This is a genomic window from Arthrobacter sp. SW1 (assembly GCF_001766675.1).
In the GTDB taxonomy this organism is placed as follows: domain Bacteria; phylum Actinomycetota; class Actinomycetes; order Actinomycetales; family Micrococcaceae; genus Arthrobacter.
Map to the genome: position 1 here is coordinate 399,630 of NZ_MJLT01000045.1, position 57,120 is coordinate 456,749.

Sequence of the window (57,120 nt, forward strand, 5' to 3'; positions counted from 1 at the left end):
CGACTGGGAAATCGGCCTGCATGATCCGCAGCCCCAGGACGCGGACCTGAACCTGCCGATCGTTCCGCTGGACATCCTCCAGGTAGGCGTCCGGGACAGGTACAACGAAGTAGAGGCGCTCTCCGGCGGAGCCTTGGACGACAAGCTGCGCGGCGACGACGTCTCCCCGAAGACGGTGGGCGGCGCCGGCTTCATCGGCTGCGACGCCCTGGACCAGGCCGGCATCAACCGCATCGCCGGGCTGGACCGGATCATCACCTCCCTGCCCACTCCGCGGGACTCCGTGGTGGCGGCGTCGGCGTCCAAGAGCTGTCCGTTGCTGGGCGGCAGCAGCGTTTGGGCGGAAGGGAACATCCTCCTGGGCGGCGGCGGCAACGACATCCTCGAGGGCCGCGGCGCGGATGACGTGCTCGACGGCGACCGCTACCTGAGCGTGCGGCTCAGCGTCCGGAGCAATCCGGAGGATCCCGCGAGTGAAATCGGCAGCGCCGCCGGCATGACCGCCCGCTACCTGCGCGACGCCGCCGGCAACCTCACGGGGGCAACCCTCCAGCAGGCGGTCTTCGCCGGCACGGTGGATCCGGGCAACATCGTGGTGGTCCGGGAGGTCCTGGACGGCGCACGCGGCAGCGACACCGCGGTGTTCTCCGACATCCAAGCGAACTACACGGTGACGACCACCGGCGGAGACGGGACTCTTGGCTCCGCCGGATCCGTGACCACGGTGGTGCACAACAACGGCGGTGCCGACGGCACTGACACCCTGCGGAACATCGAGCACCTCGTCTTCGCCGACACCGTTCCCAAGGTTCCGGGCAGCACCGCGATCGGCGCCGTCGTCGCCGGCAATGCCAAGGTGACCGTCAATTGGGGCGACACGGAGATGCCTCCGGGTGCCACGCCCATCACGGGGTACCGGGTCCGGACCTTCATCGGTACCAGGGCAACGCCGGTCCAGACCGTCACCGTGGCTGCTGTGCGCAGCACTGTGGTGGGGAACCTGGCCAACGGCACCGGGTACACCTTCGATGTTTCCGCGATCAATTCGGTGGGGATTGGAACGCCGTCTGCCCGTTCGGCCCTGGCGAGGCCGCGGACCGAGTTCGTTCCGCCCGCAATCACGGCGAAATCACCGGCCGCCGGTGCCTTGGCCGTGAACCAGGCGGCAAACATCACCGCCACCTTCAGCGAGGCCGTTACCAACGTTGGCACCGGAACGTTCGTGCTCAGGCTCGGGACCACCGTGGTGCCGGCCACTGTGAGCTACAACAGCGCCACCCGCACGGCCACACTGGATCCGTCGGCAGCGCTTGCCGCAGACCGGAAGTACAGCGTGACGTTGTCATCCGTCCGGGACCTCGCCCTGAACACGATGCCCACCACCAGCTGGACGTTCACCACCGGCCCCGCGCCGGCAGTGAAGTCCGTGGCACCTGCCATCAACGGACTGTCCGCAAGCGTCACCGGCAACGTCACAGTGACCTTCACCGAGAACATCACGGGCGCCAGCTCCACCTCCGTCCGCCTGACCCGGGCAAGCGATGGCGCCGGGGTCAACGCGGCACTGTCCTTCAACACCACCACCCACACCCTGACCATCAACCCCGGCGTGACGCTCCAGAAGGACACCAAGTACCGGGTGACGCTCACCGGCGGAGCTGCGGCCCTGCGCGACCTCGCCGGGAACCCGCTGGCAACGCGCAGCTGGGTGTTCACCACCGGCCCCGCACCTGTCCTGGTGTCGATCTTCCAAGGTGCCGACGCCGTCGGGCAGGCCCGCACGGCAAACCGTTCCGCGTTCTTCAGCGAGAACCTCATCGGAGTCAGCACCGCCACGGTGCGCCTCACCCAGGTGTCCAACGGCGCGGCCATCCCGGTGACCCTCGCCTTCAACAACGTGAACCACGGCGTGACGATCAACCCGTCCATCACCTTGGCAGCCAACACGAAATACCGGGTGAGCCTGATCGGCGGTCCTGCCGCGCTGCGGGACCTCGCCGGCAACCCGCTGGGCAGCCGGTCATGGTTCTTCACCACGGGGACCGCCTTGTAAAGGCGGGAGCCGGGCCGGCCGCCGTGGGGAAGCGGCCGGTCCCACCAGACGCATCGGAAATTCAGGAGGAGTCATGACGACGCGACGGGAAGCATTGAAGATCGGCCTTATCGGCGCGGCGGCCCTGGGGACCGTCTCGGCAAAGGGCCTCGGTTCGGACGACGACGATGTCTCGTCCCTCAGCGGGATGACGCGCAGCCAACTCGCGTCACGCAACATGCCCGTTCCGTACGCGGGGGTCTTCCGGCGACCGCCGGAGCTGCTTCCGTATGAGACAGGATTCGACGACGGCGACCCGCAGCGTCCGTACGCCCGCTACGCCCTCACCCAGAAGACCGGCCGTGCACAGATCGTGCCCGGGCTGTACACCACCGTTGCCGGCTACAACGGCATCTTCCCGGGCCCCACCATCCGCGTCGACCAAGGCACCAGGACCGAGCTGCGGGTCCGCAACGCCCTGCCGGCGCGCTCCTTCCTGCACGGCGGATCCTTCAATACCGTCACCCACCTGCACGGCTCGGCATCCCTGCCGCAGTACGACGGCTATGCCAACGACGCCACGAAGCCCGGGCAGGTGAAGACCTACCACTATCCGAACTGGCAGAACGCACGGACCCTCTGGTACCACGACCACAACCACATGGTCACCGCGCAGGGCGTCTACGCGGGGCTGGCCGCGGCCTACCCGCTCTCGGATCCCTACGAAAAAGCACAGCTTCCGCAGGGCAAGTACGACGTCACGCTGCTGATTTCCGATGCCATGTTCAGGGCGGACGGTTCGCTGGGCTACAACGACAACGGACACTCCGGACTCTGGGGAGACGTAGTCCTGGTCAACGGCGTTCCGTGGCCCACCATGAAGGTCCATCCCCGGATCTACCGCTTCCGGGTGCTGATCGGCTCGATCGCCCGCTCCTACCGGCTCGCCCTCTCCAACGGCAATCCGGTGTACATGGTGGCCACCGACGCGGGCATGATGCCCAAGGTCCAGGCCCTGTCCTCCTGGCGGCAGGGAACCGCGGAACGCTACGAGGTCCTGATCGACTTCCGGAATTACAAGCCGGGCCAGACCGTGGACCTGCGGAACCTGAGCAACAAGAACAACCTGGACTACTCGCATACCAACAAGGTGATGCGCTTCCAGGTGGTTGACGATCCCGGCCCGGCGGTGGGGACCATCCCCTCGGTTCCCTCCGTGCTCGACGACGGCGGCGTACCGGCAGGCGGGCACGGTGCCCTCCATCCGATGGACCTGACGCCGTCCATGGCGGTCGCCAAGCGGGTGCTGCGCGTGAAGCGGTCGGGCGGGGAGTGGACCATCAACGGCAAGACGTGGGAGACCGTGGAGAAGTCCGGCTTCACCTCGCTCTTCGGCAACCCGGAACGGAACACGGTTGAGCAATGGACCATCGTCAACGATTCGGGTGGCTGGTTCCATCCGGTCCACATCCACCTGGTCGACGGCAAGATCATCGGACGGAACACCAACAACGGCAAGCCGTTCGCCTGGGAAACCGGGCCAAAGGATGTGTTCTACGCGGGGGAGAACGAGTCGGTCACGGTGCTGATGCAGTTCGCCACAGGGGCCCACAGCGGCGGCAAGTACATGATCCATTGCCACAACCTCTCGCATGAGGACCACGACATGATGATCCAGTTCGCTGTCGGGAACCCGCGGAACAACGATCCCGTGGCTTCGGATCCGCCCGTTGCCGACACCACGCCGCTGGGGATGTTCCCGCCCGTGTACCGCCCGGCCTGGCCCGCAGGGTACTGACATGGTCCGCAAGCGCATGTCCGCGGCCGTGGCCGGGCTCGTCCTGGCCTTCCTGCTGGCCGCCTGCACACCCGCCGGCAAGGACCCGGCAGCGCCTGGTCCCGTTCCGGAAGGAGGTATCGCCACTCCCGCCGGCGCCGCCGTCGCCGCGGCCGACCTCGGCAACGGCCGCCCGTCGGTGGGGTACGACGGTCCCATGGTCCGCCGTCGGCTGGTCATCGCGGTCCATCCCGCCGAAGGGGCGGACATCGCCGCACTCCGCAGAACGCTGATGGCGGCGGGCAGCTTGCGTTCCCTCGCGCTCGAGGCCATCCAGCCAACAGTCCTCGAGCAGGCAGTCCTCGATCATCTGGTGCCCGAATTGATTGTGGCCCTTCCGGAATCCACCACGCGGGCCGCGGCCGAGGCGCTCGCTGACGCGGCATTCACCCGCGGCGGTGCCACACCCGGGGTGGAGCACGTCCATGTGCAGCAGGTGCTGGTGCACGAGCTGCGCTTCACGGTGCGTTCGGCCGAACCGGAAGCCCTTGCGGCTGCGATCGACCGGGAAGGAATCCTGTCCGACGCCCTGGGCAACTACGGCAAGGACGTGGCACGGGACGGCCTCGCCATTGATTACACCGGCCCGCTGCTGAGCGACGCCATGGTGGAATCCGTACGGCACGGCATCGCACGGCAGGCGCATGTTCCGGACAGCGCGGTGGCGGTGTCCCCGCGCACCGCCGGCGGAGGAGTGGACATGTCCACCGAGCCGCTTCCGGCGCAGCCCACGTCCCAGCCGACCTCCGGCGGCGACGACCACGGACATCCGGACGATGACCACGGCGGCGACGACCACGGAGCCGACAACCACGGCGATGACGATCATCCGCATGACGATGACTGACCACGTCAGCGGGGATGGCCGCGGGCTCGTAGACTTGATGGCATTGTCAACCATGCCATCGGGGGAGTGAAGCATGAGCAGGAAGCGCGGGCGCCACGTTGCGGTGGTACCTGTCACCTGGCCGCGCCGCCACGCTGCGGCGATTGCCGTGTCGGTCATTGCATTCGCGGGAGGCGGCGTCGTGGTGGCTGCGCAGGGGGCTTCCCCCGGCGAACGGATCGTCCCGGTGGAGCAGGCTGCGGCGTCAGGCGGCCAGCTCGCGGGCAATGCTCCCCGTGCTACCGGAGCCCCCGGTTCCGGTGCGGGAGGGACCGGTCCCGTGGCCGGTACCGCCGTTTCGGTGGACGCCTTGCCCGGTGCGAAGGCCACTGACGGCGGAACGGACGGCAGCAATGCCGCGCGGCTCCAGGGAGGTTCCCCTTCGCAAGCGCCCGACGGCGGCACATCGGCTTCCGGCGGGACCGTTTCCGTTGTCCCCCGGTCCGCTGCTTCTCCGTCCGTGGCTCCCGGTACCGCGGGTTCCACCGCCGTCGCGACTACGGAAGGCGGAAGCGGCGCGCGGCCGGTCCCGTCCGCCAGCGGAGGATCCGCAGCATCTACGGAAAGCACCCCGGCTCCGACGAAACCGGCTACAGCGGCACCGTCTCCTTCGCCGACGCCCGCTTCGCCAGGACAGCCTTCTTCTCCGGCGCCCCGGCCCGACGGCGGCCTGCTGGCAGGCGTGGAAGGGATCATCGGCGGGATCATCGGAGGTGTCGGCGGCCTTCTGGGAGGCATTGCCGGCTGATAGGCCGTCTCACTATTCGGGACAAAAATGATTGTCCAGTGGCTGGACACTACTCTTGATGAGTCTGTTTTTACCACCTCATTCAAGATTGTGGATCCCTTATGAACCTCTTCCGGACCAAGTCGATCGAGCAGTCCATCGCGGACGCCGATGAACCCGGACGCAAGCTCAAGCGCTCCCTCAGTACCTGGGACCTGATGATCATGGGCGTCGCCGTTGCTGTCGGCGCCGGCATCTTCTCGGTCGGGGCAAAGGCTGCAGCGAACTTCGCCGGCCCCGCTGTGACCATTTCCTTCGCGATCGCCGCAGTCACCTGCGCCCTGGCCATCATGTGCTACGCCGAATTCGCCACCGCCATCCCGGTTGCCGGCTCGGCCTACGTGTTCACCTACGCCACCATGGGCGAGGTCCTGGCCTGGATCATCGGCTGGAACCTGATCCTCGAACTCTTCACGGCCGCTGCCGTCATCGCCAAGTACTGGGGCATCTACCTCAGCAAGGTGTTCGGCCTGATGGGCGTGGACATGCCCCCGGCATTGAACATCCTCGGGGTGGATCTCTACTGGGGTGCCTTCCTCATCGTTGCAGTCTTCACCGTGCTGCTGGTCCTGGGCACCAAGCTGTCCGCGCGCGTCGGCAACATCTTCACCCTGATCAAGATCGGCGTGGTGCTCTTCGTCATCGTCGTCGGCTTCACTTACGTGAAGTTCTCCAACTATTCGCCGTTCATCCCGGAGTCGGTTCCGACCGCCGCCGCTGACGGCAGCAACGTGCTGAAGCAGTCCTTCTTCGGCTTCCTCACCGGCGCCGTCCCGGCCCAGTACGGCACCCTCGGAATCTTCGCCGGTGCGGCCCTGGTGTTCTTCGCCTTCATCGGCTTCGACGTCGTGGCCACCTCGGCCGAAGAGGTCAAGAACCCGCAGAAGACCCTCCCGCGCGGCATCTTCGGCGGCCTCGCCCTGGTGACCCTGCTCTACATCCTGGTGTCCCTGGCCCTGACGGGCATGGTCCCGTACACCGAGCTCGCCAAGGCCGAAGCGCCCACCCTGACTACGGCGTTCGAAGCGGTCGGCAACACCGATGCGGCCAAGGTCATTGCCTTCGGCTCCCTGATCGGCCTCACCACCGTCATCATGGTGCTCCTCATGGGCCTGGCCCGCGTGGTCCTGGCCATGAGCCGCGACGGACTGCTCCCGCGTGCGCTGTCCCGCACCAGCGACAAGCACGCCACCCCGGCACGCCTGCAGATCATCTGCGGCACCGCCGTTGCCCTGGTGGCCGGCCTGACCAACGTGGACCTGCTTGAGGAAATGATCAATATCGGCACGCTCTCCGCCTTCGTGATGGTGAGCCTGGGCATCCTGGTGCTGCGCAGGAAGCGTCCGGACCTCAAGCCCGCTTTCCGCGTGCCTTTCGGCAAGGTGCTTCCGGTCGTCTCGGCCGTCCTGTGCCTGTACCTGATGACCAACCTCGCCGTGGAGACCTGGATCTTCTTCGGCATCTGGCTGGTGGTGGGCATTGCGATCTACTTCGCCTACGGCCAGCACCACTCCCGCTTGAACGAGAAGTTCGCTGAGGCCCGCAACGCAGTGTCCGGCAGCGGTGATTCCGGCGACGACGAGGACGACCTCAGCAAGGTCTGACGCGTTGCCTTCCTGACCGCTCCGACGCATGGTGGCCGCTTGGGACCTTCGGGTTCCGGGCGGCCATCGCCGTTTTCACAGACGATTTTCCCAGCAGCGCTCTGTCAGGGCGCCGCATGCACCGAAACCCACTCCACAAGGGGCCGCAGAACTTCCCACCTGCCGGCGATCTCCTCCGCGGCCGCCGGTGTGGCAAGCCAGACCGGTTCACCCAGCTCAAGGCCCGCGGAAAGCGATTTGTGTTTGAGCAGTTCCGCGCGGGGATGCTCCTTGTCGAAGCCGCGGGGCACGGTCTTGAGCTTCTCGCCGCCGATCGCGTACCCGGCGGCGGCGATGCCCTCAACGATACCCGCCAGGGCTTCCCCGCTTGCCGGGGCGTCCACTGAAGCACGGTAGCGGGCCAGCTGCGCCGGGCTGTGCGAGTGGTAGCCGCCGCCCAGGGTGAGCCCGTCCGCGGCGACGTGAAGGTAGAAGCCCACGCCTTCCTGTTGCGCGGCGAAGGCGCCCTGCGCCGTCTTGTACGGCGATTTGTCCTGCGAGAAGCGGACGTCCCGGTAAGGACGGAAGATCTTCGCCGCCCCGAACTGCGGTTCCAGCTCCGCGAGGAGCGCCTCCAGCGGTTCCTTCACGGCGGCGTCGTACGTGTCCTTGTGGGCCAGCCACCACTCACGGTTGTTGTTGTTCTGTTCCAGTTCCGCGTAGAAGCGGAACGCTTCGGGCGGGATTCCTTGAAAAGTGTCCATGGATGGATCGTAGGGAGCGCGGCAGCCAGGCCACCAGAGCCGATACCGGCTATGTGGACAGTGCTGTTATGTGGACAAAGCCGGACAGCGAAAGCGCCCCGCCACGGTGAATCCGTGACGGGGCGCTTTTGCGGTTTCCGGGAGGTCCCGGGGCCGGACTGCTTTTCCTGACTACTTCTTCAGGTCGAAGCGGTCGTTGTCCATGACCTTGGCCCATGCCTTGGCGAAGTCCGTGGCGAACTTCTCCTGGGCGTCGTCGGAGGCGTAAACCTCGGCGAGGGCGCGCAGCTCGGAGTTGGAGCCGAAGAGCAGGTCCACGCGGCTGCCGGTCCAGCGGCCGTCGGTGGTGGTGTAGCTCTTCTCTTCTGCGTCCGGGGTCCACTCGAGGCCGAGCTCAAGCAGGTTGACGAAGAAGTCGTTGCTCAGGGTACCCGGGCGGTCGGTGAAGACGCCCTGCTTGGAGCCGTCCCAGTTGTTGCCCAGGACGCGCAGGCCGCCGACCAGGACGGTCATTTCCGGAGCGGAGAGGTTCAGCAGGTTGGCGCGGTCCAGGAGCAGGTACTCGCTGGGCAGCTTGAGCCAGCCGCTGTCGTAGTTGCGGAAGCCGTCGGCAACCGGCTCGAGCCAGGCGAACTGCTCCACGCTGGTCTGTTCCTGGGTGGCGTCAACGCGGCCCGGGGTGAACGGAACCGTGATGTCGTGGCCGGCGGCCAGGGCAGCCTGCTCAACACCGACGTTGCCGGCGAGGACCACGACGTCAGCGAAGGACACCTTGACCTCGGAAGAAGCGTTGAAGTCGGCAACGATGCCTTCGAGCACAGCGATGACCGGCTTCAGCTTCTCCGGCTGGTTGACCTTCCAGCTGACCTGCGGTTCCAGGCGGATGCGGCCGCCGTTGGCGCCGCCGCGCTTGTCGGAGCCGCGGAAGGAAGCAGCTGCCTTCCAAGCGGTGGAGACAAGCTGCTCCACGGTGAGGCCGGAGGCGGCGATCTTTTCCTTCAGCAGGGCGATCTCGGCCTGGCCGATGGTCTGTGCCGGAGCCGCGGGCAGCGGGTCCTGCCAGTCCAGGTCCTCGGCCGGAACTTCCTTGCCGAGGTAACGGGCCTTCGGGCCCATGTCACGGTGGGTCAGCTTGAACCAGGCGCGGCCGAAAGCGTCCTCAAGGGCGCCCAGGTCGTCCTTGAAGCGGCGGGCGATGACCTCGTAGGACGGGTCGACGCGCAGGGCGAGGTCGCTGGTGAGCATGCGCGGTTCGCGGTTGCCCGAACCTGCGTGTGCTTCCGGAACCATGTCCGCGCCGCCGTTGTCCACCGGGCGCCACTGCTTGGCGCCGGCCGGGGACTCGAAGAGCTCCCATTCGTAGGCGAAGAGGATGTGCAGGAACTCGTTGTCCCAGCGGGTGGGGTGGTAGGTCCAGGTGACTTCCAGGCCCGAGGTGACGGAGTCGCCGGCCTTGCCGGTGCCGTAGCCGTTCTTCCAGCCGAAGCCCTGGGCTTCCAGCGGAGCGGCTTCCGGATCGGCTCCGACCTGGTCGGCGGGGTGGGCGCCGTGGGTCTTGCCGAAGGTGTGGCCACCGACGATCAGGGCGACGGTTTCTTCGTCGTTCATGCCCATGCGGCGGAAGGTTTCGCGGATGTCGCGGGCGGAAGCAGCCGGGTCCGGGTTGCCGTTGGGGCCTTCCGGGTTCACGTAGATGAGGCCCATCTGGACTGCGGCCAGCGGTGCTTCGAGCTCACGGTCGCCGGTGTAGCGTTCGTCGTCGAGCCACACCTTTTCCGGGCCCCAGTACACGTCGTCATCGGCTTCCCAGACGTCCGGGCGGCCACCGGCGAAGCCGAAGGTCTTGAAGCCCATGGTTTCCAGCGCCACGTTGCCGGCGAGGATCATGAGGTCGGCCCAGGAGATGGACTGGCCGTACTTCTTCTTGACCGGCCAGAGCAGGCGGCGGGCCTTGTCCAGGTTGCCGTTGTCCGGCCAGGAGTTCAGCGGAGCGAAGCGCTGCTGGCCTGCGCCGCCGCCGCCGCGTCCGTCGTGGGAGCGGTAGGTGCCGGCGGAGTGCCAGGCCATGCGGATCATGAACGGGCCGTAGTGGCCGAAGTCTGCGGGCCACCAGTCCTTGGAGTCGGTCATGACCTCGGCGAGGTCAGCCTTGACGGCGTCCAGGTCCAGCTTGTTGAAGGCCTCGGTGTAGTTGAACTCGGAGCCCAGCGGGTTGGCCACGGCCGGGTTCTTCGCCAGGATCTTGAGGTTCAGCTTGTTGGGCCACCACTCGCTGTTGGCAGATCCCTTGGTGGGGTGGACGCGGCCGCCGTGTGCTACGGGGCACTTGGAAATGGTGCTCTCAGACACAGTTTTCCTTCCGGGTTAGGGGTTTACAGAGATGGTCCAGCGGCGGGCTAGTGCCCGGGCTGAAGTTCTTTGGCCTGGCAGTCCTGGCAGATTCCCTGGTACAGGACGTCCGCGATCTGGATGGTCATCGGCTTTGAGTGCTCATCCCAGTGCGGTGTCAGGCAAGGTGCGTGGCCCACGGCGCAATCCACGTCCTCCACCCGGCCGCATTTGGTGCATACGGCGTGGTGGTGGTTGTCTCCCACCCGGGTTTCGTACAGCGCGGGGGAGTGCGGGGGTTCGAAGCGGCGCACCATGTCGAGTTCGGTGAGGTCGCTCAGCACCACGTAGACCGACTGCGCTGTCAGCTCCGGGAGTTCCTTGCGCGCGGCGGCGAGGATTCCTTCCGCCGGCGAATGGGGGTTGCGTTCGACGGCGGCCAGGACCGCGAGCCGCTGCTTGGTGACACGGCGGCCGTGGGCGTGCAGGGCTTCGGCCCATGCCTGCTGTTCGGCCGTGTGATCTGTCATGCATTTATTGAAGCACTTATTTTGAGAAGATCACAATAAGGCGAGGCTAATTTGCGGCAAATTTTTCAAGGACTCCCAAGGATTGCGTTCCTCGCCCGCGGAACGGCCCAAGGCATGCAGCTCCAAGCGGCCCCCGGAGTGCGCCGGATCGGCCATGACGCAGCTGAATCCGGTGACGCCGCCGCTGGTAGGCAGCGCCTCCAGCGCGGCAGCCAGGGACAGAAGGGACGACGGCGGCAGCCCGGAAATCGCCCCGGATCCCGGTTCCGGGACCAGGACATGGTGGCCTGGGGCGGTACCGTGGCCGGGAACCCAGCGGACACTCCGCCGGGAGTCGCCTCCGGAAGCAAGCGGCCCCGAAGCAAGCGGCCCGGACGCGCGGTGGCTGGCGGCCGCCTCCCGCAGCGCGAGCCGCAGTTCGGCGTCGAGGTCATCAAACGGCCCGGCTGCCCGACGGCGGTGCGCCGGCAGCGCGAGCTGCCCGCCCGGCGTCGTGGTTTCCCCCGGCCAGCGCGCGAAGAGATGGAAGCCGGGGGTGGAAGATTCGGCGGCGGGCTCGCCGATCGCGGAGCCGAGCGGGTGCCAGCGGAACGGGAACATGACGCTGCACAGGGTGCTGTGGAGGACGTCATTGAGGGCGGCGCGGGCGGCGGAATAGCAGAGCAGCCAGTCGGCGGCGGATTCCTGGGTGAAGGGGGTGGCGGGGTCGCTCAGGCGCACCATGAAGTGGCCTTCCGTGAGCGGGGTCCGCGGGCGCGCAACCTCCCACATGCTCGAACGGAAGAGCAGGCGCCGTGCCAAGGGCATCCCTTCTCCTTTCCCCCGACTCCGGAGCCTAGCAAGAGACGGCGCCATCCGGGAGTCCGCTCCGTGATCCGGGCAGCCGACTGGGTAGGGTGGGGCAGTGGCGAAACTTCTGGCAGACATCACCCCGCTCCGTGAGAGTCCGGCGTTCCGGCGCCTGTGGCTGGGTTCGTCCGTGGCTGCCGTCGGTTCCCAGCTGACGCTCGTCGCCGTGAGCCTCGAGGTGTACCGCCTCACCCAGCAGAGCCTCTACGTGGGCCTGCTGAGCATCTTTGCGCTGGTGCCGTTGGTGGTGGCCGGGCTATTCGGCGGTTCCATTGCCGACGCCTTCGACCGCCGGAAAGTGGCGATCGCCGCGTCCCTGGTGCTGTGGCTGAGCACGGCCGGACTCGCGCTGCAGGCGTGGCTGGAACTCGGCAATGTATGGGTCCTGTATTTCCTGGTGGCCGTGCAGAGCGGCGCGCAGGGCATCAACGCCCCGGCCCGCAGCGCGATCATCCCCTTGCTGGTGCGCAGGGAACTGCTGCCCGCGGCTAACGCCCTCAGCATGCTCACCATGGGCCTGTCCATGACCGCCGGGCCCTTGCTGGCGGGCGTGCTCGTGGCGTCCATCGGCTTCGGCTGGACTTACACCATCGATGTCCTTAGCTTCACCTTTGCCCTGTGGGGCCTCTTCAAGCTGCCTGCGCTGCCACCTTCGGAGAAGGCCGGCCGGCCCGGGCTGCGCTCGGTGGTGGAGGGCTTCCGCTTCCTCGGCACCCGGCCCAACGTCCGCATGACCTTCGTGATCGACCTGATCGCCATGATCTGCGCCCAGCCGCGCGCCCTCATGCCCGCGATCGCCGCCACCATGATCGGTGGCGGCGAAACCACCGTGGGCGTTCTGCTTGCGTCGACGGCGGTGGGCGCCTTCCTTGCCGGGCTGTTCTCCGGCCCGCTCGGCCGGGTCCGCCGCCAGGGCGCGGCCGTGGTCTGGTCCGTAGCGGGCTGGGGGTTCTCGATCGGGGCGTTCGGCCTGGTGGTGGTCCTCGCCGGGGGATCAGGGCGCGACGGCGTCACCTGGTGGCTGCTCCCTGCGGCCCTGTGCTGCGCCCTGGCGGGCATTTCGGATTCCGTGAGTGCCGTCTTCCGGACCACCATCCTGCAGTCCGCCACGCCCGACCATCTCCGCGGCCGGCTCCAGGGCGTGTTCATCGTCGTGGTGGCCGGCGGCCCCAGGATCGGCGACATGTTGTCCGGCGGCGTCACCAAGGTCCTCAGCGAAGGCTGGGTCCTCCTGTTGGGCGGTGCCCTGTGCATTGTGGTCTCCACGCTCGTGGCGCGGAGGCAAAAGGGATTCCTGCAGTACGACGCGCAGCACCCCACACCGTAAGGAGGCCGCAGCGGAACAGCCGGCCCGCCGTCGTCGTTAACATCTCCGAAGGCAAACCCACCCGAGAAAGCATGACGTGCACAACCACCACAACGGATTGAAGACCGCGGCCCTGTTCGGCGTCCTTTGGGCGGTGCTGCTGGGCCTGGGCGCGTTGATCGGCGCCGGGACCCGCAGCTCCGCGCCCATCTGGATCATGGCCCTGATCGGCGTGGGCACCACCGCGTACGGCTACTGGAACAGCGACAAAATCGCACTGCGCTCCATGCAGGCCTACCCCGTGACGGAGGCGCAGGCGCCCGGGCTGTACCAGATCGTCCGGGAACTGTCCGTGCGGGCAAACCAGCCCATGCCGCGGATTTACGTTTCGCCCACCATGACGCCCAACGCCTTCGCCACAGGCCGCAACCCGAAGAACGCCGCCGTGTGCTGCACCGAGGGCATCCTGCACATGCTCGACGCCCGAGAGCTGCGCGGCGTCCTCGGCCACGAACTCATGCACGTCTACAACCGCGACATCCTGACCTCTTCCGTGGCGGCCGCCGTCGCGGGCGTCATCACCTCGGTGGGCCAGATGCTGCTGTTCTTCGGCGGCGGCTCGGACGACCGCCGCAACGCCAACCCGATCGCGATGATCGCGCTCGCGCTGCTGGCGCCCTTCGCGGCCTCGCTGATCCAGATGGCGATCTCCCGCACCCGCGAGTACGACGCCGACGAGGACGGGGCCGAGCTCACCGGCGATCCACTGGCGCTCGCCTCCGCCCTGCGCAAGATCGAATCCGGCGTGGCCCAGGTGCCGCTCCCGCAGGACCAGCGCCTGGTGAACGCCTCGCACCTGATGATCGCCAACCCGTTCCGCGGCGGCGCGATCACCAAGCTCTTCGCAACCCACCCGCCGATGCGGGAGCGGATCCAGCGGCTGGAACAGATGGCGGGGCGCCCGCTCAGCTAGGCTCCGACGCGCTGGACCCTTTTCGACACGAAAAATCCCTGGCGACACCCGAATTCCGGGGTCACCAGGGATTTTGCGTATCGAAACCTTGCGCGGCCGCGATTAGCTGCGGAAGTTCACGAACTGCAGGTCGGCTTCCTCGAAGTTCTTCAGGATGGCCATGGTTGCCTGCAGGTCATCGCGGGACTTGGAGGTGACGCGCAGTTCGTCGCCCTGGATCTGGGACTTGACGGACTTGGGGGCTTCGTCGCGGATGATCTTGTTGATCTTCTTCGCGATGTCCTGTGCGATGCCTTCCTTGATGGAGCACTCCAGGCGGTATTCCTTGCCGGAGGCGTAGGGCTCGCCCTCGTCCAGGGACTTGAGGGAGATGCCGCGCTTGATCAGCTTGGACTGGAAGACGTCCAGGACGGCCTTGACGCGCTCCTCGGAGTTGGCCTTCATGAGGATCTTTTCGCCGCTGAAGTCGATCTCGGCGCCCACGCCCTTGAAGTCGTAACGCTGGGCGATTTCCTTCTGGGACTGGTTGAGCGCGTTGGCGACTTCCTGCTTGTCTACCTTGCTGACGACGTCGAATGTGGATTCGCCTGCCATGACTCTCCTTGGAATGTGGGTGGATTGCGTCTCCGCGGTGCCCCGCGGGCGCTCTGGTCTGCCATCCAGCCTAGTACGCGCACCCGGGAGGCGCAGCACATGGTCACAGTTCGCTCACAGCTCAGCCACGGCAGGAACTGAGGCGGGCGTCGCAGAGTTGTACCCGTTGGAGGAATCAATCCCTGGAGGAAACCCCCATGAACAAGAATCCGGTCCGCTACGTCACACGCTCCGCCACGGCAGCCGCCACAACCCTGGGAGTTGCGGCCGCCGCCGCAGGAACCGCGGTCGCTGCTGCCGCCGTCGCGGCTTCGGTGGTCCTGAGCCCCGTGCCCGACGCCGCCACCCGCCTTGAGGGGGTCCATGCGGACCTGCAGCGGGCGGTTGAGCTGCGGCAGCTCACTGCCGAGCAGGCCGTGCGCTTCGAAGAGAAGCTGGCGGGCCGGATCCTCGGGCAGGCCTGAGCTGCCCTGTGGCCGGCCACGGCTGTGACGGGCCGGGATCCGCTGATTTCCGGGCTTTTTGCCCTCGATTCGATTCTTCGGCAGAAGTTCTGTAAGGTTGTCTTGCTCGCGGTTACGGAGACGGAAACGGATCCGGTGCTGTGAGTGATCTTCTTTTGAAGTTCGGCAGATTACCCGAGCGGCCAAAGGGGGCTGACTGTAAATCAGCTGGCACTGCCTACGGGGGTTCGAATCCCTCATCTGCCACCAAAGGAAATCCCCGGAACCACATGGTTCCGGGGATTTTTTGTTGCCTTGAAGCGGCGACGGAGGTCCCGTGCTGCTCATCAGTCCACTCTGCAGCCATTTACATCCCGGAAATCTTGGCCACGTAATCTAAGCGCGTAACAACGACGCGCCATAGATCGACCGTATCCAAGGAGGACCTTCGTGATTGTCCCGAATCTTCCGGCTTCACAGCTGGAACAAGCTGCCGTGCTTGGCGCGCGCAGATGGCCGGACGGCTTCCTGTGGGGATCCGCCACGGCGGCTGCCCAGATCGAGGGCGCGGCTCATCTTGACGGCAAGGAAGACAGCATTTGGGATGTCTTCTCGCGCGTACCCGGCGCGATCGCGAACGGCGATACTCCGGAAGTCGCCGTCGACCACTATCACCGCATGCCGGAGGATGTGGCCCTCATGAAACACCTGGGCCTCGGCTCATACCGCTTTTCCACGAGTTGGTCGCGGATCAAGCCGGGGGACCGTGCAGTGAACCAGTCCGGCCTGGATTTCTACTCCCGGTTGGTGGACGAACTCCTGGACGCCGGCATCCTCCCGTGGCTGACCCTGTATCACTGGGACATGCCCCAGGCGGTGGAGGACAAGGGCGGCTGGGCAAGCCGCGACACCGCATTCCGTTTCCAGGACTACGCGGAGACGGTTTACGCGGCACTCGGTGACCGTGTGCAGCACTGGACCACCTTCAATGAGCCGTTCTGTTCCTCATTGCTGTCCTATGCCGCCGGGCTCCACGCGCCCGGCCGGACGTCACGCGAAGCGGGCCTGGCCTCGGTGCACCACCAGAACCTGGCCCATGGCCTTGCCACCCGCACCCTCCGGGCCCTTGGGGCGCAGAACATCGGCATCACCCTCAACCTGTCCAACGCCATCCCCGCTGACCCGGCGGATCCGGTGGACGTCGACGCGGCCCGCCGGTTCGACGCCCTGCAGAACCGCATCTACCTGGAGCCGCTGATCCTGGGGGAGTACCCGGAGGACTTCCGGGCCGACGTCGAGGGGCTTGGTTTTGATGACCTCGTCCATGACGGCGACCTTGAAACCATCTCCGCGCCGATCGACTTCCTGGGGGTGAACTATTACCACGATGACAGCATCTCCGGTCATCCGCTTCCTGCGGGTGACGCCGGCTTTGCCACGGCCACGGACCGCAAGATCGCCTCGCCGTACGTCGGGTCCGAACACATCACCTTCCCCTCGCGCGGCCTGCCGCGTACCGGGATGGACTGGGAAATCAACCCGGACGGACTGCGGCAGCTGCTTACCCGGCTGGGGCGGGAGTACCCGGAGCTGCCGCCGATGTACGTGACGGAGAACGGAGCAGCGTTCGACGACGACATCACCGAGGGCGGCCGGGTCCACGATCCGGAACGCACCCAGTACGTGTTGGACCACCTTGAGTGCGTTGCGGCGGCAATTGATGAAGGGGCGGACGTCCGCGGTTACTTCCTCTGGTCCCTGCTGGACAACTATGAATGGGCCTGGGGTTACGACAAGCGCTTCGGCATGGTCCATGTCGACTACGAAACACATGTCCGCACGGTCAAGGATTCGGGTTTGGTGTATTCCTCGGTGATCGCCGGCGGTTCCCCGAAGGGCTCCCTGAAAACGGGAGCGAAGGAGTAACGCGGGCTTCATTTGGCCGAAACAATCGACACCTACGCTTAAAAGCAGCCGGCCGTATGAGGCCAATTTTTTGAGAACGAAATCTAAGCGCGTAACAAGTGATGCCGGGGCCACAGCGAGCTCCGGCCGCGCAGCCGGTAAGCGGCAACCACTAAGTATCTGTCCGAACCACGGCCCCTTGCCGTGCAATCGAAAGGGACCGGTCATGAGTGCATCAGGCATATCGCTCGACCGCGTTGAAAAGACCTTCTCCTTGGAGAAACGCAAGACATTCACCGCCCTCAAAGACGTCACCCTCGACGTCGCGCAAGGAGAATTCCTTGCACTGCTCGGCCCGTCCGGGTGCGGAAAGTCAACCATTCTCAGAATGGTTGCCGGCCTTGAAGAGCCCACCGCAGGCAAGCTCGCCGTCAACGGACGCGGGCCCCGGGAACTCGTCAATGAGCACAGGCTCGGGGTCGCGTTCCAGGACCATGCGCTGCTTCCCTGGCTCACTGTCTTCCAGAACGTTTCACTTCCGTACCAGTTGGCCAAGCGCCCCGTGGACAAGGCACGTATCGACGATCTCCTGGAACTCGTCGGACTGGCCAGGTTCCGCGACGCCTTCCCGCGGCAGCTTTCGGGCGGAATGCGGCAGCGCGCCTCGATTGCCCGCTCACTGGTCCTGAAACCCGAGGTGCTTCTGCTCGACGAACCGTTCGGCGCCCTCGACGCCGTAACGCGGCGCAGGATGAACCTTGAACTCGCACGGATCTGGAGTGAGGAGCGCACCACCACCGTCCTGGTCACCCACGACGTCGAGGAAGCTGTCTTCCTTGCCCAGCGTGTTGTGGTCCTGGCCGCGAACCCGGGCCGCATACGCCACGAGGAGGTCCTTTCCTTCGATACCGCCCGTACCGAAGGTCTGGAACGGACCGACGAATTCCACCACGTGGTGGACCGCTTGACCCGGATGCTGGACGCCTCATGAGCTCCCGCGGAAAGAAAATCCTTCTCGGTATCCTCGGCGCGCTGGCCCTGATCCTCGCAGCAGAACTCATCGGAAGACTGGGGCTCGCCGGTAAGGCCTGGCCGGCCCCCAGCGACGCCATCTTCTCGGTCCTGGGCAACAAACTGAACAGCGCCCTGCTGTTCCGCTCACTCGGCGCCACGCTGGTCTCGGCCGGAACGGGCCTCCTCATCGGCTCCGTGGCGGGTGTGGCCGTGGGCTTCCTCGGCTTCCTCTTTCCGGTGCTTCGGCCCGGACTGGACCAGACGGCGTCGATCCTGAACACCATCCCGCTCGTGGCGCTCGCGCCGCTGCTGATCACGCTGGTCGGGCCGCAAGGGATGTCGGTGCTCACCGCGGCACTTGGCGCCGGATTCGCGATGTTCGTAGCGACAGCGTCAGGGCTGCTGGCAGTCTCGCCGGCCCATTCGGACTTCTTCACCGTGTCCGGGGCTTCGAGGCTCCAGCACATCATCAGGCTCAGCCTTCCCAGCGCCGTGCCCAGCCTGCTGGGCGGCCTCACCCTGGCCGGTTCCGGCGCCGTCCTCGGGGCTGTCCTTGGCGAGTGGTTCGGTGCCCCGAGCGGGCTGGGCGTGCTGATGATCAGCTCGATGCAGAACTTCCAGGTGAAGCTGCTGTTCGTCGTCGCGCTGACGGCGGCCCTCGTCTCGCTGCTCGCCTTCTACACCATGGTGGCCATCCAGAAGCTGGTCGGAAGGAGGTTCGCATGAGCAAGGTACTCCCGGTTCTTGGCCGCATCCTCGCCCGGGGCTGGCCGATCATCGTCCTGCTCCTGGCCTGGGACCTTGTGGCGGTCGTCAACGGCTACACGGACCTGTTGCTGCCGAGGCCGTTGAGCGTCGCGTCCTACGTGTCCAACAACGTGGCCAAGTTCGCCGAACCCACCTTTATCACGGTGGCGCTGGCCGTCCCGGGGACAATCCTGGGCCTGGCGGTTGGCTGCGTCCTGGCAATCCTGGTCTGGTATTCCTCCATCCTGGACGGGTTGATCACACCAACCACCAGCGTCCTGCAGGCCGTCCCGGTGGTGGCCATGCTGCCAGTGATCGGCAGGCTGGTGGGCTACAACGAAATCACGGTCATCGTGATCGTCATGCTGCTCTCCTTCTTTCCCGCTTTTGTCCTGGTCCTTGCCCGGCTCAGGCAAGCGAACGGCTCCTCCGAGGACGTGTTCCGCGTCTTTGGGGCGAGCCGCTGGACCACCCTGGCCCGGCTCCTCCTGCCGCAGGCAGTTCCGGGCCTGCTCGCCGCCATCCGGATGACCGCGCCCTTCGCCATCGGCGCCGTGATCCTGGCGCAATACCTGCTCTCCATCGGCGGACTCGGCCAGTTGATCACCGATTCGATCGTCCGCAGCGACACCGTGACCGTGTGGGCCATCGCCTGCATCACCTCCATCGTGTCGATCATCGTCTTCGCCCTCACCAAACGGCTCGAAGACCGCGTTGCCGTGCGCTTCAAATAGCCCACGCCGTCCCGCCCGGAATCACTCCACACCCGTTCGAACAGGAGCTCCACCATGAACAACACCACTTTTTCCCGCCGCAGCCTCCTTGGCGCAGGCCTCGGTCTCGGTGCCCTCGCCACGGCCGGTGCCCTGACATCCTGCAGCCCCGCCGTCTCGTCCCCGGCGGCCGGAGCCACCAAGCTCCGCATCACCCTCGGCTGGGTATCCAACGTCGAATTCGGCGGCTACTTCATTGCTGATGACCGCGGCTACTACAAGGACGAGGGACTTGAGATCGAGTTCCTTCCCGGCGGCGCGAACGCACCGTCGGCCGCCCAGAGCCTGGCTGCAGGCAACGCCGAAATCGGCCTTTCGCCGTCCATGGGCGACACGATCGTCGCGGCCGCCAAGGGTAACGACCTCAAGATCCTGGGAGCGGTCTTCCAGGACAGCCCTGGTGGCATCGTCTCGTTGAGCAAGAAGCCGATCCGGACTCCGAAGGACCTGGTAGGCGCCAAAGTGCTTGGCCAAGGCGGAACCCAGCCATACCTTGACGCGATCATGCAACTGGCGGGCCTGCCCAAGGCCAGTTACGAACTGGTGCCGGCCGGCTTCGATCCTTCGCCCTTGGTCGACGGGCAGGGCGATGCCTACACCTGCTATGTGACCAACCAGCCCACCACGCTGGAGACCCAGTTCGGCCTCGTCAAGGACAAGGACTATGTGACGGTCACCTACAGCGAGCTGGGCCTGCCCTCCTACGCGGACGTCATTGTCACCACCGGCAAGTTCGCCGGCGCCAACGAGGAAGCGATCGTCAAATTCCTGCGCGCCAGCGTCCGTGGCTGGCAGGACAACATCGCCGACCCGTCCATCGCGGCCAAACTGTGCGTCGAGAAGTACGGCGCAGACCTTGGCTTGGACCTCAAGCAGCAGATCCGCCAGAACGAGCTCCAGGCTCCGCTGATCCAGAGCGCCCTCACCAAGTCGAAGGGCCTGCTCAACATGGACACCGCGCTGCTGGAGGCCAAGATGCTGCCCGCGATGAAGGCCTCGGGCCAGACACCTGTCCCGGCTGACGTCAAGGGAATTGTGGACCTGTCCTACCTGGCCAAGGCCTTCGACGGCAAGACCAGCCTCTGATGGCAACGGCACCTGCGTCCTCCCGCCGTCGTCTCGTCGCGCTCGACGTCGATGGAACGATCATGCACGACGATGGCCGGATCAGTCCGGCTGTTGCCGAACAGATCAGGAGAATCGCCGCAGGTGGCGATGCGATCACGCTCGCGACGGGACGACCTGTCGCGAGCGTGATCAAGGTCCTGGACAGGCTCGGCATCACTCCCGAGTACGCCGTGTGCTGCAACGGGGCCATCACCATCCGCCGTGACGCCTCCGCAGCGGGGAACTACCGCAAGGACTTCGTCGCCACCTACGACCCCACCGAGGCCCTCCACACCCTGCGGGCCTGCCTGCCGGATGCGCTCTACGCGGTGGAGGACGAGCACGGCAATTTCCTGTACACGGAGGCGTTGCCGGGGCTGGCGGGCGAAACCGGCCCGGATCCCAACTCGCGCAGGGTTCGTTTTGAGGAACTCCTCGGCCGGCAGGCGACCCGCGTGGTGGTTGCTGCCCCTGAAACAGGAACGGAGGAATTCTTCGCCATCATGGCAGGTCTCGGCCTGGATCACGCGGCTTACTCAATCGGCCGGGCATCCTATTTGGACCTCGCTCCCCAAGGGGTGGACAAAGCGACCGCGCTCGAACAACTCAGGCAGCTCCTCGGCGTCGACCCTTCCGACGTGGTCGTGTTCGGCGACGGCCGGAACGACATCGAGATGTTGCGCTGGGCGGCGGCCTCCGGGCACGGCTTCGCCCTTGGCCAGGCGCCTGCCGAGGTTCAGGACGCTGCCTCCGAGGTCCTTCCCTCGATTCACGACGACGGCGTGGCAGCCGGGCTTGCACGCTTGGACTTTGCGGAACGGCCTGCCATTGCAGGCCGGTAGTATGCATCTCAGACTGTCACCACAATGGAGCCACTAACGCAATGACCAAGAGCCCGACGGTTTACGACGTGGCAGCGGCCGCGGGCGTATCCACAGCGACGGTGTCCTTCACGTTCCGAAACCCCGGCCGGGTCAAGGAATCCACCCGCGAGGTGGTCCTGGCCGCCGCCAGGAAGCTTGGCTACGTTCCCAACGTCAGCGCGCGGAGTCTGGCCAGGGGCCGTACGGGAACACTGGGCCTTTTCGCCTACGACTTCTTGTGGAATGCCGCGGACCGCCGGGTTCCAGCAGGTGGCACGCTGCCGGAAAGCCACCTCCTCCAAGGTGAACCGTATGACGACTTCCGGCTGTTCCCGGTGTACTTGGACGAAGTCCAGCGGGGCTTTGAACTGGAATGCTGGCGCCGTGGATTCGAGATCATTCTTGGCGGACGGAAGGACGGCCTCAGCGAAAGCATCATCACCGAGATCGCCGGACGCGTCGACGGCCTGGCGGTGTTCCCACGAAGGCTGCCTGCCGAAACCCTGGCCCACGTAGCCCGGCGGATCCCGGTGGTTGAATTCGCTTCCGGCGATGACGGAGGAGACTACTGCCACATAACGGCAGACAACGCGTCCGGGATGGAGATGATTGCTTCGCACCTGATGTCGGAGCATGGCCTGGATGACTTCGTCTATGTTTCCTCGGCCAGCAATGCGGACAGCGAGGAACGCAGAGGAGCTTTCAACTCGGTCCTGGAGGGTAGTGGCGTCAAGCTGCGGCCGGACCTGGCGTATGCCCCGGCCACCATCAAGCCGGAGTTGAGCCGCTTGATTGACGCCGGAACATTGCCCCAGGCCTTCGTTTGCGCCTCGGACATCGTTGCTCTCGAAGTGATCGATGCCTTGGGGGCCTTGGGTGTTCCTGTTCCGGGAAGCGTTGCTGTCACAGGATTCGACGGCGTGGTGGCCGGTGCGGTTTCCACTCCGGGCCTCACCACGGTCCGGCAACCGATGAGCGAGATCGGCAGGTTGGCCGCGGACATGCTGATCGCCAGGAGTTCAGGTGAAACCAGCGACAACAAATCGGTGGTCCTCCCGGTCAGGATGATTGTCCGGGGCAGCTGTGGGTGCGGGTAGTTCCTAGGCCCGCTCGGTAGCCTCGGCAGTGTCCCCGTCCCGCCCCCGCAGCTCCGCGATTTCCCGGCGCAGGGCGGCCACCTCGTCCAGCAGTTCCGCCATTTCGTTGCGCACCGGCTCCTCCGAGGCCGCGACGGCGGCTTCGGTGTTCTGCTCGATCCGCTGCACCAGCCACGACGCAATCGACGCCGTGACCATGCCGATCACGGCGATTCCGCTCATCATGAGTGCGGCCGCGACGATCCGGCCCAGGGGAGTCACGGGATAGAGGTCGCCGTAGCCCACCGTGGTGATGGTGGTGATGGCCCACCATGCGGCGTCGCCGAGGGTGAGGATCTTCGCATCGGGCGCCCGTTGTTCCACGTCCAGCACCGCCAGGGCGCCGATCAGGACCAGGAGGACTGCCGAGCCCGCCACGTAGATGGCCACCCGGCCGCGCAGGGTTTCGCCCACGGTGCGGTGCAGTACGGACAGGACCGTCACCAGGCGCAGCAGGCGCAGGGGCCGGAAGAACGGGAGCACCACGATCAGCAGTTCGTGCAGGTTCCAGAGGAACCACCGCTTCCGGTCCTCCGCGAGCCACAGGTTGATCCCGTAGTCGACCACGAAAATACCCCAGGTGACCCACATGACCACTTCGAAGGGCGTAGCGGCATCCCCTTCGAGCCGGGCGACCACTTGCCAGGCGTAGGCCGTCAGGAAAACCAGCGCGGTGGCCATGAGCGGCCATTCGGCCAGGTCCCGGTAGCGTGCTTGCGTCATACCGGCATCCTAGGGCCCGCCAGGCCGGGGCTGAACCCGGAAAGGGGCTGGCCAGCCGATGTTACTGGTGAGTAGCATTGGGGAATGCACCTGCTTCTGCGAACTCTCCTGCTGCTGTTTACCTCGTCCCGGCGGAGCCGTCTGAGCGTGTGGGAGGAATCGTCCCTTCCGCTGCGGGTCCTGCCCACCGACATCGACATCGCGATGCACGTCAACAACGGCATGTACTTCTCCCTCATGGACCTCGGCCGTTTCGACCTCATGGTCCGTGCCGGGATCTGGGAACGGATGCGTAGCCGCGGCTGGAGCCCCGTGGTTTCCGGCGAGACCATCGCTTTCCGCAAATCCCTCCAGCTGTGGCAGCGCTACACGATTGAATCGAGGATCATCGGCCTGGACTCCAAGGCGATCTACTTCGAACAGCGCATGGTGGCCGATGGCGAAATCTACGCCCGCGCGCACATCGCCACCCGGCTCGTGGACAAGGGACGGCCCGTCAGCCAGGAGGACATCCTGGCCGAATTCGGTGCACCGCCGGCTTCGTTGGAGCTGCCGGACTGGATCCACGAATGGCGGGAGAACAACGCCCTGCCCGGCGCCCGGAAGCCGGCCCCGCACCTCTGGTGACCGGCGGTGCCCGGCTTCAAGAGCCGCCGTCGGGCTTTATTCCCGCTTCGCCGGGCAGCGAACAGGGGGCGACTTCACGGACAGGCTCGCGTACGGTGGAAGCATGGCTACAGTTGACATCACCGGTGAACAGTTCGCAGCAACCATTGAGGGCAACGATATTGTCCTGGTGGATTTCTGGGCGGAATGGTGCGGTCCCTGCCGCCAGTTCGCCCCCACCTTCAAGGCCGCCTCGGAGAAGCACCCGGATGTTTTCTTCGCCAAGGTGGACACCGAGGCCGAGCAGCAGCTCGCGGCCGAAGCAGGAATTTCCTCCATTCCCACCCTTATGGCGTTCCGCGAAAAGGTGCTGGTGTTTTCCCAGCCCGGCGCCCTGAACGGCCCGCAGCTGGACCAGGTCATCGAGGCAGTCAAGGGCCTGGACATGGAAGAAGTCCACGCGCACGTCGCCAAGATGCGCGCCGAAAACTCCTGACGCTTAAACACGGATGGCCGCCCGGAAACGGGCGGCCATCCGTGTTTAAGGAGGAACTTAGAGGCGTTCGATCTTGACCGGCTCGGCCAGCAGGGCGCTCAGGGACTCATTGAGGTCCTGCACCGCGATGCCCTTGGAGTGCTTCTCGAGGTCTTCCTCGGAGGCCCACTGTTCCGTGAGGACCAGCTTCTCCTCTGTTGCTTCGGTCAGTTCGTAGCGGAGGCAGCCGGGCTCGTTCACGACCTCGTCGATCGCGATTTCCAGGGCGAGCTTCACACGGAAGAATTCGCCGTCGTTGGGGATGAAGGTTGCCTGCAGGTCAATGGGTGCACTCATGGCCTTCACCTTACCGGCAGGGCGGCCCGGCTCCGGAAAGATTTCGCGGCGGTCCCGGGTGCAGCGCTTCCGGCCCGGACGGGGGCTTGGTAGCGTGCCGTCATGCTTTCCTCCTCCGCTCTTTCCTACACAGCCGGGGACGCCGCTGTCCCGCTGCTTGATGAAACCATCGGCGCCAACTTCGAACGCCTCGCGGCACGCTTCCCGGACCGGGACGCCCTGATCGAGGCCGCGCCGCCGGGCGGGACACCCCGCCGCTGGAGCTATGCGGAGTTGAACGACGACGTCGACCGCCTCGCCCGCGCTTTGCTCGCCATGGGCGTTGCCAAGGGCGAGCGGGTGGGCATCTGGAGCCCGAACTGCGCCGAATGGACCATCCTGCAGTACGCGACGGCGAAGATCGGCGCGGTGCTGGTCAACGTCAACCCGGCCTACCGCGCCCACGAACTGGAATTCGTGCTCAAGCAGAACGGCATGCGCATGCTGGTCCTGGCTCCCACGGACAAGAACAGCGACTACGTTGGAATGGCACGGCAGGCGCTGCCGCATTGCCCCGAATTGCGTGAACTGGTCTTCCTGCCGGACCACGGCCTCGAGGGGCTGGCCGCCGGAATTCCGGAGGACGACAGTGAGTCCGCCTATGCGGGACTGCTGGAGCTCGCGGAGGAGGTGCCGGCGTCGGCCCTTGCCGAGCGCATGGCCGCGCTGGACCCGCGGGACGCCATCAACATCCAGTACACCTCCGGGACCACGGGCTTCCCGAAAGGCGCCACGCTCACGCACCACAACATCCTCAACAACGGCCACCAGATCGGCAGCCTGCTCGGCTACACGGAACAGGACCGCGTGGTGATCCCGGTGCCGTTCTACCATTGCTTCGGCATGGTGATCGGCAACCTGAATGCGCTGAGCTTCGGGGCCGCCACCATCATCCCCGGCCGCGGCTTCAGCCCGGCGGCGGCGTTGCAGGCGGTGCAGGATTTCGGTGGGACGTCGCTGTACGGCGTACCCACGATGTTCATCGCCGAGCTCGCACTGCCGGACTTTGCGCAATACGAGCTGTCCACCCTCCGCACCGGCGTGATGGCAGGTTCGCTCTGCCCCGTGGAGGTCATGGAGCGCGTCATCGGCGAGATGCACATGCGGGACGTGGCCATTTGCTATGGCATGACCGAAACCTCGCCGGTGTCCACCATGACCCGGGCCGGGGACAGCCTGGAGCACCGCACTTCCACGGTTGGCCGGACCATGCCGCACCTGGAATCGAAGATCGTGGATCCGGCAAGCGGGGAAACCGTGGAGCGCGGCGCCATCGGCGAACTCTGCACCCGCGGCTACGCGGCGATGAAGGGCTACTGGGAGCAGCCGGAGAAGACCGCCGAAGCCATCGACGACGAAGGCTGGATGCACACCGGCGACCTGGCCCGCATGGACGGTGACGGTTACGTGGTCATTGAAGGCCGCATCAAGGACATGGTGATCCGCGGCGGCGAGAACATCTACCCGCGCGAAATCGAAGAATTCCTGTTCCGGCATCCGTCCATCCAGGACGTCCAGGTGATCGGCGTGCCGGACGAAAAGTACGGCGAAGAACTGATGGCCTGCATCATCCTCAAACCCGGCGCCGAAGCCCTGGACGAAGAGCAGCTGCGGGACTTCTGCCGCGGCAAGCTGGCCCATTTCAAGGTCCCCCGGTACCTGGACATCCGGGAGAGCTTCCCGATGACGGTCTCCGGCAAGGTCCGCAAGGTGGAAATGCGCGAGGAAGCGGTGGCCCGGCTGGGACTCTAAGCTCGGCTGCACCCCTGGGCGCTTACGGCAAGGATAAGGATGCACCACATGGATGAGGCAGAGAACAGCGGCGCAAAGGCCCCCGGGCCGCTGGACGTGACCTTCACGGCCACGCTCGTGACCAGCCCCGCGAAAGGCGGCTGGACGTACGTGCAAATGGATGGCTCGGCCGAGTTCTTCGGAACCCGCGGGCTGGTCCGGGTCAGCGGCACCGTGGACGGCGAAGCATTTGAAAGCTCCTTCATGGCGCTCGGCGACGGAACGCACAAGCTTCCGATCACCGCCGAACTGCGCCGGAAGATCGGCAAGGCGGAGGGCGATGAAGTGACGGTCCACCTCAGCGAGCGGCGCCCCTGAGTCAGCGCCCCTGAGCCAACGTCCGTGAGGCTCAGTGGCCGCGGTGGTCCTGGATGGTCATCCGCGGCCCGAATGCCGGTTTGCGGAAACCGCTGAGCCCCAGCATGCGGACTACCCGTTGCCGGTGCCCGCGCCATGGCTCCATCAGGGCGAGCATGCCGGCGTCGTCGGTTTTCTCTCCCGTCAACGCATAGCCCACATAGGACGCCAGGTGGTAGTCGCCCACGGCGATCGAATCCGGGCAGCCATGCGTGCGCTGCAGGACCTCGGCCGCGGTCCAGATCCCGATTCCTGGAATGGTCTGCAGCTTGGCCCCGGCCTCCGCCGCGTCCAGCGAGGCCAGCCGCTCCAGCGCGGCCGCCGAACGCAGCGCCCGCATCACCGTAGCTGAGCGCTGCGGCCCAACGCCTGCCTTGTGCCATTCCCAGGACGGGATGCCCAGCCACTGTTCCGCGGTCGGAGCGACAAGAAGGCCCGACGGCGTGTGGCGGCCGGCGGCGGGCGCTGCGGCTCCGTAGCGGTACATGAGGTAGCGGTAGCCGCGGCGGGCCTCGATGGTGGTGACCTTCTGTTCCAGGATGGTGGGCACCAGTGAGTCGACCACCCGGCCGGTGGCGGGCAGGCGCAGGCCCGGGTTCCGGCGTCGGGCTTCAATGACAAGGCGGGGGAGCCCTGCCTGGAAGGTGGGCTCATCGAAGGCGGACCAGTCATCGTCCCGGCCGAGCAGGCGCGGCGCTCCGGCGACCGCGGCCCCCGCGCCAGGGCCCCAAGCCTGTGCGTCGACGAAACCGTCCGCGCCGGAAGCAGTTCCGGAAACGGCGGTGAGCCGCAGCGTGGCAGGACCGTCCGGCGTCGTGAGCGCCATCCAGAGTCCGTCCGGGCGGTGGGCGAAGGACGGATCGCCGTTGCCGCGCATGAGGATTCCCAGGCTCTGCAGGAGGTTGAACGGACCGCCGGGATACCAGCGCAACGATGCGTCCGCGGCGGCCGCGAGGGCGGCGGGGGCGCTGGCGATGGTCATGGATCCATGGTCCCACGGGGGAGTGACAGGAAGTTCCCGGAGTCCCTTACGCAGCAGGGAACACGGGCCTAGACTCGCGTTTGTGGTGCGGGGCGCCGCGCCTTTCCCGAAACGTACAGGAGTAACGCCATGGGTGGAGTAGTACATTTCGAAATTCCCGCCGAAGATTCCGGCCGGGCCAGCAATTTCTACCAGGGGGCGTTCGGCTGGACGCTCAACCCGATGCCGGAGATGGATTACACCATCGCCATGACCACGCCGTCGGATGAGCAGACCGGCATGCCGAAGTCGCCCGGCGCCATCAACGGCGCGCTGTTCACGCGCTCGCCGGAACTGCAGACCCCGGTGCTCACGGTGGACGTCGAGGACATCGATGCAGCCCTGACGCAGATTGAGTCCGTGGGCGGCTCAGTGCACAAGGGCAAGGACGCCGTGCCCGGAATGGGCTGGTACGCCTACTTCAAGGACACCGAAGGGAACATCCTGGGCCTCTGGCAGACGGACGAGTCCGCAGGGAAGTAGACACCGCAAGGAAACCCGGGAAGCCCGACCGGGTTTCCTTGTGCTGCCCCCGCCAGCCGAAGCGGTACCTTTGTACCCATGAAGTACGCCGAGTCCGTTCTGGACCTCATTGGCAATACGCCGCTCATCAAGCTGAACCACGTCACCGAGGGCATCAAGGCCACGGTCCTGGTGAAACTCGAATACATCAACCCCGGCGGATCCATCAAGGACCGTATTGCGGTGAAGATGGTCGAAGAAGCCGAGCGCACCGGCAAGCTCAAGCCCGGCGGCACCATCGTTGAACCCACCTCCGGCAACACCGGCGTGGGCCTGGCGCTGGTGGCGCAGCAGAAGGGCTACAAGTGCATCTTCGTGGTCCCGGACAAAGTGGGCGAGGACAAACGGGCCGTGCTGCAGGCCTACGGCGCAGAAGTCGTGGTGACGCCCACCTCCGTGGCCCCGGACAGCCCGCAAAGCTACTACGGCGTCTCGGACCGCCTGGTCAGCGAGATCCCCGGCGCCTACAAGCCGGACCAGTTCTCCAACCCCGCCGCCCCGGGCAGCCACTATGAATCCACCGGCCCGGAAATCTGGCGCGACACCGACGGCAAGGTCACCCACGTGGTGATCGGCGCCGGCACCGGCGGCACCATCACCGGCACCGGGCGCTACCTCAAGGAGATCTCCGCTGACCGTTCGGAGGCCGACGGCGGCCGCGTCAAGGTGATCGGTGCGGACCCCGAAGGTTCGGTGTACTCGGGCGGGACCGGGCGGCCCTACTTCGTCGAAGGCGTCGGCGAGGACATGTGGCCGGACAACTACGACAAGACCGTCCCGGACGACGTCATCGCCGTCAGCGATGCCGATTCCTTCGCCATGACCCGCCGCCTGGCCCGCGAGGAAGGCCTGCTGGTCGGCGGCTCCTCAGGCATGGCCGTAGCGGCCGCGCTCAAGGCGGCGAAGGACCTCCCGGAGGAGGCCGTCGTCGTCGTGATCCTGCCGGATTCCGGCCGCGGCTACCTGGCCAAGATCTTCAATGACCAGTGGATGCGCTCCTATGGCTTCCTCTCCGGCGGCGAAGAAGCCTCCGTGGGCGAGGTCCTGAAGTCCAAGACCGGTGAGCTGCCGGACCTGGTCCACATCCATCCGAACGAGACCGTGCGCGATGTCATCAACATCATGAACGAGTTCGGCGTCTCGCACATCCCGGTCCTTTCGGCAGAGCCGCCCGTGGTGATGGGCGAGGTCCTCGGCGCCGTGGACGAACGGTCGCTGACCTCCAAGCTCTTCCGCGGCGAAGCGAAGCTGGCCGACAAGATTTCCGAGCACATGGGGGAACGGCTGCCGGTGATCGGTTCGCTGGAGACCATTTCCGCGGCCCGCGAGCTGCTGTCCGAGGTGGACACCGTGATGGTGACCTTCGCCGGCGCCCCCGTGGGCATCCTGACCCGCCACGACCTGCTCGCGTACCTGAGCAGCTAAACAAACCGGTGGTTGAGCTTGTTCTCCGCTGGTTGAGCTTGTCGAAACCTGGATCTCGACAGGCTCGATCACCGGTGGTTGGGCTCGATCACCGAGGCCCCCATTACTCGAAAAGGAGCACCATGTCCGCCTCTGAAAACCAGGGCTTCAACACCCGCGCCGTGCACGCCGGCCAGGCCTTCGAACCCCGCACCGGCGCGGTGGTTCCGCCGCTGCACTTCAGCTCCACCTATGCCCAGGACGGCATCGGCGGGCTGCGCGACGGCTACGAATACGGCCGCGGCGGCAACCCCACCCGCGACGCCCTGCAGGAACAGCTTGCCGCGCTCGAAGGCGGCAGCCACGCCTTCAGCTTCGGCTCCGGGCTCGCCGCCGAGGATTCGCTGATCCGCGCGGTGGCCCGCCCCGGCGACCACATCGTGCTCGGCAACGACGCTTACGGCGGCAGCTACCGGCTCATCAACCGCGTGCTGGGGGAGTGGGGCATCGGCAACACCCCGGTGGACATGGCCAATCTCGACGCCGTGCGCGACGCCGTCTCCGCGAACAAGGCCCGGATTGTGTGGGTGGAGACGCCGTCCAACCCGATGATGCGGATTACCGACATCGAGGCCCTCGCCGCGATCGCGCACGACGCCGGTGCCCTCCTGGTGGTCGACAACACCTTCGCGTCCCCGTACCTGCAGAACCCGCTCGCCTTGGGTGCCGACATCGTGGTCCACTCCACCACGAAGTACATCGGTGGCCACTCCGACGTGGTGGGCGGCGCCGTCGTCGTCAATGATCCGGAGCTGGCGGAGAAGATCGGCTTCGTACAGTTCGCCGTCGGCGCGGTCTCCGGCCCGATGGACGCCTTCCTGACCACCCGCGGCCTGAAGACCCTCGGCGTGCGCATGGACCGGCACAGCGAGAACGCCCAGGCCGTGGCCGAATGGTTGCTGCAGCGTCCCGAGGTGGAAGCCGTGCTGTACCCGGGCCTTCCGGACCACCCCGGCCACGAGCTGGCGAAGAAGCAGATGAAGAAGTTCGGCGGCATGGTCTCCGTGCAGTTCAAGGGCGGTGAAGCCGCGGCACGTGCGGTCGCGGAGAACACCCGCGTGTTTACCCTGGCCGAATCCCTGGGCGGTATCGAATCCCTCATGAACTACCCCTCCGAGATGACCCACGCCTCCGTGAAGGGCACCGAGCTCGCCGTTCCGGTCAACCTGCTGCGCCTCTCCTGCGGCATCGAGGACGTCGAGGATTTGATCGCGGACCTCGAACAGGCATTCGCAGCGATCAGCAGCTGAAGCACGCGCCCTTCCTGACCTTCTTTGGGATGAGCAACGGCCGCGGCACCCCGGAATCACCGGAGTGCCGCGGCCGTTCCTGTTCAAACAAGGTGAGGACGGTTGCCGCCGGCCCCGAAGCTAGCCGGAAATCCCCGGCAGGCCGTTCTCCTCGCAGCCGGTGAGGCGGCGGCGGAAGCTCGCGTCCTCGATCACCGTGGCCTCGATGTCGTACCAGCCGCTCAAGGTTTCCCAAGCCAGGGCCTTGGTGGCGCCGGCCTGCAGCTTCAGGGTGGTGCCAAGCTCCTTGTACTGCAGGGACACCAGCTGCAGGGTGACCGGGCTTGAGCCGCTGTTACGCAGTTCCAGGTGCAGGGCATCGCCGCTGCGTCCCGTGACGGAAACGTCGACGCCGGCCGCCGCACCCGCCGTCGAACCCTTGAGTTCGTACTGGTACCGGTTGGGCCCCGTGACGATCAGGTCGAAGCTGCCCGACGGCGCCGGGAGCTTCACGGTCTCGCTCGCCTTGACGTCCACGTGGCGCGGTTCGGTGACCTCGCCCGCGTAGCCGTACACGGCGAAGTGCGTGGAACTGGTGCCCTGGTTGCGCAGGGACAGCGTGACGCCGTCGGCCGCTACCGCGGCGGACGTCCGCGGCCGGTAGGGCAGCGGACGTGCCGGGCGGGTGCCGTCTTCCTGGATCGGTGCCACCTGCACGGCCGGCGGGACCGGGCGCCAGCGGCTGATCTTGGCCGGAACCGGGCCCGGCTGCTCCACCACCGGCGGGGTGCCCGCGGAGGCGAAGTTGAAGACGCCGGTCAGGTCCCCGCAGACCTCGCGGCGCCACGCGGAGATGTTCGGTTCCTGCACGCCGGTCCAGGCTTCGAGGAAGCGGATCATCGAGGTGTGGTCAAAGACTTCCGAGCTGACGTAGCCGCCGATCGTCCATGGCGAAACGACCGTCATGGGGACCCGCGGACCCAGGCCGATGGGGCGGGCCGTGGTCCAGTCGGTGGACTCGCCGGAGGCCGGTCGGGGCTGCACGGGCGGCGGGACGTGGTCGAAGTAGCCGTCGTTCTCGTCGAAGTTGAGGAAGATGGCGGTGCTGTCCCAGGTTTCCTGGCTGCTGGCCACGATGTCCAGCAGGCGGTAGACGAAGTTGGCGCTGCCCACGGGCGTGGAGGCGCCGGGGTGCTCGGAGTCGGCGGCGGAGGGAACCAGCCAGCTGACCTTCGAGAGCGTGCCGGCGTCGATGTCCGCGCCCAGGCGTTCCAGCAGGGTGTTGGGGCGGCCACGGAACATGGCCTTGTCGAACAGCGCCTTCTCGGCATCGTTGAGCAGTTCCCGGCCGGCGGCCAGCTGGGCGAGCAGGCGGTCCTGCTCCTCCGGGGCCTTGCCGTGCAGGGAGTCGTAGAACTCCTCCGTGGTGCGCAGGTCCCCGTCGACGGCGGCCAGGACCTTGTGCCCGATCGCCTTGAAGGTGTCGAAGTACTCCACCGCGTTGTCCGTGAAGTTGTCCCAGTCCTGGTAGATCTGCCAGGACACGCCGGCCTGCTCCAGGCGCTCCGGATAGGTGGTCCAGTCGTAGCCGGCATGGGCGTAGTTGTAGGCGGCGTTCGTGACGGCGCGCTTGCCGGTGGCCTTCTCCGTGCCGGTGGTGCCGCTCCAGAGGTAGTTGCGGTTGGGGTTGGTGGAGCCGTTGACCGAGCAGTGGTAGGCGTCGCAGATGGTGAAGGTATCGGCGAGCTCGAACTGCAGCGGGATGTCGCTGCGCTCGTAGAACGTCATGGTGGAGGCGCTCTTGGCCGGGATCCACTTGTCGCACCAGCCGTTGTTCCAGGCGGCGGTGGTGCCGTTGAAGGAATGGTCAAGGTCGCCGAGGTACTGGATGTCCGAATCCGGGCGGCCCGCCAGCTCCGCGGCCTTGCGGAGGGAGAACGGCAGCACGATTTCGCCCGTGGCCCGCGGCTGTTCGAACATCGAGTTGCCGTTGGGCAGGCGGGTGATGGACTTGTCCCCGAAACCGCGGACGCCGCGCAGCGAACCGAAGTAGTGGTCGAAGGAACGGTTCTCCTGCATCAGGATGATCACGTGCTTGATGGACTGCAGGCTGCCGGGTGGAACCGGCTTGGCCATGGCGGCCTGCACCGACGGCGGCAGGAGGGAGCCTGCGGCAGCAAGCGCCGTCGCTGCTGCCGTTGCACCCAGGAAGCCGCGGCGGGAGAGGCCACGGGTCTCGTTGTCCGGGAGGTGGTTCGTGTCGTGGGAGTCATGGGGAGCCATATGTGGGATGCCTTTCGTGGGTCGGCTCTGGCCTCACCACGGTAGGCACCGGCGGTGAACTATTGGTGTATTTCCCGTACATGAAACGGCCACCGTGCCGTCACCGCCCATCCTCCGGGATAGCTTTCTTGAAGATAGCCACCTATCATCGATCCATGCCCCTCCGCTCCGATTGGTCCGCCCGCGCCTGCAGCCTGGCACGCGGCCTCGACGTGCTCGGCGATCCCTGGAGCAGCCTGGTCATGCGCGAAGTCTTCCTGGGCAACGGCCGTTTCGACGCCATGAAGCAGCGGCTCGGCTGCGCGGACACCGTGCTGAGCAAGCGCCTCGGATGGTTGCTCGACGCCGGACTCCTCGCCCGCCGCCCGTACACGGACAACGGCCGGGCCCGCCAGGAATATGTCCTCACCCCCAAGGGCGAAGACGCCCTGCCGGTGCTGAACGCCGTCATCATCTGGGCGGAAAAGCATCTCGACGCCCCGGACGAGACGGCGCACGTGAAGGTCATCCACAGGGGCTGCGGCCGCGAAACGTCTTCGGCCGATACCTGCGAACACTGCGGCGTTCGGCTCACCGCGGCCAACACCAGCTGGCACAGCCTGACGCGCACCGCGGAGCCTGTGCCGCTCGCCGTCGCGCCCTCTGATACACCTGCCCCCGCCCCGCACGAAACGGAGATCCCCGGATGACCGCCCCCGACGCCACCGGGCTCCGCCCCGGTAAAGACGCAGGCAAGAACGCAGGCAAACCGAACCGGCGCCGCCTGCACCCGGCCTGGATTGTTGCCGCCGTCGCGTTCCTCGCCCTGGTGGGCGCGGCAGGCTTCCGCGCGGCACCCGGCGTGCTGATGGTTCCGCTGCAGGCCGAGTTCGGCTGGTCCACCACCGTGCTGTCCCTGGCCGTGAGCATCAACCTGGTGCTGTTCGGCCTGACTGCGCCGTTCGCCGCCGCCCTCATGGAACGCTTCGGCATCCGCACCGTGACCGCGCTGGCGCTGTGCCTGATCGGCCTGGGCTCGGCATTGACCGTGTTCGTCAACCAGTCCTGGCAGATCCTGCTCACCTGGGGCCTGCTGATCGGCCTGGGCACCGGATCGATGGCACTGGTTTTCGCCGCGACCATCGCCAACACCTGGTTCGCCAAGAGCCGCGGCCTGGTGATCGGCGTCCTCACTGCGGGCAGCGCCGCGGGGCAGCTGGTCTTCCTGCCGCTCATCGCGGCCCTCGCGCAGGATCCGGGCTGGCGCGGCGCCTCGCTGCTGATTGCGGCCGGCGCGCTCGCCGTCGTCCCGCTCGTGCTGCGCTGGCTCCGGAACTCACCCGCCGACGTCGGCGTCCTGCCTTACGGCGCCGAAACGGCCGAAGCGGTGGTCCCGACGGCGGCGGCCGGGGACTCTCCGAACGCTGCGGTCCGCGCGCTGCAGGTCCTCAAGCGCGCCAGCAAGGTGCGCACCTTCTGGGGCCTTGCGGCCGGCTTCGCGATCTGCGGAGCCACGACGAACGGACTGATCGGCACCCACTTCATCCCTTCCGCGCATGACCACGGCATGCCGGAAACGACGGCGGCCGGGCTGCTGGCCGTCGTCGGGATCTTCGACATCGTGGGAACCATCGCTTCGGGCTGGCTGACGGACCGCTTCAACCCGAAGGTCCTGCTGGCCGTGTACTACCAGTTCCGCGGCATCGGGCTGCTGGTGCTACCGCTCCTGCTGGGTTCGACGGTGCAGCCGAGCATGATCGTGTTCGTTGTGGTGTACGGCCTGGACTGGGTGGCCACGGTGCCGCCCACCGCCGCAATCTGCCGCAGGGTATTCGGCGCGGACGGCTCCGTGGTGTTCGGCTGGGTGTTCGCCGCCCACCAGCTGGGCGCGGCGGGAGCGGCGGTGGCGGCCGGGTACGTCCGGGACGCCACCGGTCACTACACCTACGCGTGGCTCGGCGCCGCGGCGATGTGCACGGTGGCGGCCGTCATCAGCGCGACCATCCGCAAGGACGCGGTGACGAAGGAGCCGGCCTCGGTGGCTGGCTGACTACTTCGCCGGAACCGGCTTCCGCGTGAAGAACTCCCTGGTGGACGGCGCGAAGCGGCACGCCACGGCCAGCACGACGCCAAGGAGCAGGAGCAGTACGCCGCTGACGAAGGCCCCGCCAATACCGAAGACGGTGCTGGCTCCGTAGCCGGGAGACCACATCTGCACCGCGGAAATGACGAAGGCAGCGGTGAGGGACAGGGCACCCAGCAGGGGCAGGATCCCGCGGAACCAGAGGTTCCGGGCCGAATCGCGCAGGGTGCCGCGGAAGTACCAGACACAGGCGAAACCGGTCAGGGCGTAGTAGAAGGCCACGAACAGGCTGAGCGCACTGATCGAATCTGCCAGCAGGTTCCGGTTCAGGGCCGTCATCACCACGTAGTACGCGATCGCGGCCCCACCCATGACCCGGGTGGAGAAGCCTGGGGTCTGGTAATCCGGGCGCACCTTGGCGAAGGCCTGCGGCAGGGCTCCGTGCACGCCCATGGACAGGGTGCCGCGGGCGGTGGGCAGGATGGTGGTCTGGGTCGAGGAGAGCGCCGAGGCCAGGACCGCGACCACGATCAGCCAGCCCCACGGGCCCAGCACAACGTCCTTCATCGCCAGGAAGACGTCGGACTCGTTCCCGCTGTTCCCCAGGCCGATTCCTTCGGTTCCGGAGCCGGCGTACATCAGCACCAGCAGGGTCACGGCGGTGTAGACCGCCAGCAGCACGCAGGCGGACAGCACGGCACCGCGGCCCGGGGTCTTCGCCGGGTTTTCGGTTTCCTCGTTCAGGGCGAAGCAGGTATCCCAACCCCAGTAGAGGAACAGTGCCAGCAGGACACCCTGCATCACGGCGCCGGGATCCGTGAAGGCCCCGGCGGGGTTGAACCATTCGAAGCTGAAGGGCGTGATGGTGCCTGCACTGCCCGTGCCGATGGCGATCATCAGTGCCAAAGCGAAGATGCCCAGCGAGATGTACTGGATGTAGGTGAGCGTGCGCTGGACGTGTTCGCCCAGGCGGATGCCGCGGTAGTTCACGAACGTCATCAGGGCGAGGAAGGCCACGCCGGTTCCGGTCACCAGCCAGGTGTTCTTCGCCAGCGAACCGTCGCCTACCAGGAGCCAGACGTACTGCCCCGCCACCCGCGCAAGGTTGGCCAGCACCACGATCCCGGCCAAGGCGACGCCCCAGCCGCCCAGCCAGCCGGCCCATGGTCCGAAGGCCTTCCGGGCCCAGACGAAGGTGGTGCCGCAGTCGGGCATGGCGCTGTTGAGCTCACGGTAGGCGTAGGCGATGAGCAGCACGGGGATGAAGCCGAGCACCAGGATCAGCGGCGTGTAGTCGCCGTTCAGCGCAACGATCAGTCCAAGCGTCGCCGCGAGGGAATACACCGGAGCGGTCGAGGCCATGCCAAGCATCACGGAGTCGCCGAGGTCGAGGATTCCGGCGCGCAGCCCCTTGGCGGGAACGGTGCCGCCGGGCAGCGGGCTGCCGGACGACGTCGGGGTTTCGATGCTCACAGGGCGGCTCCATTCGTTGCGGAGGCGGAAGGCGCGAGGTTCGGCGCCGGTGCGTCGATGGTGTTCGGGACGAAGCGGCAGAAGTAGTCGGTGACCGGGCCGTCGGATTCGCGGATGCCGCAGCCCACCGATTCCCCGTCAACCACCCACAGGCCGAGGACCGGATGGTTGCCGTCGAAGTCGGGCAGCTGGTGGTACTGCTGGAAGCACCAGCCTTCGCGTCCGTAGTTGCCGGGCTGGTTGATCTCGACGCCGGGCGCATGGATGCGGATATTGTCGCCTTCGCGCCCGTGCAGGGGCTTGGCCACCCATTCCTTGAGCGGCCCCGGATCGTTGAGGTACGCGGGCAGCAGGTTGGGGTGGTCCGGGTAGAGGTGCCACAGCGCCGCGAGGAGCGCCTTGTTGGAGAGCAGCATCTTCCAGGCCGGCTCCACCCAGCGCGGGTTGTGGGCGCGCTGCAGCAGGCGGTGGCCGAATGGCTCCTTCATCATCAGTTCCCACGGATACAGCTTGAACATGGTGCTGATCATGAAGTTGTCCAGGTCCACGAAGCGGTTGAGGTTCGGGTCCCAGCCGATGTCCGACATGTTGATGCCGATAGTGGTCCAGCCACCCTGGCTCGCCACATCGCGCATGTAGGCGGCGGTCATCCAGTCCTCGCCGGACTCCTCGGCCTCCGAATGCGCCACATGCAGGGTGCTCATGCCGGTGCGGTACTGCAGCTTCTTCCACTGCCGGATGAGGGCCTCGTGGATGCCGTTCCACTGGTCCTTCTCCGGGAAGACGTCCTGCAGCCAGAACCACTGCGCCACGGAGGCCTCGATCAGCCCCGTGGGGGTATCGGCGTTGTACTCGAGCATCTTGGCGGGCCCGCCGGCGCCGTCATAGATGAAGTCGAAGCGGCCGTAGATGTCCATGTCCCCGGCCTGCAGCGATTCCGCCGCGAGTTCCAGGGCCTGCTGGCCGATCCCGATGCCGCCCATCGCACCGGTGGCCAGGAACTTTGCCGCCTCCAGGCACATGAGGTGCATGTCTTCGGCGGTTTTTTCGAGGGTTTCCACCTCGTCCATGGTGAATTCGTAGTAGGCCGATTCGTTCCAGTATTCGATCTTCCGGCCATCGGGCGTGGTGGTGGTCGAAAACACCAGGCCCTGCTCTTCGATCTTCGCTTTCCAGTCGGGCCGCGGTGTGGATGCAAGTCTCTTCATGCCTAGCCGCCCGAACTTCCGCCCTTGGAGCTTCCGCCGAAGCCGCCGCGGCTGACGGTTCCGCCCTTGCTGCTGTAGCCCGTGGAGGTCTTCGCGTTGCTGGGCACGTTCCGGGTGTAGTTCGGGTACGAGGTGCGGCTTTGGCCGATGGCCGGCACGCTGGAGCCGCGGGAGTAGAAGTACCAGGCGTAAACACCGGAGCTGCGGCCAGCGGAGCTGCCGCAGTTCACGTCCTCGACGCGCTCGCCGGTTTCTTCGTTGAAGCACACCTGTGCGTAATCGGCGTCTTCCTCCTGGCTGGCCACGATCGCCGTGATGGTTCCGGCGAGCAGTGCGGTGACGCCCAGGCCCACGAGGACCGTCCGGCGCTGCGAACGCTTCTTGCGGTGTTCCGCTTCCGCTGCCTGCTTGGCGTGTTCCCGTGCAAAGGGGTCGACGACGGCGGGCGGCTGCTGCGGCAAACCCTGCGGGGGTGCGCCCTGCGGTCCGCCCGGGACGCCGGGCTGCTGCAGCTCCGGCCGGAGCTCCGGCTGGGGCACCTGCCATGGTGGCGGTTTGGGCGCACCGTCGCGGCCCTGGCCCTCTCCGTTCGCCGGATTGCTGTTCGGGTCCATACTTCTTATCCCCCGGATGTTTTCGACGGCGCGGGATGCCCCGGCCTGACGCATGGTCCTGCGTGCTGCACAGTGATTGCTGAGGAAAGCCTAGCGTGCACACCGCCGGGGCGGCATGGGGAGCTCTGCCCGGCGGGGTGCCAGAATTGGGGGCATGGCCGCAACGGGTGTACTGAAACAGGGGGAAGCCGGGGGCCCGGAGGAGGCTGCGGTCCGCGGCATCGGGCGGGGCCGGGTGCTGGCGGGCGTCATCCTGGCAGTCCTGCTGCCACCCGCCGTCGAAATCCTGGTGACGATGGTGGGCTACCGCAATTTCGCGATGATCATGCTCCTGCAGCTGGCCGTCGCAGTGGCCGTGGCCGCCGTCGGCGGACTGTGGCCGGCCGTGGTTGCGGCGGTCCTGGGCAGCTCGCTGCTCAACTACTTCTCGGCCGAACCGGTGGGCTCGTTCTCCATCGCCGATCCCTCCACCCTCTTCATCCTGCTGGTCTTCCTCGCCGTGGCCTGCGGCGTGGGCCTGGCGGTGGGCCTGGCCACCCGCCGCGCCCAGGAAGCCGCGCAGGCAGGGGCCGAAGCCCGGGCGCTGAACGAGCTGGCCCTGCGGATCCTCCGCTCGGACGACACCCTGGAATCGTTCCTGGACAAGGTCCGCGCCAAGCTCGGCGCGGACGCGGTGACCCTCCTGGAGGCAGTGCCCGACGACGGCCCGCAGCCGCCGCCGGCGGCCCACCGGCCGGCGGCCCGCGGGGGAGCGCCGCGCTGGCAGGTGCTGGCAAGTTCCGGACCCCAGCCGCCGCTGGCCCATGCCGCGGCCGACCATGCCGCCGTCGTCGACGGGAATTACACGCTGCTGCTCCGCGGCGGCCCCTTTTCCGGCCGCCACAAGAGGCTGCTCGCATCGTTCGGGGCCTTCGTAGTGGCGGCGCGCGAACGGCAGCAGCTGGTCCAAAGCCGGCAGGACAACATCCGCCTCACGGAAGGCAACACCATGCGCACGTCCATCCTGCGCGCGGTGTCCCACGACCTCCGCACGCCGCTGGCCGGCATTAAGCTCGCCGTCAGCAGCCTCCGCCAGGAGGAGGTCAGCTTCAGCCTGGAGGACGAACGCGAGCTGCTGGCCACGATCGAGGACTACACGGACCGGCTGGGCCATCTGGTGGACAACCTGCTGGACATGTCCCGCATTACCGCGGACGCCGTCACCCCGCACCTGCGCGGGCTGGCTTGGGAGCATGTGCTGCAGGAGGCCTTGCGCGGGGTGCCTCCGGAGCGGATCCGCAACGAGATCGCCCCCAACCTTCCGCCGGTCGAAGCCGACGCCGGCATGCTGGAGCGCGTGGTGGCCAACCTCGTTGAAAACGCCGTGAAGTACGCGCCGGGCGCGGACATTGTGCTGCAGGCACGCACCGGCGCCGGCATCGCAGTCCACGGGCGGCCGGCCGGAGAACTGCGCGTGGTCGACCACGGCAGGGGAGTACCGCCGTCGGCCCTTCTGGACCTATTCCTGCCCTTCCAACGAATGGACGACGCCGGCACCGCCAAGGACGGCCGCAGCGGCATCGGCCTGGGGCTCGCCGTCGCGAAAGGCTTCACCGAAGCGATGGGCGGCGCGCTGACCGCGGAGCCGACGCCGGGCGGCGGCCTGACCATGGTGGTCACCCTTCCGCTGTGGGAAGGGGAGCAGCAGTGAGCCTGGTGCTGATCGTCGAGGACGAAGCGCAGATTGCGAGGGCCATGCAGATCAACCTGCACGCCCACGGCTACCAGGCACTCACTGTGTCCAACGGTGCCGACGCCCTCAAGGCCGCGGCCAAGCATCCGGTGGACATCGTGGTGCTGGACCTCGGCCTGCCGGACATGGACGGGGTAGGGGTGATCCGCGGAATCCGGGGCTGGAGCGGCATGCCCATCATCGTGCTGTCCGCCAGGCACGGCTCCGAAGACAAGGTTGAGGCCCTCGACGCCGGTGCGGACGACTACGTGACCAAGCCCTTCGGCCTGGACGAGCTGCTGGCGCGCCTGCGTGCGGCATCCCGGCGCGCCGGGCCGCGGGACGAAGCGCCCACGCTGGAAACCGCGGACTTCGTGGTGGACCTGGCCGGGAAGAAGATCACCAAGGACGGCGGCGAGGTGCGGCTGACCCCCACCGAATGGAGCATCCTGGAACTGCTGGTCCGCAACGCCGGCAAGCTGGTCAGCCAGCAGCAGATCCTCACCCAGGTATGGGGGCAGGCCTACGCCAAGGAGACCCAGTACCTGCGCGTGTACATCGCCCAGCTGCGCCGCAAGCTCGAAAGCGACCCCTCCGCACCGCGCCACCTGCACACGGAAGCGGGCATGGGCTACCGCTTCGACCCGTAGCGCTACGCTTATCCCATGGACACCGCATCGTTGATCGCAGTCTGCCGTGTGCACCAGCTCCTGGCGGATCCGGAAGGCAGCGTTGGCGTCACCGCCATCGACAAACGCCCCGTCGAAGGGCCGGTCAAGGTCCACAAGCTGGGTGTGCACGGGGACGTCCAGGCCAGCCGCCTGCACCACGGTGGCGAAGACCAGGCCCTGTACGCCTATTCGCAGGACGACGCCGACTACTGGACCGGTGAACTCCAGCGTGAACTGCCTCCCGGGATTTTCGGCGAGAACCTCCGCGTGCGCGGCATCGATACCACCGGTGCCGTGATCGGCGAACGCTGGAAGATCGGCCTGGACGTTGAAGTCGAAGTGACCTCGCCCCGCGTTCCGTGCGCCACTTTCCAGCGGGTCATGGACGAACCGCAGTGGGTCAAGCGCTTTACCGCTGCCGGCCGGGTGGGCTGCTACCTCCGTGTGGTGAAGACCGGCAGCATTTCCGCAGGGGACCACGTCCACCGGATCTTCGTCCCCAAGCATGGCATCACGGTGGGGAAGTGGTTCAGCGATCCCACTGTCGAGGACGTCCAGACCCTGCTCGATGCCGAGGCCGACGGCGAGATCCGCTTGCAGCCCGAGTACCACGACGAGTTCGACAAGGTCATGCGCCGGGCAGGCGCCAGCTTCTGACCCAAGGCCCGCCTTGGCGGAGGCTTTGTGCGCAAACTCACCGCCGCCGTCGGGCTCTGTGTCACGGGCAGGCAGCGCCGTGCCCTACAATTGATGTATCCCCCACTCCGGAAATCCCTTTTTCCTGCCCAATTTTTGAGGCAGGACTGGTCAGTGTTGGGGCCCGTGGTTTCGAAGCGGGCATTTTCATAGGGAGAGCCGGGCGAAGAAAACGCTGTACAGACTGCTGGGATAGCAGCCAAGAGATGCAGCGCGAAGTCCTGCCATGGGATTGCGACAGCGCCGGACTTCTTTGCGTGCGGCCGGGCTCACCCACAGGCTCAGTTGTATGCGACGTGTACTGCGGTCAAGCCCAACCGGGCCGCGCCGACTGGCCCCCTATGGATGAGGAATATTTCCCTATGCCCGAAAACCCGAACGAGATCGAAAACCTCGACGCCGAAACCACCGAAAACGTCGACGCTGCGGTTGAAGCTCCTTCCGCTCCCGCAAGCGAAACCCCCGCCGAGGCTCCCGCTTCCGCTCCTGCCGAGGACGAAGAAGAAGGCGTCCGCTTCACCGACCTCGGCCTCGACGGCCGTGTCCTCGCCGCCCTGCAGGATGTCGGCTACGAGAAGCCGTCTCCCATCCAGGCAGCCACCATTCCGCTGCTGCTGGAAGGCCGCGACGTCGTCGGCCTCGCACAGACCGGTACCGGCAAGACCGCCGCGTTCGCTGTTCCGGCGCTGTCCCGCCTGGCCGAACTGCACGACCTCAACGGCCCTTCCCGCAAGACCCAGGCCCTGGTCCTGGCTCCGACGCGTGAACTCGCCCTCCAGGTGGCCGAAGCCTTCACCTCCTACGCCAAGCACATGGAAGACTTCACCGTCCTCCCGGTCTACGGCGGTTCCGCCTACGGCCCGCAGCTGGCCGGCCTGCGCCGCGGCGCCCAGGTGGTTGTCGGTACCCCCGGCCGCGTGATCGACCACATCGCCAAGGGTTCCCTGGACCTCTCCGAACTCCAGTACCTGGTGCTGGACGAAGCCGACGAAATGCTGCGCATGGGCTTCGCGGACGACGTCGAGCAGATCTTCCAGGAGACCCCCGAGTCCCGCCAGGTGGCCCTGTTCTCGGCAACCATGCCGGGCCAGATCCGCCGTATGTCCAAGCAGTACCTGAACAACCCGGCCGAGGTCTCCGTGAAGTCCAAGACTTCCACGGGCTCCAACATCCGCCAGCGCTACGTGCAGGTCATGGGACCGCACAAGCTGGATGCGATGACCCGCATCCTCGAGGTCGAAGAGTTCGACGGCGTGATCGCCTTCGTGCGCACCAAGATGGCCACCGAGGACCTCGCCGACAAGCTGAAGGCCCGCGGTTTCCAGGCTGCCGCCATCAACGGTGACATCCCGCAGCAGCAGCGTGAACGCACTGTTGACGCGCTGAAGGAAGGCCGCATCGACATCCTCGTGGCCACCGACGTCGCCGCCCGTGGCCTTGACGTCGAACGCATCAGCCACGTGGTCAACTACGACATCCCGCACGACACCGAGTCCTACGTGCACCGTATCGGCCGTACCGGCCGTGCAGGCCGTGCCGGTGACGCGATCCTGTTCATGACCCCGCGCGAGAAGTACCTGCTGCGCGCCATCGAGAAGGCCACCCGCCAGACCGTGGAGCAGATGCACCTGCCCACCGCGGAAACCGTCAACTCGCTGCGCCTGGGCAAGTTCGCCGACCGCATCACCGAGACCCTCGAGTCCGAGGACGTCTCGCTGTTCCGCGACCTGATCGCCTCCTACGAGGAAGAGCACAAGGTCCCGGCCGCCGAGATCGCCGCGGCCCTGGCCGTCATGGCCCAGGGCGGCCAGCCGCTGCTGGTCAAGGAACTGCCGGCTGCTCCGGAATTCCAGAAGCGCGAGCGTTCCAAGGACGGCTTCGGCTCCCGTGGCCCGAGCCGCCCGCTGACCGAAGGCAACGCCACCTACCGGATCGCCGTCGGACGCCGCCAACGCGTCATGCCGGGCTCCATCGTGGGTGCCCTCGCCAACGAGGGCGGTTTCTCGTCCTCGCAGATCGGCGGCATCGACATCCGCTCCGACCACACCCTGGTGGAGCTCCCGGCCGATCTGAGCCCCGAGCAGTGGAAGGCGCTGTCCCGCACCCGGATCGGCGGCGAGCTGATCCATCTGGAGCTGGACACGGGCCGCAAGCCGAACCGTGAGCGCGGCGGCTACGGCGATCGCGAGAACCGCGGCAACTTCAAGGGCAGCGGCGGCTTCAAGAAGGACTTCCGCCGCAACGACGGCGAACGTTCCCCCGCTGACCGCGGCGGCCGTTCCTACAGCGAGCGTTCCGAGCGCAGCTTCGACCGCGACCGCGGCCAGGCCAGCGACTCCCGCTTCGGCGGCCACGGCAACGGTGCGCGCAAACCCCGCCACGGCGGCGAGAGCGGACACCGCGATTTCAACCGCAAGGGCAAGTGGTAAAGCTCACTGCTTAGTTTGACCCCGAGGGGCCGGCATTGTGCCGGCCCCTCGGGCGTTTAACCGGCTCTGTTTGGGAGGCGCCCGGGACCGTACCGTGGAGCGCCCGACGGCGGTGCTCCCGCCTCCGTTTCCGGGGTCCGTTCCGGGCCCTGTTTGGCGTCCGTGGAACAAGCTCCAGGGCGCTTCGCAAATTGTGTCAAGGCTTCCAGGAACCGCCTTTGCGCTCGATTTGGTGTCAGGGGCGAACCTCCGGTAGAGTACTTACTCGTTGCCCCCTTAGCTCAGTGGTAGAGCGCGTTCTTGGTAAGAACGAGGTCGCCGGATCGATTCCGGCAGGGGGCTCTGAATGAGAGCCTGTGTCAAGGCGGTTTGACCGGCTGGCACAGGCTTTCTCATTCGTGGCGGTGTAGCTCAGTTGGTTAGAGCGCACGACTCATAATCGTGAGGTCGGGAGATCGAGCCTCCCCACCGCTACAGAGGAAAGCCCCCGGGAAACCGGGGGCTTTCGCTGTTTTCGTGGACGACACATTCCGGCTGTTTATTCCGCAGTCTTTATCAATGTCACACCCTCCCCTTACGATTCCTCGTAATCCGTTCGCATAACGGTTCATTTGAAAACCATGGGGGAATTTTCATGACTCAGCCCACCTACCAGGCGCCTCAGTTTGCGCCTCAGCCCGAACCAAAGCGCGGCAATGGCTTTGGTGTTGCAGCACTCGTCCTGGGCATCGTCGCGATTGTCGCGTCGTTCATCCCGGTCCTTGGGACCGTGGCTTTCATCCTTGGCCCGTTGGCAGTACTTTTTGGCCTTCTGGGTATTTTCCTGCGTAAAGGGACGCCACGCGGAACTTCGATCACCGGCATTATCCTCGGCGCGCTTTCGATCGTCATCGCCATCATCGTGACGGTCATGACGGCGGCATTTGTCGGCGCGGTTGACGACGCGCTCAAGAAGTCTGACCCGTCGGTCAGCAACGCGGCTCCGGCCGTGGAGTCGCCGGCCCAGGGAGCGTCCGTACCGCCGTCTGAGGCGCCGGCAGATCGTTCGGCTGACTTCGGTGGAACCGTCAAGTACGACAATGGCGTTAGTGTCACCGTCAAGTCTCTGGGCTTCACCAAAGTAGGCCAGTACGCGACTGGAGCGGTGGAGGGGCAGGCCGCCGTCTTTGAACTGACGGTTCACAACGGGAGTAAGGAAGACCTCGAAGCCGTCCTGATGTCTGTGCCTAATGTCACCCACGGCCCTAAGAACGCCAAAGCATCGATGGTTATTGACAGCTCAACTGATTTGGGGCTTCAAACGCTGAGCACGATCCTTCCGGGCGAGAGCCAGACTGTGAAGTTTGCAGCTGGAGTTCCCAAGACCTCTGCCGGGAGCGTCCGGGTCGAGGTCACCGGTCCGAACATGTTCTCCGACAAGGACGCCATCTTCAAGGGCGCGGTGAAGTAGGCCCTCTGCTCCCCACCGCTACAGAGGAAAGCCCCCGGGAAACCGGGGCTTTCGCTGTTTTCGTGTACTTTCCCAGAGCCGGGCGGAATGCGATCTATTTCACGGTGAATTCGGGCCCGCTGTATTCGGTCTTGACGGTGATGCTCCCGTCGATGATCTTCTTCGCGAGGCCATCAATCTTCTCGCGGACATCCTTGGGAACGTCCGCCGCCAGGGTCAGCCTCACGGCCTCCGGATTTTCCAATCCGATGTGCTTGGTCGACCCCGGGGAGAACTTCCCGTCCACGAGGTCCTTGACGGCCTGGAAGGCTGCCGCTCCGGAGTCGGCCACCGCGGAGCCGGCGAAGATGGCCGGATCGTCCTTGGTGAAGTCCCGGACGTTGCCGAACTGCCGTGCCTTGCCGGATGCCTTCATCGCCTCTGCCACGCCCGGCCGGCCCGCATTGAGCATCGTGAAGATGTAGTCGGCGCCGGCCTTGATTTCCGCGGTGGCGATCTTCCGGGACAGTTCCACGTCGTCCTGGTCGCCGGAGAAATTGCTCAGGACCTTCGCCTTGGGGTTTGTGTGGGCCACGCCGTCCACGTAGGCGGCACGGCCCTTCAAGCCGGGGACGGGGCGGATCCCGGACATGTGGCCCACCACGTTGCTCTTGGTCAGGAGGCCTGCGGCAGCACCGGCCAGCCATGCGGAGTGTTCCTGGAGTACCTCGTAGCTTGAGAGGTTTGCTCCTTTGACGTTGGCCTGGGTGACCACGAAGGCGATGTCCGGGAATTCCTTTGCCACCTGGACGGCGGCGTCGCTGTTCTGTCCGCCGTGGGCGATGATCATGTCGGGGTCCGAGGCTGCCAGCTCCCTCAGCCCTGCCGCCAAGGCCTCCGTTGTGGGTGCTACGCCTTCCTTGACGGAAACCGAGACGCCAAGTTCCGATTCTGCGCGCTTCAGCCCCGTAAACCCGGACTGCATGAATCCCTTGTCTGTTGAGGAACCGGCCAGCAGCATGGCCACGTGCGGTTTGGCGTCGCCGGATGGCGCCGAGGATCCGGCGGGTGTCCCCGCGGCCGTTCCGCAACCGGCCAGCATCATCATTGACGCTGCCGCGACGGCGATTTTTCGTTTCAAGCTTCCTCCTGGGTCGAAAAACGGTGAGGCCGGGTTAAGCAAAAAATGAGCCGGCATCCGTGGACGCCAGCTCATTACAACCCTGCCTGCTGATCTCAGGTCGGGCAGTTACCTGCCCTGTGTTCTGCACTATATGCATCCACGGTTCGTGATGTACATCACTGGTTGCCATGTGACCCGGCTGCTTGAATGGGTAGATGTCCCGGATCACCATCATCGGCGGCCACGGAAAAGTGGCCCTGCAACTTGCCCGGATCCTCAGCGGCGAAGGCCATTCGGTCACTTCGCTCATCCGCAACCCGGACCATGCCGCGGATGTCATGGCGGGCGGAGCGGCTGCGGTGATTCTCGACGTCGAGCACTCCACGACGGCGGAGATCGCCGCCGTGCTGCGCGGCAGCGACGCCGTGGTCTGGTCAGCGGGCGCCGGCGGAGGGAACCCGGCCCGCACCTACGCGGTGGACCGCGACGCTGCCATCCGGTCCATGGATGCGGCCGTCGAGGCAGGCGTGAAACGCTACGTGATGGTGTCCTATTTCGGTGCGGGGCCAGGCCACGGGATTCCCGAGAACCACAGCTTCTTCCCCTACGCCGAGGCCAAGGCCGCCGCCGATGAGTACCTGCGCGGCAGCAGCCTGGACTGGACCATCCTCGGCCCCGGCACCCTCACCGAAGAGCCCGCAACCGGCCTGATCGACGTCAACCCAGCGGATCCTTCCGCGGGCACCGGCACCTCGCGGGCCAACACGGCACTCGTGGCTGCCGCCGTCCTGGAGCTTCCGGAAACCATCGGCCGGACCATCGAGTTCCGTGACGGATCCAGCGATGTGGTGGAGGCGCTCACGTCCCTGTAAGCCCACATCCGGGAAACCGCGGGACCCATGGCACCGCGATATGTTGGGAGGACGCGTTCCGGGCCGCTTCCGGGGCAGTGGCAAGGACGGGGGACTCCTGAATCATGGACCAGCTGGCACTCATCATCGGATTGCTGCTCGCAACCGTGGCGGCAGTGGGCTTGGGGGACAAGCTCCGGCTGCCATACCCGGTGCTGATGCTGCTGATCGCCGTCGCACTGACATTCATTCCGGGCTTTCCCGAGCTTGAGATCGATCCCGAACTGATCCTGCCGATCTTCCTGCCGCCGCTGCTGTTCGCGACCGCGCAGAAGAGCTCCTGGGCCGTGTTCAAGGTGCGTTGGCGGACGCTGCTGCTGATGGCGGTCGCCTTGGTGGTGGTCTCGACGGCGGTGGTCGCCGGGGCGGCCTGGCTGATGATCCCGGGAATCGGCATCCCTGCCGCGATCGCCCTGGGCGCCATGGTGGCGCCGCCTGATCCGGTAGCCGTCGAGTCAGTTGCCGGCCGGGTGCACATGCCTCGCCGGCTCATCACCGTGCTGCAAAGCGAAGGCCTCTTCAACGACGCCGCGGCCATCGTGATCTTCCAGGCCGCCGTCGCCGCCACAGTTGCCGGAACCCACATGGGCCCCAACATCGTGTGGGAATTCATCCTTGGAGCCGCGCTGGCGGTGCTCGTAGGCATCGCCATGGGCTGGTTCGGCAAGCTCATCAACAAGCTCGTGGCGTCCATGGTGGCGCGCAGCGCCGTCACCTTGGTGATTCCTTTTGCTGCGTACATCCTGGCGGAAGAGCTGCACGCCTCGGGGGTGATCGCCGTCGTCGTGACCGCCTTGGAAACCCAGCGCCACGCCCGCCCGCAGGACGCAGCGGAACGGGTTACCCGCACGGCGTTCTGGGACGTGGTGGAGCTGCTGGCCACCGGCCTCGCGTTCGGCCTGGTGGGGCTGGAGATCCGGCATGTCATCCGGGAAGAGGGGACCGCTGTGTTCGGCATGGCGGGCATGGCCGTGGTGATCTGCGTGCTGGTGTTCGCCGTCCGGTTCGCCTGGCTTGGCCTGCTGGCGGTGTCCGCCCGCTGGAAGGGAGCCCTCCAGCCCGCCTCCTTCAAGGAAGTCCTGATCCTCACGTGGTGCGGCATGCGTGGCTTGGCGACCCTGGCGCTTGCCTTGGCGCTGCCGCTCACCGTGGCCGACGGCAGCGACTTCCCGGCCCGCCACGAAATCCTGGTGATCGCCTGCGCGGTGCTGCTGGCCACCCTCGTGCTGCCCGGGCTCACCCTGCCGTGGCTCATGCGCGTGCTCAAAGCCGCCGAGGACGGTTCGCACGAGGAAGAGGCCGCGAAGCTGCTGGCCAAGCGCGCGCAGAAGGCGGCCATCGCCGCGCTCAAGGACCACGAGCTCATGAAGGAGCTTCCGGCGGAGAAAGTGGCGCTGGTGAAGCAGAAAATGGCGCGCCTGCACGCGGAACTGCTGGACGGCACGCTCAAGAACGAAAGCGTCGAAGAGAAACGGCGCCGCGGGCGCGAGCTGGCCATCACCGTCCAGACCATCGCCCTCGATGCCGCCCGGCAGGAAGTGGTCGCCGCACGCAGCGAACCCGGCACCGACCCGGAAGTCGCGGACCGAGTGCTCCGCCAGCTGGACCTGCGCACCATGGCGATGCCGGAGTAGGGCCTCTTACGGGCGGGCCGTCCGGGCGCGCGCATCTTTCTGACCTCCGACTGGATCCACATTGACTTGATGATGCATTCCCCGGAGGATCCGCTCAGGGACGTGCCCCGGCAGATGTTGCTCGACCGGCACGGTGTGCCGCAGGGCGCCTAGGCCGCCGTTCCTGTGGCTGCCGGACCGGCCCGTTTTCCTGATCAGGATGTCCGGATTTTCCTGTACTTCATGGGGAACGCAGTGACCGCGGTCCGTCGCGGCGAGGTGGTGGCTCTCCTCGGCGTCACAACGATGATGCGCGACCGCCTCCTGGTGCAGCTTTTGCTTGCGGAGAAGGGGATGTCGGCTGACGCTGGCATGAAAAGGGTCGTGGCGTTCCTGGATGCTGAACAGCTGGCTGTTCTCGAAAGACTTCCGGCGGCCGGTGTCAGCCGGGAGAGCCAGCTGCGCCTGCAGGAAGCCGTCATCGCTGAGTACCTTCCGCGTGCCAGGCGCTTGGCCCGGCTATGCGGAGCTGAATGGCCCGTAGACCTTGAAGCAGCGGCGATCGGTTTGTGGGCCCGGGAACTGGGGATCGTTTGCGAGGGATCTTCGCCCCGCCGCTGAGGGTGCCATCTAAAAATGTCTGACCCTGCTGTTTGGATTGGTTCATGGAGGCCAACACGGTTTTGGAAGATGCGCCGCAGGGTGATGCGGTGTTTGATCCTGGCGTGGCCTTGGACAATCTGGTCTCGACTTTGCAGCATGTTGAGGCTGTGATGGCGAGTTTGCAGGCGTTCCGTGAGTACACGCTTGCGGTTGCGGCGAGGGTTGCCGAGGTGATGGCCGACGGCGGACCCGGACCGGGTGCCGCAGGTGTGGCTGGTTTGGGTGCGGTGGAGTTGGCGCAGCGTGCGGTGGCGGCGGAGATTGCTACGGCGACGCGGATGAGTGACCGGGTGGTGCAGCGCCAGATGGCCCAGGCCTTGGAGTTGCTGGGCCGTTTCCCCGGCACGTTCCATGCTTTGGCGGATGGGCGGATCAGCCTGACACATGCCCGGGTGATCCAGGACGCCGGGACCGCGTTGGATGACCTCGAGGTGCTGGCTGGCTTTGAGGCGGCGGTGTTGCCGTGCGCTGAGCAGCAGGCGCCGAACCGTTTGCGGCGGGTTGCGGCCCGCGAAGCAGAGAAAGCCCACCCGGAGGCGTTGGTTGTCCGGCACGAGCGGGCTGTGGCGGGGCGGTGTGTGCGGGTGAACCCATTGCCGGATGGCATGGCCGAACTTGCTGCGACCCTTCCCGCCGTGGTGGCGTACGGGATCCACGACCGGTTGACCGAGATGGCCAAGAAGCACACGGAACTGGCCGGAAAAGAAACAGGACCGGCCGCTGCGCTGGGCACAGCTGCAAGTACGGCTGTCGGCGAATCCCGCACCATGGACCACTTGCGCGCTGATCTCTTCGCAGACCTGCTGCTCAGGGGCGCACCTACCGGGCGCGACACCCCGGACGGGTTGCTGGCGGCGATCACGGCCCGGGTGGATGTCACGGTGCCGGTGTTGACGCTGATGGGTGGCAAGTTTTCGCGGTCCGGAAAGCGTTGGGTGAAAGGCCGTCTGGGTGGTGCTCCGGCCGAGCTGAGTGGCCGCCACCCGATTGACCCCGCCACTGCCAAGCACCTCGCCGGCAAGGCCACGGCATGGAATCGGGTGTTGACTGATCCGGTGAGCGGTGCCGTGCTGGCCGTGGACAGGTACCGGCCCGGCGAAGACCTTAAACGCCTTCTTGCGGCGAGGGATTCGCGTTGCCGTTTTCCCGGCTGCGGCATCCCGGCCCGGGACCTCGACCTTGATCACACCCACGATGCTGCCCACGGCGGACCGACCGAAACCGGAAACCTCGCAGGACTCTGCCGCCGGCACCACGTCCTCAAACACCACAGCTACTGGACCGTCCGGCAAGCCGGCAACGGAACCCTGGAATGGACCAGCCCCACCGGCCGGAACTACACAGATAAGCCACCCACGCCCGCGGCAACCACGGTTGGCGGGTCGCCAAGCGGGGCAGCCAGCAACCCACCGCCCTTTTGACGGCGCCCCGACCGAACGGGACCGAAAGCAATCCGGTCCACTAGGCCTGAAATGGGCCAGGACCAGCCGTGCCACGGATCGCGCCACGGATGCGGGCGTGCGGTTAGAGGTATCGACGACGAACTCATCGAGGCCTGCGTCGGCTAACTACTGGTTCAGCGATGTGGACCTGCCGCCCCGGGGCAGCGGCAGCGTGCAGCACCGTGCCCGCGTCACAAACCCTTCCCCGCACCTCTGGCCAGGGAGGCAGGGTACACGTCCAGCGCGTTGTCTTCCACGTAATCCAAGGCATGCCGCACGGCCCCGATGGACACAATGCCCTCGCCCAGGGCAGACACCATGACCCGTGGCGGCGTATGGGTGAAGTCCGGCAGCTCTCTTTCGATGGCGGGGAGAAGGGCCTGCGCGGATTCGGCCACGGCCCCCGCGATGACCACGAGCTCCGGATTGACCATGGTGCTCAGGGAACCGATGACCCTTGCCATGCGGTGCGCCATCCGCTCCAGGATCCCGACGGCGGCCGCGTCACCTGCCGCCGCGGCGGCGAACACCATCTCGGCCGTCAGGGCGTTGGCGTCCCCGCCGCAGTGTTCGCGCAGCGCGGTCTTGCTGCCGCCGTCGAGCGCTTCACGCCCCCACAGCGCCGCATAGTGGGCAATGCCGTGAGTGTCTCCCACGCCGTCGAGCTTGTCCAAGTACCCCAGCTCGCCGAAACCGCCGAGCTGTCCATGGAGCAGCCGTCCCGATTCGAGCACACCGGAGCCCAGGCGGTCGCCGGCGAGCATGACCACTAGGTTGTCGATGCCCTGGGCTGCGCCACGCCAACGTTCGGCAAGCGTGGCGAGGTTCGCGTCGTTCTCCAGCAGCACGTGCCAGCCGTGCCGTTCGGAAACGATCGCGCGGACGTCGAAGGAACGCCAGAACTCCTGCGCCGTGAGGACTTCGCCGTCCCGGCTGACAGGAGCCGCAACGCCCACGGAGACGGCAAGTACCGAATCGGCAGGCACTCCGGCGTCTTCCAGGGCCTGGGCGGCGATCCGGTCGAGGACATCGGCGCGCTCGTCGGCCGGCACGTTGTACGCGCGGAACGGCATGGTGACCTGCGACAGGGGAGTGCCTGCCATATCGGCCACGATGGCGGTGATCTTGTTGGCACCGATGTCGATGCCGAGCACGCTGGCCGCACGGTCATCGAAGACGAAGCGGCGCGCCGGCCTGCCTTTCACGTAATCTCCGGCACCGCGCTGGTTTTCCAGCTCCTGCAGCCAACCCAGCCGTACGAGTTCGTCGCAGATCGAGATGACCGTGGCGCGGGACAGCCCGGTGACGGCCATCAGTTCGGTACCCGTCAGCACACCGGCCCCGCGCATCACCTTGAGCATGGCACTGGCGTTGACCCTGCGTACCAGCTGCGTTGAGGGCGCAGTTTCGCTCATCGTTGACGCTCCACTTCTTCCCGGAAGGACGGCCCACTAAAGGCAGCCGCTCTAAATTTAGTTCATAAATCTATGTAGGGAAACAAATCCCCGGCGGGCTTGACCCTGTGAGCCAGCTCATCCCCTACTGTCGATAGGTTATAAATTTACCTCCTATCTAAAACGGGTGCACTCCATGCCTGTGCCCGGCGGCGCGGCCTTCGGACCGCATGACGAAAGGACAACGGTGTCTGTGAAACTGACGCGGACAAAACGCCTGGCGGGGTTGGGTCTCGGGCTGTCCCTCCTTGCGGGCCTGCTTTCGGGGTGTGCGGGCGGAGACGGCACGGAAACCATCCGTTTCACCTTCAGCAAGCGCGAAGCAATCCCCTTCATGACCAAGCTCGTCAACGAATACAACGCCTCGCAGGATGACACCCGCGTGGTCCTGGATACTTCGGGCGTGGACGTGGTCTCTGCCAGCTTCGTACGCGGCAATCCACCGGACATCGCCCTGGCGAACTACAACATGGAGACGTCCCGCTTCGTAGAGCGCGGTGCCCTGAGCGACCTCTCCGATACCGACGCCGCCTCCCGCGTCCGCGAAGACCTGCAGCCGTTGATGGATCAGTACGGTTCGTACCCGGGACGCACCAGCGCCCTGCCGTACTCGATCATGGCGTCCTCGGTGATCTACAACAAGGAGATCTTCGCGGCCCACGGCATCGAGGTGCCCAAGACTTGGAGCGAACTGATCGCGGCCTGCGACAAGCTCAAGGCCGCCGGCGTCACCCCGTTCTACGCCACCTGGAAAGACGACTGGACCATCGGCCAGGGCTGGTTCGATTACTCGGTAGGCGGGGAACTGGACACGATCGACTTCTTCAAGAAGCTCTCTGAGGAAGGAGCCGACGTCGGACCGGTCTCCGCGGTGTCCTTCCAGAAGGACTTCGGCCAGTCCGTCGGCAAGATGCTGAAACTGGCAAAGACGTACGTCAACAAGGACGCCGCGAGCCGTGCCTACGGCGACGGCAACCTGGCCTTTGCCCAGGGCAAGGCCGCCATGTACCTGCAGGGCCCGTGGGCATTCAGCGAAATCGCCAAGACCGCGCCGGACCTCAAGCTGGGAACCTTCCCGCTGCCGATGACCGACAACCCGGAGGACCTGAAGGTGCGCGTCAACGTGGACCTCGCGGCATGGATTCCGGAAGGCTCCAAGCACAAGGACGCGGCACGGAAATTCCTGGAGCACCTGTACAAGCCGGAAATCATCGAGGCCTACAACAAGTCGCAGCTTGGCTTCACCCCCACCAAGGACGCTGCAGTGAACCCCGACCCCCGGGTTGAAGGGATGGCCGGCTACTACGAGAAGGGCCAGGTCTACCAGGGCCCCTCCGTACTTGTGCCCAAAACCATCCCGATCTTCAACTACACGCAGGCAGTGGTGTTCGGCGCCGACCCTGCAACCACCCTCCGCACACTCGACGCTGACTGGGCACGGCTGGCCTTCCGCCAGTAAGAGCCAGCAATAACCAGGAGACAGGCTTATGTCCACCATTACTCCGGCCAAGCGGGGCAGCGGAACGCGCCGCAGCACGCGACGGGTCGAACCGATCTACTACCTCTTCCTGCTGCCGAGCCTCGCGCTGTTCACGCTGGCCATCACGGTTCCGGGAATCATCGGCATCTTCTTCAGCTTCACCAACTCCATCGGCATCGGTGACTGGGACTTCACCGGATTCACCAACTACATCGCCATTTTCAGCGACCCGGCCATCCTGCAGAGCTATCTGTTCACCTTCGGCTTCTCGGTGGTCACCGTGATCGTGGTGAACGTGATCGCCTTCCTCCTGGCCGTGGCACTCAACGCCCGCATCAGGATGAAGTCCGCCCTGCGGACCATCTTCGTCATCCCGATGGTGGTGTCCGGCATCATCATCGCCTACGTGTTCAACTTCCTGTTCTCGAACTCGTTGCCGGCCGCCGGGGCCGCCGCCGGCATCCCGTGGCTCGAAACCAGCCTGCTGGCCAACCCGGACCTCGCCTGGGTGGCGATCGTGATCGTGACGGCCTGGCAGGCCGTGCCCGGCTCCCTCCTGATCTACATCGCCGGCCTTGTCTCCATCCCCTCGGATGTCTACGAGGCAGCGGAGATCGACGGCGCGGGCAAGCTCCAGCAACTCATCAAGATCACGGTCCCCCTGGTCGCCGGCTACGTGGTGATCAACGTGATCCTGGGATTCAAGGGCTTCCTCAACGCCTACGACATCATCGTCGGCCTCACCAACGGCGGCCCCGGCACCTCCACCCGAAGCATCGCGATGACCGTCATCACTGGCTTCAACAACGGTGACTACGCCTACCAGATGGCCAATGCCACGATCTTCTTCGTGGTCGCCATCCTCATCTCACTCCTGCAGCTCTCGCTGACCCGCGGACGGAACGCACTCTGATGACACAGCCAAGCACCCTCGAAACCGAAGCACGCCACGGCAGCCGAAGCGCCGCCGTCGGGAGCCGGAAAGGCCCGGCAAAGACAAAGCGCGCCCCGAAAGCACAGCCGGAGCGCGTGAACTGGTCGGCCACCACCATCCTCATCCTGTGCGCGGTCACCGTGCTGCTGCCGCTGTACGTCACGGTCTCCATGGCGTTCAAGACTCCCGGCCAGGCGGTGGACGGCAACGCCTTCTCCTTCCCGGCGCCGTTCAGCCTCGAAGGATTCACCCAGGCGTGGGCGCTGACCAACTTCCCGGTGGGCGCAGCGATGTCCCTGCTCGTCACCGCGGGGACCGTCGTGGCCACGATCGTCCTGGCCGCGTTCGCGTCCTACGCGATCGTGCGCAACTGGGAGCGCCGGCTGTTCCGGTACTCCTTCTTCTACCTGCTGGCCGCGATGTTCATCCCGTTCCCCGTGGTGGCGCTGCCGCAGATCCAGCTCACCGGCCGGCTGGGCCTGGACAACCCGCTGGGGGTGATCCTGCTGGCCACCATGTTCCAGCTGAGCTTCAGCGTGTTGCTGTTCACCGCGTTCTTGCGTTCCATCCCGCTGGAACTGGAGGAAAGCGCGCGGATCGACGGCGCCACCACCTGGCAGACCTTCTGGAAGCTGATCTTCCCGCTGCTCGCCCCCATGAGCGCCACCGTGGGCATCTTCGCTTTCCTGTACGCCTGGAACGACTTCATGATGCCGTCCCTGATCATCTCGGACCCGGCGCTGCAGACCCTTCCGGTGCGGCAGCACTTGTTCCAGACCCAGTTCAGCAACAACTACCACGTGTCCTTCGCGTCCTACCTCATGGCGATGGCGCCGGCGATCGTGGCCTACCTGTTCACGCAGCGCTGGGTCATGGCCGGTGTCACCCAGGGCGCCGTCAAGGGCTGAGCCCGGCCCACCCGGATAACACCACACACTTCCCAAGGAATCCCCATGGCAGCAGAACCCATCCTCGTCCCCGAAGCCACCTGGTGGCGGCAGTCCGCCGTCTACCAGATCTACCCCCGCTCCTTCGTCGATGCCAACGGCGACCGCATCGGTGACCTGCGCGGCATCATCTCGCGTGTGCCGTATCTCGCCGCCCTGGGGATCGACGCCGTGTGGCTGAGTCCGTTCTACCCGTCGGCGCTCGCCGACGGCGGCTACGACGTGGCGGACTACCGCAACGTCGATCCGCGGATCGGCACGCTCGAGGAGTTCGACGAGATGGTCGCCGCGCTGCACGCGGAAGGCATCCGCGTGGTCGTGGACATCGTGCCCAACCACTCCTCGAACGACCACCCCTGGTTCCAGGAAGCGCTGAAGGCGCCCAAGGGTTCCGCGGCCCGGGACCGATACATCTTCCGTGACGGCGTGGGGCCCGACGGCGGACTCCCGCCGGCCGATTGGCAGGCGGCCTTCGGGGGACTCGCCTGGGAGCCGGTCGGCGACGGGCAGTGGTACCTGCACACCTTTGCCAAGGAGCAGCCTGACTTCAACTGGGACAACCGCGAAGTGCGGGACGACTTCCTCAAGACCCTGCGGTTCTGGTCGGACCGCGGCGTGGACGGCTTCCGCGTGGACGTGGCGAACCTGCTGGTGAAGGATCTTCCGGCGACCCTGCCCAGCCGCGCCGAACTGGATGGCATGGACCGGGACTCGGGAACGCACCCGCTCATGGACCGCGACGAGGTGCATGAGGTGTACGCCGAGTGGCGCGCGGTGTTCAACGAATACAACCCGCCCCGCACCGCCGTGGCGGAAGCCTGGGTGGATTCGCCGGTGCGCCGCGCAAAATACGCCGCGCCGGGCAGCCTGGGCCAGGCCTTCAACTTCGACCTGCTGACGGCGGATTTCGACGCCGGCCAGTTCCGCCGGATCGTC

General features: G+C 66.3%; 51 protein-coding genes and 3 tRNA genes (2 of these 54 running past the window's edge). 40 read left to right on the top strand and 14 right to left on the bottom strand.

What is annotated here, in order from left to right; translation table 11 throughout:
• The 5 genes from BIU82_RS15165 to BIU82_RS15185 all read left to right on the top strand — a co-directional run.
• Positions 1-2,053: the 3' portion of a peroxidase family protein gene (locus BIU82_RS15165; RefSeq protein ID WP_083292369.1), read on the top strand. Its footprint begins 3,521 nt before the window's first position; only the last 2,053 of its 5,574 coding nucleotides appear in the window; the start codon falls outside the window, past its left edge; it ends in the stop codon at positions 2,051-2,053.
• 73 nt (positions 2,054-2,126) lie between these two features.
• On the top strand, positions 2,127-3,830 hold the full coding sequence (locus BIU82_RS15170) for a multicopper oxidase domain-containing protein (protein ID WP_070350261.1): 1,704 nt from the start codon (positions 2,127-2,129) through the stop codon (positions 3,828-3,830).
• Position 3,831: 1 nt separating this feature from the next.
• Positions 3,832-4,716 (top strand): hypothetical protein, encoded by an 885-nt coding sequence (locus BIU82_RS15175; RefSeq protein ID WP_070350262.1) that lies wholly within the window; start codon positions 3,832-3,834, stop codon positions 4,714-4,716.
• Between the two features lie 73 nt (positions 4,717-4,789).
• The gene (locus tag BIU82_RS15180; protein ID WP_139146634.1) at positions 4,790-5,503 is read left to right on the top strand and encodes a hypothetical protein; all 714 of its coding nucleotides are present in this window, start codon (positions 4,790-4,792) and stop codon (positions 5,501-5,503) included.
• A gap of 101 nt (positions 5,504-5,604) precedes the next feature.
• Positions 5,605-7,146, top strand: coding sequence for an amino acid permease (locus BIU82_RS15185; protein WP_070350264.1), 1,542 nt, complete (start codon positions 5,605-5,607; stop codon positions 7,144-7,146).
• Positions 7,147-7,250: 104 nt separating this feature from the next.
• On the opposite strand, the gene BIU82_RS15190 is transcribed toward BIU82_RS15185, so the two are convergent.
• The 4 genes from BIU82_RS15190 to BIU82_RS15205 form a co-directional block, all read right to left on the bottom strand.
• Complete coding sequence (locus BIU82_RS15190) at positions 7,251-7,889, bottom strand: DUF2461 domain-containing protein (RefSeq protein WP_070350265.1); 639 nt, start codon at positions 7,887-7,889, stop codon at positions 7,251-7,253.
• A 171-nt stretch (positions 7,890-8,060) separates the two neighbouring features.
• On the bottom strand, positions 8,061-10,238 hold the full coding sequence (katG, locus tag BIU82_RS15195; protein ID WP_070350266.1) for a catalase/peroxidase HPI: 2,178 nt from the start codon (positions 10,236-10,238) through the stop codon (positions 8,061-8,063).
• 47 nt (positions 10,239-10,285) lie between these two features.
• The gene (locus BIU82_RS15200; protein ID WP_070350267.1) at positions 10,286-10,747 is read right to left on the bottom strand and encodes a Fur family transcriptional regulator; all 462 of its coding nucleotides are present in this window, start codon (positions 10,745-10,747) and stop codon (positions 10,286-10,288) included.
• 30 nt (positions 10,748-10,777) lie between these two features.
• The gene (locus tag BIU82_RS15205; RefSeq protein WP_070350268.1) at positions 10,778-11,554 is read right to left on the bottom strand and encodes a hypothetical protein; all 777 of its coding nucleotides are present in this window, start codon (positions 11,552-11,554) and stop codon (positions 10,778-10,780) included.
• Between the two features lie 97 nt (positions 11,555-11,651).
• Between BIU82_RS15205 and BIU82_RS15210 the strand changes: the two genes are divergently transcribed.
• The gene (locus tag BIU82_RS15210) at positions 11,652-12,923 is read left to right on the top strand and encodes an MFS transporter (RefSeq protein WP_070350269.1); all 1,272 of its coding nucleotides are present in this window, start codon (positions 11,652-11,654) and stop codon (positions 12,921-12,923) included.
• A 76-nt stretch (positions 12,924-12,999) separates the two neighbouring features.
• Positions 13,000-13,875, top strand: coding sequence for a zinc metalloprotease HtpX (gene htpX / locus BIU82_RS15215; protein ID WP_070350270.1), 876 nt, complete (start codon positions 13,000-13,002; stop codon positions 13,873-13,875).
• A 102-nt stretch (positions 13,876-13,977) separates the two neighbouring features.
• Here htpX and BIU82_RS15220 read toward each other — a convergent pair whose 3' ends face one another.
• The gene (locus BIU82_RS15220; RefSeq protein WP_070350271.1) at positions 13,978-14,469 is read right to left on the bottom strand and encodes a YajQ family cyclic di-GMP-binding protein; all 492 of its coding nucleotides are present in this window, start codon (positions 14,467-14,469) and stop codon (positions 13,978-13,980) included.
• 197 nt (positions 14,470-14,666) lie between these two features.
• On the opposite strand from BIU82_RS15220, the gene BIU82_RS15225 reads away from it, so the two are divergent.
• The 9 genes from BIU82_RS15225 to BIU82_RS15265 all read left to right on the top strand — a co-directional run bounded on the left by BIU82_RS15225 (position 14,667) and on the right by BIU82_RS15265 (position 22,418).
• Complete coding sequence (locus BIU82_RS15225; protein ID WP_070350272.1) at positions 14,667-14,933, top strand: hypothetical protein; 267 nt, start codon at positions 14,667-14,669, stop codon at positions 14,931-14,933.
• Between the two features lie 164 nt (positions 14,934-15,097).
• Positions 15,098-15,182 (top strand) — tRNA-Tyr (locus BIU82_RS15230).
• A gap of 183 nt (positions 15,183-15,365) precedes the next feature.
• On the top strand, positions 15,366-16,838 hold the full coding sequence (locus BIU82_RS15235) for a GH1 family beta-glucosidase (RefSeq protein ID WP_253182810.1): 1,473 nt from the start codon (positions 15,366-15,368) through the stop codon (positions 16,836-16,838).
• A 205-nt stretch (positions 16,839-17,043) separates the two neighbouring features.
• Positions 17,044-17,808, top strand: coding sequence for an ABC transporter ATP-binding protein (locus BIU82_RS15240; protein WP_070350273.1), 765 nt, complete (start codon positions 17,044-17,046; stop codon positions 17,806-17,808).
• Positions 17,805-18,557: an ABC transporter permease subunit gene (locus tag BIU82_RS15245; protein WP_070350274.1), complete on the top strand. Its 753-nt coding sequence runs from the start codon at positions 17,805-17,807 to the stop codon at positions 18,555-18,557. Before BIU82_RS15240 ends, BIU82_RS15245 begins: the two co-directional genes overlap by 4 nt.
• Entirely contained in the window at positions 18,554-19,312 is a 759-nt protein-coding gene (locus tag BIU82_RS15250; protein ID WP_070350275.1) for an ABC transporter permease subunit, read from the top strand. The genes BIU82_RS15245 and BIU82_RS15250 overlap by 4 nt, the downstream gene beginning before the upstream one ends.
• Before the next feature lie 54 nt (positions 19,313-19,366).
• The gene (locus BIU82_RS15255; RefSeq protein ID WP_070350276.1) at positions 19,367-20,437 is read left to right on the top strand and encodes an ABC transporter substrate-binding protein; all 1,071 of its coding nucleotides are present in this window, start codon (positions 19,367-19,369) and stop codon (positions 20,435-20,437) included.
• Positions 20,437-21,300, top strand: coding sequence for an HAD family hydrolase (locus BIU82_RS15260; RefSeq protein WP_070350277.1), 864 nt, complete (start codon positions 20,437-20,439; stop codon positions 21,298-21,300). The genes BIU82_RS15255 and BIU82_RS15260 overlap by 1 nt, the downstream gene beginning before the upstream one ends.
• 41 nt (positions 21,301-21,341) lie before the next feature.
• A complete protein-coding gene (locus tag BIU82_RS15265) occupies positions 21,342-22,418 on the top strand; it encodes a LacI family DNA-binding transcriptional regulator (RefSeq protein ID WP_070350278.1) in 1,077 nt (358 codons plus the stop codon).
• A 3-nt stretch (positions 22,419-22,421) separates the two neighbouring features.
• On the opposite strand, the gene BIU82_RS15270 is transcribed toward BIU82_RS15265, so the two are convergent.
• Entirely contained in the window at positions 22,422-23,180 is a 759-nt protein-coding gene (locus BIU82_RS15270; RefSeq protein WP_070350279.1) for a potassium channel family protein, read from the bottom strand.
• 84 nt (positions 23,181-23,264) lie between these two features.
• Between BIU82_RS15270 and BIU82_RS15275 the strand changes: the two genes are divergently transcribed.
• Entirely contained in the window at positions 23,265-23,807 is a 543-nt protein-coding gene (locus tag BIU82_RS15275) for an acyl-CoA thioesterase (protein WP_070350280.1), read from the top strand.
• Positions 23,808-23,910: 103 nt separating this feature from the next.
• The gene (locus BIU82_RS15280) at positions 23,911-24,282 is read left to right on the top strand and encodes a thioredoxin domain-containing protein (RefSeq protein WP_070350281.1); all 372 of its coding nucleotides are present in this window, start codon (positions 23,911-23,913) and stop codon (positions 24,280-24,282) included.
• 57 nt (positions 24,283-24,339) lie between these two features.
• Here the strand turns inward: BIU82_RS15280 and BIU82_RS15285 are convergent, their stop codons facing one another.
• Positions 24,340-24,618 carry an antibiotic biosynthesis monooxygenase gene (locus tag BIU82_RS15285; RefSeq protein WP_070350442.1) on the bottom strand — a complete coding sequence of 93 codons (279 nt, stop codon included), beginning with the start codon at positions 24,616-24,618 and terminating at the stop codon, positions 24,340-24,342.
• A gap of 102 nt (positions 24,619-24,720) precedes the next feature.
• Here BIU82_RS15285 and BIU82_RS15290 point away from each other — a divergent pair, with 102 nt between their 5' ends.
• Together BIU82_RS15290 and BIU82_RS15295 are read left to right on the top strand one after the other, a co-directional pair.
• Positions 24,721-26,409, top strand: coding sequence for an AMP-binding protein (locus BIU82_RS15290; RefSeq protein WP_070350282.1), 1,689 nt, complete (start codon positions 24,721-24,723; stop codon positions 26,407-26,409).
• 48 nt (positions 26,410-26,457) lie between these two features.
• Positions 26,458-26,766, top strand: a complete 309-nt coding sequence (locus BIU82_RS15295; protein ID WP_070350283.1) for a DUF1905 domain-containing protein — start codon at positions 26,458-26,460, stop codon at positions 26,764-26,766.
• Between the two features lie 31 nt (positions 26,767-26,797).
• Here BIU82_RS15295 and BIU82_RS15300 read toward each other — a convergent pair whose 3' ends face one another.
• Positions 26,798-27,787 carry a 3-methyladenine DNA glycosylase gene (locus BIU82_RS15300; RefSeq protein ID WP_070350284.1) on the bottom strand — a complete coding sequence of 330 codons (990 nt, stop codon included), beginning with the start codon at positions 27,785-27,787 and terminating at the stop codon, positions 26,798-26,800.
• Between the two features lie 129 nt (positions 27,788-27,916).
• On the opposite strand from BIU82_RS15300, the gene BIU82_RS15305 reads away from it, so the two are divergent.
• The 3 genes from BIU82_RS15305 (at position 27,917) to BIU82_RS15315 (ending at position 31,062) form a co-directional block, all read left to right on the top strand.
• Positions 27,917-28,309, top strand: coding sequence for a VOC family protein (locus tag BIU82_RS15305; RefSeq protein WP_070350285.1), 393 nt, complete (start codon positions 27,917-27,919; stop codon positions 28,307-28,309).
• A gap of 78 nt (positions 28,310-28,387) precedes the next feature.
• Positions 28,388-29,773, top strand: coding sequence for a cystathionine beta-synthase (locus tag BIU82_RS15310; protein WP_070350286.1), 1,386 nt, complete (start codon positions 28,388-28,390; stop codon positions 29,771-29,773).
• Positions 29,774-29,895: 122 nt separating this feature from the next.
• Positions 29,896-31,062 carry a cystathionine gamma-synthase gene (locus BIU82_RS15315; protein WP_070350287.1) on the top strand — a complete coding sequence of 389 codons (1,167 nt, stop codon included), beginning with the start codon at positions 29,896-29,898 and terminating at the stop codon, positions 31,060-31,062.
• A gap of 120 nt (positions 31,063-31,182) precedes the next feature.
• Here BIU82_RS15315 and BIU82_RS15320 read toward each other — a convergent pair whose 3' ends face one another.
• Entirely contained in the window at positions 31,183-33,324 is a 2,142-nt protein-coding gene (locus tag BIU82_RS15320; protein ID WP_070350288.1) for a phosphocholine-specific phospholipase C, read from the bottom strand.
• 155 nt (positions 33,325-33,479) lie between these two features.
• Here BIU82_RS15320 and BIU82_RS15325 point away from each other — a divergent pair, with 155 nt between their 5' ends.
• Positions 33,480-34,013, top strand: coding sequence for a helix-turn-helix domain-containing protein (locus BIU82_RS15325; RefSeq protein ID WP_070350289.1), 534 nt, complete (start codon positions 33,480-33,482; stop codon positions 34,011-34,013).
• The gene (locus BIU82_RS15330; protein ID WP_070350290.1) at positions 34,010-35,353 is read left to right on the top strand and encodes an MFS transporter; all 1,344 of its coding nucleotides are present in this window, start codon (positions 34,010-34,012) and stop codon (positions 35,351-35,353) included. The genes BIU82_RS15325 and BIU82_RS15330 overlap by 4 nt, the downstream gene beginning before the upstream one ends.
• Here BIU82_RS15330 and BIU82_RS15335 read toward each other — a convergent pair whose 3' ends face one another.
• The 3 genes from BIU82_RS15335 to BIU82_RS15345 are packed head-to-tail and all read right to left on the bottom strand — an operon-like array spanning position 35,354 to position 38,681.
• Entirely contained in the window at positions 35,354-36,859 is a 1,506-nt protein-coding gene (locus BIU82_RS15335; RefSeq protein ID WP_070350291.1) for an APC family permease, read from the bottom strand.
• Positions 36,856-38,067, bottom strand: coding sequence for a glutathionylspermidine synthase family protein (locus BIU82_RS15340; RefSeq protein ID WP_070350292.1), 1,212 nt, complete (start codon positions 38,065-38,067; stop codon positions 36,856-36,858). The genes BIU82_RS15335 and BIU82_RS15340 overlap by 4 nt, the downstream gene beginning before the upstream one ends.
• A 2-nt stretch (positions 38,068-38,069) precedes the next feature.
• Positions 38,070-38,681 (bottom strand): Tat pathway signal protein, encoded by a 612-nt coding sequence (locus BIU82_RS15345; RefSeq protein WP_070350293.1) that lies wholly within the window; start codon positions 38,679-38,681, stop codon positions 38,070-38,072.
• A gap of 154 nt (positions 38,682-38,835) precedes the next feature.
• Between BIU82_RS15345 and BIU82_RS15350 the strand changes: the two genes are divergently transcribed.
• The 7 genes from BIU82_RS15350 (at position 38,836) to BIU82_RS15380 (ending at position 45,638) form a co-directional block, all read left to right on the top strand.
• Positions 38,836-40,371 carry an ATP-binding protein gene (locus tag BIU82_RS15350; protein WP_070350294.1) on the top strand — a complete coding sequence of 512 codons (1,536 nt, stop codon included), beginning with the start codon at positions 38,836-38,838 and terminating at the stop codon, positions 40,369-40,371.
• A complete protein-coding gene (locus BIU82_RS15355) occupies positions 40,368-41,042 on the top strand; it encodes a response regulator (protein ID WP_070350295.1) in 675 nt (224 codons plus the stop codon). The genes BIU82_RS15350 and BIU82_RS15355 overlap by 4 nt, the downstream gene beginning before the upstream one ends.
• A gap of 15 nt (positions 41,043-41,057) precedes the next feature.
• The gene (locus BIU82_RS15360) at positions 41,058-41,720 is read left to right on the top strand and encodes an MOSC domain-containing protein (RefSeq protein ID WP_070350296.1); all 663 of its coding nucleotides are present in this window, start codon (positions 41,058-41,060) and stop codon (positions 41,718-41,720) included.
• Positions 41,721-42,121: 401 nt separating this feature from the next.
• The gene (locus BIU82_RS15365) at positions 42,122-44,188 is read left to right on the top strand and encodes a DEAD/DEAH box helicase (RefSeq protein ID WP_070350297.1); all 2,067 of its coding nucleotides are present in this window, start codon (positions 42,122-42,124) and stop codon (positions 44,186-44,188) included.
• Between the two features lie 270 nt (positions 44,189-44,458).
• Positions 44,459-44,530, top strand: a tRNA-Thr gene (locus tag BIU82_RS15370).
• Positions 44,531-44,588: 58 nt separating this feature from the next.
• Positions 44,589-44,662, top strand: a tRNA-Met gene (locus tag BIU82_RS15375).
• Between the two features lie 160 nt (positions 44,663-44,822).
• The gene (locus BIU82_RS15380; protein ID WP_070350298.1) at positions 44,823-45,638 is read left to right on the top strand and encodes a DUF308 domain-containing protein; all 816 of its coding nucleotides are present in this window, start codon (positions 44,823-44,825) and stop codon (positions 45,636-45,638) included.
• 94 nt (positions 45,639-45,732) lie between these two features.
• Here BIU82_RS15380 and BIU82_RS15385 read toward each other — a convergent pair whose 3' ends face one another.
• A complete protein-coding gene (locus BIU82_RS15385) occupies positions 45,733-46,758 on the bottom strand; it encodes a BMP family protein (protein WP_070350299.1) in 1,026 nt (341 codons plus the stop codon).
• Between the two features lie 197 nt (positions 46,759-46,955).
• Here BIU82_RS15385 and BIU82_RS15390 point away from each other — a divergent pair, with 197 nt between their 5' ends.
• From BIU82_RS15390 to BIU82_RS15405, 4 genes are all read left to right on the top strand, one after another.
• On the top strand, positions 46,956-47,612 hold the full coding sequence (locus BIU82_RS15390; protein ID WP_070350300.1) for an SDR family oxidoreductase: 657 nt from the start codon (positions 46,956-46,958) through the stop codon (positions 47,610-47,612).
• Positions 47,613-47,716: 104 nt separating this feature from the next.
• On the top strand, positions 47,717-49,285 hold the full coding sequence (locus BIU82_RS15395) for a Na+/H+ antiporter (protein WP_070350301.1): 1,569 nt from the start codon (positions 47,717-47,719) through the stop codon (positions 49,283-49,285).
• A gap of 222 nt (positions 49,286-49,507) precedes the next feature.
• Positions 49,508-49,885 (top strand): hypothetical protein, encoded by a 378-nt coding sequence (locus tag BIU82_RS15400; protein WP_070350302.1) that lies wholly within the window; start codon positions 49,508-49,510, stop codon positions 49,883-49,885.
• A 44-nt stretch (positions 49,886-49,929) separates the two neighbouring features.
• Complete coding sequence (locus BIU82_RS15405; protein WP_083292371.1) at positions 49,930-51,348, top strand: HNH endonuclease signature motif containing protein; 1,419 nt, start codon at positions 49,930-49,932, stop codon at positions 51,346-51,348.
• A 212-nt stretch (positions 51,349-51,560) separates the two neighbouring features.
• Here BIU82_RS15405 and BIU82_RS15410 read toward each other — a convergent pair whose 3' ends face one another.
• Positions 51,561-52,784 carry an ROK family protein gene (locus BIU82_RS15410; RefSeq protein WP_070350303.1) on the bottom strand — a complete coding sequence of 408 codons (1,224 nt, stop codon included), beginning with the start codon at positions 52,782-52,784 and terminating at the stop codon, positions 51,561-51,563.
• A gap of 226 nt (positions 52,785-53,010) precedes the next feature.
• On the opposite strand from BIU82_RS15410, the gene BIU82_RS15415 reads away from it, so the two are divergent.
• The 4 genes in view from BIU82_RS15415 to BIU82_RS15430 are tightly spaced (at most 45 nt apart) and all read left to right on the top strand, a layout consistent with a single transcriptional unit that may run on beyond the window.
• Positions 53,011-54,282, top strand: a complete 1,272-nt coding sequence (locus tag BIU82_RS15415; protein WP_070350304.1) for an extracellular solute-binding protein — start codon at positions 53,011-53,013, stop codon at positions 54,280-54,282.
• A gap of 28 nt (positions 54,283-54,310) precedes the next feature.
• Positions 54,311-55,216: a sugar ABC transporter permease gene (locus BIU82_RS15420; RefSeq protein WP_070350305.1), complete on the top strand. Its 906-nt coding sequence runs from the start codon at positions 54,311-54,313 to the stop codon at positions 55,214-55,216.
• Entirely contained in the window at positions 55,216-56,145 is a 930-nt protein-coding gene (locus BIU82_RS15425) for a carbohydrate ABC transporter permease (RefSeq protein WP_070350306.1), read from the top strand. The genes BIU82_RS15420 and BIU82_RS15425 overlap by 1 nt, the downstream gene beginning before the upstream one ends.
• Before the next feature lie 45 nt (positions 56,146-56,190).
• On the top strand, positions 56,191-57,120 hold the 5' portion of the coding sequence (locus BIU82_RS15430) for an alpha-amylase family glycosyl hydrolase (protein WP_070350307.1). It continues 744 nt past the right edge of the window; the window shows 930 of its 1,674 coding nt (coding positions 1-930); its start codon is at positions 56,191-56,193; the stop codon falls past the right edge of the window.

Coding starts and splice junctions, on each gene's coding strand:
- BIU82_RS15170 (WP_070350261.1), top strand. CDS start 2,127: ATGACGACGCGACGGGAAGCATTGAAGATCGGCCTTATCGGCGCGGCG.
- BIU82_RS15175 (WP_070350262.1), top strand. CDS start 3,832: ATGGTCCGCAAGCGCATGTCCGCGGCCGTGGCCGGGCTCGTCCTGGCC.
- BIU82_RS15180 (WP_139146634.1), top strand. CDS start 4,790: ATGAGCAGGAAGCGCGGGCGCCACGTTGCGGTGGTACCTGTCACCTGG.
- BIU82_RS15185 (WP_070350264.1), top strand. CDS start 5,605: ATGAACCTCTTCCGGACCAAGTCGATCGAGCAGTCCATCGCGGACGCC.
- BIU82_RS15190 (WP_070350265.1), bottom strand. CDS start 7,889: ATGGACACTTTTCAAGGAATCCCGCCCGAAGCGTTCCGCTTCTACGCG.
- BIU82_RS15200 (WP_070350267.1), bottom strand. CDS start 10,747: ATGACAGATCACACGGCCGAACAGCAGGCATGGGCCGAAGCCCTGCAC.
- BIU82_RS15205 (WP_070350268.1), bottom strand. CDS start 11,554: ATGCCCTTGGCACGGCGCCTGCTCTTCCGTTCGAGCATGTGGGAGGTT.
- BIU82_RS15220 (WP_070350271.1), bottom strand. CDS start 14,469: ATGGCAGGCGAATCCACATTCGACGTCGTCAGCAAGGTAGACAAGCAG.
- BIU82_RS15225 (WP_070350272.1), top strand. CDS start 14,667: ATGAACAAGAATCCGGTCCGCTACGTCACACGCTCCGCCACGGCAGCC.
- BIU82_RS15240 (WP_070350273.1), top strand. CDS start 17,044: ATGAGTGCATCAGGCATATCGCTCGACCGCGTTGAAAAGACCTTCTCC.
- BIU82_RS15245 (WP_070350274.1), top strand. CDS start 17,805: ATGAGCTCCCGCGGAAAGAAAATCCTTCTCGGTATCCTCGGCGCGCTG.
- BIU82_RS15250 (WP_070350275.1), top strand. CDS start 18,554: ATGAGCAAGGTACTCCCGGTTCTTGGCCGCATCCTCGCCCGGGGCTGG.
- BIU82_RS15255 (WP_070350276.1), top strand. CDS start 19,367: ATGAACAACACCACTTTTTCCCGCCGCAGCCTCCTTGGCGCAGGCCTC.
- BIU82_RS15260 (WP_070350277.1), top strand. CDS start 20,437: ATGGCAACGGCACCTGCGTCCTCCCGCCGTCGTCTCGTCGCGCTCGAC.
- BIU82_RS15265 (WP_070350278.1), top strand. CDS start 21,342: ATGACCAAGAGCCCGACGGTTTACGACGTGGCAGCGGCCGCGGGCGTA.
- BIU82_RS15270 (WP_070350279.1), bottom strand. CDS start 23,180: ATGACGCAAGCACGCTACCGGGACCTGGCCGAATGGCCGCTCATGGCC.
- BIU82_RS15275 (WP_070350280.1), top strand. CDS start 23,265: ATGCACCTGCTTCTGCGAACTCTCCTGCTGCTGTTTACCTCGTCCCGG.
- BIU82_RS15280 (WP_070350281.1), top strand. CDS start 23,911: ATGGCTACAGTTGACATCACCGGTGAACAGTTCGCAGCAACCATTGAG.
- BIU82_RS15285 (WP_070350442.1), bottom strand. CDS start 24,618: ATGAGTGCACCCATTGACCTGCAGGCAACCTTCATCCCCAACGACGGC.
- BIU82_RS15290 (WP_070350282.1), top strand. CDS start 24,721: ATGCTTTCCTCCTCCGCTCTTTCCTACACAGCCGGGGACGCCGCTGTC.
- BIU82_RS15295 (WP_070350283.1), top strand. CDS start 26,458: ATGGATGAGGCAGAGAACAGCGGCGCAAAGGCCCCCGGGCCGCTGGAC.
- BIU82_RS15300 (WP_070350284.1), bottom strand. CDS start 27,787: ATGACCATCGCCAGCGCCCCCGCCGCCCTCGCGGCCGCCGCGGACGCA.
- BIU82_RS15305 (WP_070350285.1), top strand. CDS start 27,917: ATGGGTGGAGTAGTACATTTCGAAATTCCCGCCGAAGATTCCGGCCGG.
- BIU82_RS15310 (WP_070350286.1), top strand. CDS start 28,388: ATGAAGTACGCCGAGTCCGTTCTGGACCTCATTGGCAATACGCCGCTC.
- BIU82_RS15315 (WP_070350287.1), top strand. CDS start 29,896: ATGTCCGCCTCTGAAAACCAGGGCTTCAACACCCGCGCCGTGCACGCC.
- BIU82_RS15320 (WP_070350288.1), bottom strand. CDS start 33,324: ATGGCTCCCCATGACTCCCACGACACGAACCACCTCCCGGACAACGAG.
- BIU82_RS15325 (WP_070350289.1), top strand. CDS start 33,480: ATGCCCCTCCGCTCCGATTGGTCCGCCCGCGCCTGCAGCCTGGCACGC.
- BIU82_RS15330 (WP_070350290.1), top strand. CDS start 34,010: ATGACCGCCCCCGACGCCACCGGGCTCCGCCCCGGTAAAGACGCAGGC.
- BIU82_RS15340 (WP_070350292.1), bottom strand. CDS start 38,067: ATGAAGAGACTTGCATCCACACCGCGGCCCGACTGGAAAGCGAAGATC.
- BIU82_RS15345 (WP_070350293.1), bottom strand. CDS start 38,681: ATGGACCCGAACAGCAATCCGGCGAACGGAGAGGGCCAGGGCCGCGAC.
- BIU82_RS15350 (WP_070350294.1), top strand. CDS start 38,836: ATGGCCGCAACGGGTGTACTGAAACAGGGGGAAGCCGGGGGCCCGGAG.
- BIU82_RS15360 (WP_070350296.1), top strand. CDS start 41,058: ATGGACACCGCATCGTTGATCGCAGTCTGCCGTGTGCACCAGCTCCTG.
- BIU82_RS15365 (WP_070350297.1), top strand. CDS start 42,122: ATGCCCGAAAACCCGAACGAGATCGAAAACCTCGACGCCGAAACCACC.
- BIU82_RS15380 (WP_070350298.1), top strand. CDS start 44,823: ATGACTCAGCCCACCTACCAGGCGCCTCAGTTTGCGCCTCAGCCCGAA.
- BIU82_RS15390 (WP_070350300.1), top strand. CDS start 46,956: ATGTCCCGGATCACCATCATCGGCGGCCACGGAAAAGTGGCCCTGCAA.
- BIU82_RS15395 (WP_070350301.1), top strand. CDS start 47,717: ATGGACCAGCTGGCACTCATCATCGGATTGCTGCTCGCAACCGTGGCG.
- BIU82_RS15400 (WP_070350302.1), top strand. CDS start 49,508: ATGGGGAACGCAGTGACCGCGGTCCGTCGCGGCGAGGTGGTGGCTCTC.
- BIU82_RS15405 (WP_083292371.1), top strand. CDS start 49,930: ATGGAGGCCAACACGGTTTTGGAAGATGCGCCGCAGGGTGATGCGGTG.
- BIU82_RS15410 (WP_070350303.1), bottom strand. CDS start 52,784: ATGAGCGAAACTGCGCCCTCAACGCAGCTGGTACGCAGGGTCAACGCC.
- BIU82_RS15420 (WP_070350305.1), top strand. CDS start 54,311: ATGTCCACCATTACTCCGGCCAAGCGGGGCAGCGGAACGCGCCGCAGC.
- BIU82_RS15425 (WP_070350306.1), top strand. CDS start 55,216: ATGACACAGCCAAGCACCCTCGAAACCGAAGCACGCCACGGCAGCCGA.